The sequence below is a fragment of the Azoarcus indigens genome (genome assembly GCF_004361735.1).
Lineage (GTDB): Bacteria > Pseudomonadota > Gammaproteobacteria > Burkholderiales > Rhodocyclaceae > Azoarcus > Azoarcus indigens.
The window spans coordinates 1-53893 of the sequence record NZ_SNVV01000012.1 but is presented as its reverse complement, the minus strand read 5'-3'; the positions used below and the strand labels follow the sequence as shown (position 1 = coordinate 53893).

Below are 53893 nucleotides of genomic sequence, written 5' to 3'. Positions count from 1 at the left end.
GTATTGGCGCACCGTCTCGTCGCGCTCGCCGCGTAGCAGGTTGATGCGCTCGATGGCCATGCCGGGGCTGCTCACGTCGAGCGCCTTTTCCATCTCGTGCTCCCAGGCGAGCACGTCCTGCCGGTGCGCATCGCCGAGCTTCATGGCCGTGGCGATATGCTCAGCCAGGTCGCCAAGCATTATCCGACCCTGCGGGTCGCCCACTGCTTCGCGGATGTCCGCAATCACATTCAACAGCGACATGCAGTCTTGCTCGGCGGCGTCCGTCCGCAGTTTCTCGGCGGTTGCCCACTTGACAGGGTTGAAGCCGACGACATCCGGGTCGTATTTCGGAGCCGGGATCTCGTCACCCGCAGCCGGGGCCGCTCGATCAGCAGCCTCCGGCGCGGTAACGGCAGCGCCCTCAACGGGGGAGTCGTGGGATGTCGATGCGCTGCTGCCGGTGTTTTCACCCACCTCCGGCTGGGGCGCCCCGTTGCTGGGGCGTGAGGCAATCAGTCCGTAGCGGCCGTCGTAGCGGCCGCGGCCGGGGATGTGTTCGAGCTGGCCGAGGTTTGCGAGCTGGCGCAGGGCAGAGCGCACGTCCTTTTCGTCCAGGCCGGTTCTCTGCCGGAGCTGGGGGACGGTCATCATTCCGGGCGCGGCCTGCAGGGCGGCTTCGACTGTGGTGGCTTGGGTGTTGTCGCGGGCGTTCATGCTGCCACCTTCTGGTCCAGTATCGCGAAGTAGATGTCCCGGCAGGCCATGACATCTGCCATCGCGCTGTGTGCGTTCTGCAGCGCCAGGCCAGTGAAGTGGCGGTATGCCTCACTCAGGTTCGGCGTTTTGAATTTTGTGAAGCCGGCCTTGACCATCTTGTCGGTGGGTGGGATTTGGCAGATGGGCGTCGCCAGGCGGGCCGTGCATTCGGTCGCTGCGCCCTTCCAGGCGTCGAGATCGCCGCAATCGAATCGGTGTTGGGCGATTCGAATGATGCGGGCGTCGAACTGCTCGTTATGGCCGATACGCACGCCGGCGCAGCCCCATAGGTCCAGGAACAAACCAAGCGCGATGCTCTCGGACACGCCGACGGCCGTGGCTTGCTCGGTGGTGATGCCGTGCACCGTGGCCACGTCGTCAGGAATCGTCCAGCCGAGCGGGCGCACGATCACATCCATGCTGGCGATGGTTTCGCGCGAATGGGGATCGACGAGGAGCGCTGCCAACTGAACGAGATGCGGTTGATGTGCGGCTTCGGACGGCGCCTTGAAGTCAGGAAGCCCGGTGGTTTCGGTGTCGTAGAAGAAGATGGGTTTCATGTCGCGACCTCCGCCTTGACCTCGCCGCCCAGCGCCTCCACCACCGCCGGCAGCAGGCGGGCCAGTTCGCCAGTCATCAGGGCGAACTCAGCATTGAACAGGGCCTCGGCATCCTCCGCGCCGCCCTCGATCTGGTCGCGCACCACGTCCAGGAAGTCCAGGCGCTTGATTTCCAGCTTCTCGGTGAGCACGAAGCTGATGCGGTCATCGAAGGTCAGGGCGAGGCGAGTAGGCAGCTTGCCGGCCTTCAGGTGGCCCTTCACCTCGTCGCCCTCCAGCGAGTGGCGCACGTAGCGCACGGCGGCCTTGTCCTCGGTCACAGCCCGGACTTCGCAGTCGCGGTCAATGGTGAAGCTGGGCGGCGCCTCGTCGCCGGCCAGCCAGTCGGCCATCGCGGAGACGGGCGACAGCTCGGTGCGCAGCAGGGCCAGTGGGAAGCTGTCCAGGCTCTGGCGCAGCATCTCCAGCACGTCCTCGGCGCGCGCGGGGCTGGAGGCATCCACCGCCAGCCAACCATTGGCCGGATCGATCCAGGCGTAGACCTTGCGGCGGCGGGTGAAGGCGCGCGGCAGCAGCTCCTGGGTGATCTGCTCGCGCAGGTCCTTCAGCTGCTTGCGGCCCAGCTTGTAGCCCTGCTGCTCGGCGATTTCCTCGGCGCGTTCATCGGCCACCTGCTTGACCACGGAGGAGGGCAGCAGCTTCGATTCCGTTTGGAGGCAGATCAGCCACTGGCCGCCGACGTTATGCACGAGGAGGTCGGTGGAGGCGGGCGCGACCCAGCCACGGGTTTCCATGTCTTGGCTGCCGCAGGGCTGGAAGGCTTTCTTTGCCAGTTGCTCTTGGAGCTGCTCGGCAGTCATCGCCCAGGGGGCGGGCAGGCGGTAGGGTTGGAGGTTCTTGAAGTACATGGTCAAACCTCCTCTTCCGCGGGGTCATAGCCCTTCAGTTTCTTGCAGAGGCGGTTGCGCTCGGAAATGGCCAATTCCGATACGTCATTGCCGCCAAACTCCTGAACGCTGAACTTCGCAGCATTGACCGGTTTGGTATCTACACCCCAGAAGCAATGTCCCTCATCGAAATACTCGGCGACAATGTGGAGTTCGGGGAACCACTCGGCAATGACATCCAGGATCGGGGTAGGACTGGACCAGGCGGTGTCAAATTGGAAAACCAGCTTCCCTGGTTCGTCTTCTACGATGGAGAGCTTGTAAGCGTTCCACTTGGTACCCCATTTCTTGGAGTTCCAGCGGTGCCAGTTGCGGCCGGTCTGATCTTCACGTGAGCCGCTGATCAAGCCGTCGCCGTTGGCAATAAACGCCGGCGCAGGGATGATCCTGTTGAAGTCGAAGACTTCGTACTCAGGCTCCGCCTCGCGTTTCGCGATGCGATCCAGCCATTCTTGAGCGCCGCCGCCTCCGCCGGCGGAGGCCTTCTCTCGCCAAAAGGCCGGCACTTCGGGCTTGTGCATGGCAAAGCAGGACTTGCGGAGCTCGGCGACAGATTCGGCCGGGCCGGCAATGGTGACTCGGTTGGTTACGTGGTTGGGCATGTTCAGTCCTTGAAAATGAGGTGGGGCTACTACCGGCCGTTGGGGGAGGGGGAAGAGGTGGCCGGGTTCGCCCCGTGATCGGTCATGCGCCGCGCTTCTCTTCGGCTTCGTAGCCACGCAGGAAGTCGTCGGCGTTGTCGTCGTCCGCGGGGGCTGTCTTCTGCTCTGCAGCAGCCTGGAGCGCCTTGATCTTTCGTGCGTAAGCTGCGCTGGCCTCGTCCTTCTCGGGCCCGGGCGGCAATTGCTCGCCGAGCGCCTTCGCTGCATCAGCGGATTCGCGGTCGGTGATGGCTTCGATGGCTGCCAGTACCTGCTCGGCGGAGACTGACGGCTGCTGCGGGGCAGCCTGCTTGCCGACGCCGAGCCGCCCCTTCAGCGCGTTGGTGCGGGTGGCCGGCCGCTGCGGCTGCTCGACGACGTCTGCGGCGCCCATGTCGCGCTCGACTGGCTCGGTCAGTTCGTCGGCGGTATAGACACCCAGCAGCACATCGGGGGCGTAGAGGCGGCACCAGCGCTTCTGTGCGAGATAGGCCAGCTGCTGGCGGGGATCGTCTGCCCACAGCGTGGAGTTGCGTGTGCGCGCCTGGGTGAGCAGGAGTTCGAGTTCGCGAGCTTCGGATTCACCCTTGAGCGTTGCCCACGCGCGGACGCCGCAGCCCTCTTCGTCGGCGGGCTTCCAGTTGGGTACGCGGTATTCACCCTTGTCACCCTTGCGGACGTCGAACTTGCCGAGCACTTTCTCCCAGGGGCCGAACCACTCGAAGTGCATCCGGTCCCGGGTGACGCCCGACTTGTTGATCACGGCATTGACGAGCTGGGCCTCGTAGCCAAGCTTGCCGCTGACGACGTGGGTCTTCTGCGCCACGGCGAAGGGATTCATTCCCCACATCATGGCCTGCATGGTGATGGCCAGGCAGTCGCCCTCGTTGCGCAATTCCTGCGGGACGGTGACGCGGCCGGTCGCCATGATCTTGGCGAAGTTCATCATGAGGCCCATGTTTTCAGCCGACATGATCAACGAGTTGCTGGTGATGGCGTCCGTCTCGGAAAGCGGGTTGCCGATGGATGTGGAGAGAGCGGTCACGTTGCTCATGGCTTGCCTCACTTCAGAAGAAAGGTGCGGCCCGGTTCGCCGCGCGTTGTGTAGGCGCGCTTCGCGTCTTCGATGAAGAGCGAGCGCTCGGCCGGCATGGCGCCGGGACAGAGGTGGCCGACGAAGGAGTCGAGATCGAACGTCACGCGGCCCTTGCGGTTGTTCCAGGTGGCGAGGCGAAGCGGCTTCTTGTCGTCTTCGGTGCCCGGCATCAGCAGCTCCCCGGCATGACCCATGAACGACTTGATGAGTAGCGTCTCGCTGGCAATGGCTGCCTCGATCTCATCGGCCAGAATCTTGAGGGCGCGCAGCTGATTGACGTGGGCAACAACATCAGGCGTCGCGACGACAGGCTCGCGCTTCGTGGCCTGCGGAAAGAGCAGGGCCACGTCGTCTTCGTTGATGGGCTCCGGCGCCACTCGGGCGGCGACGTGCCGCTGCCACCATTCCGCAGCCCGGCGCAGCACCTCTTCCTCGAGGTCAAGGTCGCGCCTCAGGGGGTAGATGGCCAGGGGCTTCGCGCCGGCGCCGATCAGCGCTGCCAGATCCCACTGCCCGCACCCGGTCAACGCCATATAGGTGGCGCACTGGATGAGGTAGATGGTCGGCACTTCGTCGGTGCCGGGCTCGCCCCATTCGCCCAGGCGATAGGCCATGTCATCCACGGTCTTGCACTCCAACCCGCGGTCCGTGCGGATCTCGCCACGATGGGCTGCAACCTTCGCGCCAGCCGGAATCACAAGGCGATCCACATGCCCGAGCACGCAGGCATACTTCGGGTGGCGCAGCATCGGGTTGTAGCGCTGGACGGCCAGGCCGGTGGCTTCGGTGTATTCGCGGGCGACGAACTCCTCGTTGTGCTGGCCGAAGCGCAGACGCATCGAGGACTCATCGGCAGCGCGCTGGCCGGTCTTCTCGAGATAGACTTCGACCGGCGTGCGCCAGCTGCTGTAGCCAAGGACGGCGGCGATGTCAGAGGCGCCCAGGCCGGTCTGTCGCTCGGCGAGGAATTGCTCGCGCTTGGTCGGGGCGTTCATGCGGACTCTCCGGTGGCTTTGGCTATGGCTCCAAACGCGACGCGATGGGCGCGCGGATCGTTGGGATTGGCTTGCAGTTCGCGCAGGGCATTCAGCAGTTCTGGAGCGGCGGCAATCAGGCGAGCGTCGGCGTGACGGTCTTGATTGACCGGCACTTCCGCGACAAGGAATCCGCCCTGCATTCCGCCTCCCTGCTCATCAGCAGTGGGGACTGTGCGAATCAGATTCGACGCCGCTTCCCACGGTCCAGGCGTGCGCTTACTCATTTGAATTTCTCCAGAAGGTCGGAAACCAGGAAGGGCAGCGCACCGCCTGCGGAAACAACCAGGACGAGGCCATCCCAGCTCACCGGAACGGGCTCGGTCGCCGCGTGACTGTTCAGGGCGAACTCAGCGCGCCAGAGCGCTTTGCGCTTCTCGACGGTGAGGCTCGGTGCGTGATCGAGGGCCCACTGGTAGTCCCAGACAGCCAGCTTCAGGCGGGCGAGAAGCCAGGCGCGGCGGAGCCGGTGGAAGAGGGTTGTCATTGGGCAGCCCCTTTGTCCTTCACGCCGAACTGAGCCGACCGAAGCCTCTCAACTCGGAGCTCCAAGCTCGCGATCATCTTCTTGCGCCTTACTTCGGCGTTCCGCTTCGCCTCATCGAGATCAGTAAAGGCATCCCGATCCATCTTGAAATACACCCAGGTGTTGCTGGTGCTGGCCCAGCCGTCTTCAATGGTCGCGTCACTGCGAATGATTTCGCCGGTCGAGACGACGTACTTCGTGATGTAGATCGTCGTCATCGCTCAGCCCTCCACCCGGCGCCGGTAGTAGTCCTCTTCGGACTCCTTGCACTCCTGCTCGAACTGGATGCGAGCCTCAGCCATGCAGCGCGCCTCAAGGCGGTCGCGGCAGATTGGGCTGAGGATCAGATGGACGGCCAGCGGACCGGTGACGGCGGCGGCTGCGAGACGAGCCAGAAAGAACAGGTCGTCGTCGGCTTCCGCTTCGTCGATGACCGCTTCCTTTTCGGAATCCCAGTCCTCGGCGGCCAGTCGGCGGAACTTGCTGCAGGCGATTGCTTCGATGCGGTCGTCTTCTGCGCGAGCGTCTTCGGCGACATTCGGATTGCCGGCGCGGTTGGCGTAGGACCAGGTGGCCGGATCGCCCGGACCGTATTGCGTGAGCAGCATGATCAGGCCTCCGTCTCGGCGGATTCGGCTTCAATCTTCGCCACTGCAGGCCAAATCTCCGCGTGAGCGTCGATGAATGCGAGCGCGGCGCGGTACTCGCGAGCGTGCTCGTTGTCTCCGTGCCGCTCTGCCAGCTTCGCCTCGAAGGCCGAGCGGTCACCGAAAAAGCAGCCTGCGCGCAAACGCAAACCGGAAGCGGTGATGTATGCGATGAGGTAGCGAGATTCCGACCCAATCGGGCCGATTTGAATAATCGGCCTGCTACCGGACAACAGGGAGCCGTCATCGACCTGCGCGCCGCCCAGGTTCGCGCCGCGCAGGTACGCGTCGCCCAGGTTCGCGCCGCACAGGTTCGCGCCGCACAGGTTCGCGCCGCACAGGTTCGCGCCGCCCAGGTCCGCGTCGCCCAGGTTCGCGTCGCCCAGGTTCGCGCCGCCCAGGTTCGCGCCGCGCAGGTACGCGCCGCCCAGGTCCGCGTCGCCCAGGTTCGCGCCGCCCAGGTTCGCGCCGCGCAGGTACGCGCCGCCCAGGTTCGCGCCGCCCAGGTACGCGCCGCCCAGGTCCGCGCCGCGCAGGTACGCGCCGCGCAGGTACGCGTCGCCCAGGTTCGCGCCAACCTTCAGCGCCGCCTTGATCGCGAAGCCGATCTTCAGCCCTTCGGCCCCAGCTGCGACTTCTGCGCTCAGCCCGCACTCGAACATGACTGCGCCAGTCCAGCGGTTCTTGATTTGGTATTTCTGCGGCGAGGCCGCGGCTTGCTCTTCCATGATTCCCCCAAGCGTTGATGGTCCCCAGTGAGAAGAAAGCCCCGGCGCAGGCTTCGCGGAGTCGCCGGGTATCTGGCCGCGTCCAGTGCTTCTCGGTGGGAGTGATCGGTAGTGCTTGGGGTGAATACTAGCGGCACTATTTTAATAGCGCAATAGTGGCGCTAGTAATTTTCTGCGATACTTTGTCCGCCGCCCGACGAAGGGCGCAAAAAAGCCCGCGCAGGGCGGGCTTACATGAGATTGAAGTGAAGGAGGATTCCGGGCTGAACGCCGATGACTGGTTATTCTTCTTCGGAGCGTTAAGGTCGGGCGTGCAAAAAAATCCCGCGCAGGGCGGGCTATCTTGAGCGGATCAGGTGCTGATGTCGATGATGTGCTGCGCGGCCTCGGGGTCATTGACGGCAGCCAGTACTTCGGTGTCGTCTTCCTGTGCTTCCTGGCGCAACTCGCCGAGCTCCCGCTCAATGGCTGCATGCTGCCGCTCGGAAAAACCCAGATCGTCGCGATGCGGCACGCCGACGATCAATGCCGCCCGCTCCAGTGGCACAAGCGGACGTGCTTTCTTCAGTTCGTACAGCTTGCCACGGGCAAAACGAACGGACGTCGAAAGCGTTGATGGGCGTAGCACTTCGAAATGCGCCGCGCGTGTTGGCATCAGAAAGCCGAACTGCACCAGAGACCCATTGGGAACGATGCGTGCCTGCCGCTGGAAATAGACCTCGAGATCGGCGCGAACGGATCGCACGCGGTCGCGCACACGGCCGATGAAGGTGCGCGCGGCTTCGAGCGCTGGCTGCTCGTCTTGCTCTTGTGGCGCGTAGTCGAGCTGCGCAAACGCGGCCGACAACTGGATGGCCTGGCGATAGATTCCAGCCCGTTCGGCGTGAGATGCACCACGGCGACGTTCTGACAGCCAGAAGCCGGTCAATGGCGGCGCCCATTGCGCTGGGTCATGATCAACGGCAAAGGCCCGCAAGCTATCGAGGACGACATCGATCATGCGCTGCACGTGCCCTGCGTACTGCCCGAACAGCGCCGCCAGAATGTCGTCCCGGATCACCTGGCGAACTTCGACGCCGACCGCATCCCGCAGCAGGATGGCGCAGGTGAAAGCCTCGCCCGTACCGCGCATGGGTTCGAAGCGCACGGCGTACCAGTCTGCAGTGTAAGCAGGCAGGGCGGGAAAGTTCAGGTCGCGGGCGTTCACGTCAGCGTAGCTTGGCCGGGGAAGAGGTTGCCGATCTGTACTGGAAGCTGTGGAAAATCGCGTTGCAGCATAGCGCAAAACTGTGCGGCCGCATCGGAAAATACGTCTGGCATATGGTCGCGAGCAATCTCGGCGTGTAGGCTAGAAAAGCTCATGGCAGCGCCGATCATGGCCCGCTTGAGTCGCGTCGAGGCTTGCGCGTCGCCGTCGAAAGCGCGCATCAGGTACGCATGCAGCGTATTCTGCGCCGGATAGTTGGGGTCGCACCCCAACGCCTTGCCGTGGTCGATCAGCAGCCAGTCGGTTTCACTTCTCCACAGCCAGTTCGACGGGTTGCGGTCGCGGTTGTCGATCCAAGCGTCGAAGCTCGCCACTTCGGGTGCCGCAGCCCAATCGCGCAACGCCGAATAGAAGCGGGCCAGCGCCGGCTGGTCTGGACTCAGGGGGTCGAGCTGTACCGCTTGGGCAAAATTCGGGTAGCCGTCATCGAGGCTGCCAAACATCAGCGAGTCGGTTTCCGGGTCGAGAAGTAGCGCGGGCGGCGCTACTGGCAGAGGTAGCTCGCGCGCTACCAGCGAGCAATATAGTTCGGTTGCAATCTCGGCGATGGGCAACGCTTTGGCAATCACCTTGTGTTCGCCGTCGGCAAATGCGGCAATGCCTTCCACCGCACCGTTGATGCCCACGCCCAGTGGGCGGGCGCCGGGAATGAGCTGTCCAAGTCGGATCATGGCGACGTTTTCTTCTGTTTCAAGCAAGTGGCAGTCATGGGCATAAGACCTGAACCGAAACCTCAGACCTGTGCTTGCGCGCCCACGGTGCTGACCAGAAGCGCAGCGCCAGCCAGAATCCGCAGCCAACCAGGGACACCATGCAACCTCCGCTACAGGCCGCCAGTCCCCTGAACGTGCACCACGCGGCCGATAATTCGAATGTGTTCCAACTGGTCGGGAGGAACGTCCAGCTTGGGATAGTCCCGCTCATTGTCGCTATGAACGATCAAGCCGCCATCCACCCGCTTGTACAGGCGCTTAACCCGCAACTCGCCCGAGTACCAGACCGCATAAACACGCCCATCCAGCACGTCGATCTGTGATGTATCAACCAGCAGGCTGTCGCCGTCGCAGATGCGCGGCTCCATCGAGTTGCCCTTCGCGTACATGCTCGCCAGAGCACCTGGCTTGAGCCGTTCTCGCCGGGCCCACTCAGCCCTGAATACCTGCGGATTCGCGCGCTCCAAATCGATTTCCAGTTGTTCGCCGTGGCCATTACCGGCGGACAGATGGACGTTCAGGCGCGGCACCTGGATGAAGTCTCCCTCCGGCAGTTCATCGGGATGATCCCACACTGCTATGGGATGCAATCCGTATGAACGCATAGATTCTGCATGACGAGCGGCAGGGTCGGCATCTTCCGAAAGTGATATGTCGGCGATCTTCTCGGCTGGAGCGTGAGAAACATCACGCTCGCCAAGGTCTTTTGCAAGGCGTGGGCTGAACTGGCCGACAGAGCATGAGAGGCCTTTTGCAAACTTCAGCGCAGCCTCGAGATTGAGCGGAATTCGCGCGTTCAGGTACTGCCACACGACGCCCTGGCTCCCTATCTCGTAGGTAGCCCCGAACTTCTCTTGGGACATCTTCTCGGGCCGCTGGGTCTCGTAGAGCGCCTTCAGCCGTGCCGCCTCTTCAATGTGGATCTGTTCGACCTTGGCTTTCTTTTGGGTACTCATGGTTACTAGGGCAGGTAACTATAGGTACTAAGTATGAGTGGCGCTAATAAATAGACAACAAGTGGCACTATTGACTTTTTAAATAGCGGCGCTAGTATTTGGCGCATGAACAACGTCCAGACCATCCGCAAGCGGCTCGGACTCTCTCAAGCCGCCTTCGCCGACGCCATCGGAGTTACGCAGGGCAACGTTTCGCACATCGAACGTGGTGCCCAAGAGCTGACCCTGACTGTCGCGCGTCGCATCAAGGCTATTGCCGCTGAGCGAGGCCACCCCACGACGCTGGAATTCATCTGTGGGGATACAAGCCCCCAGGAGGCCGCCTGATGTCTTGGCTCAACCCCCGTACCTGGTTCGGGCGTTCTGCGCCGAAACCCGACCTGAATCTTTCCCGCCGCGCCGTGGATTCCTCCGACAAGCGAATGGACGACGTCGTGACGATTCGCATGCCTCCGGAAGTGAAGGCGCTGCTCGACCGCAAGGCTCGGGCACTGGGCTTGAGCCTCAGCGAATACATGCGCATGAAGGCGACCATCGATGACATGGAGGCAGAGGACATCGTGAGTCTATTGGGCCTGAAGCCGGCGTTGGTCATACGAATGGCGGACCGGCTGCTCAAGCGCGGCGCGGACAAGGGAGAACTGCCGTGATGAACCGCGAACACCGCCTCGAACTCGTCGCCGTCCTCGCGGCGCTGGCGCTTCTCCTCGCTGAGGTCGTCGGCCGCTACAACCTTCCCGTCTGGCTGCTGATTTCGCCGCTCCTGCTGTTCGTGGTGCTGCCGGTGGCGCTTATTGCGCTGGCCTGGGTGGCGCGGACGAGTTGGGAGCTGATGAAGGAGGCACTCGCGGTCCTGCTGCGATTGGTGATCTCGGTGATTGATTTGGCGCGGGGGAGGGGATGGTGATGAAGCTCGCAAACGTCGAGGTCGGCAAGGCCTACACCTACTTTCCTGGCGAAGGCCTGCATTTCCCCGCACTGGTCGAAAAGATCGGCCAGCGCCGCGTCCGCGTCCGCGTCCGCGTCCGCGTCCGCGTCTTCATGGAAGGCGCGCCGGCCGGGGTAGTCAAGAGCGTGAGCGCCAGGAGCCTGGCTGATCAGTTGGATTTGTTCTCTTCGGGAGCTCTGTGATGGGCGCAATTCTTGAACTCGAAGAAGTCATGGGCGATTTCTTCGCCCCTGCCGCTACGGACCTCGTCACCGGCATGGCTGCCGAGTACAAGCAGGCCCGCGGTTGGATTAAGCAGGTCGCGTCGTTCTCCGAGAGCGATGTCTGCAAGGCCGTGATCGGCTACTTCTTGGACGGTAACGCCACCGATGACCGCGGCCGCACGTCGATGAGCGCCTCAGCCGCCCAGCTTTTCCGGCGAGACGGCGCCGTGGCCGCGCTGAACGCCGCCTACTGGCAGAAGGCACTTTCGCTAACCGACGTCTATGACGCAATGCCGCAGGATCGCCGCAACCAGTGGAACGCCCAGATCCGCAATCCGGCTGGTGTCAGGAAGCACCGCGACAGCAAGGAGTGGGAGACGCCGCCGTTGCCGGATTTCGAAGAAGAAACCGTCCGCGCCACGCTGCAGGGACTGCTCGCCAGCCGCGCCAAGTTCCTTGCCGAGCGCGTCGACGGCATCTTCCGCGCGCTCTCAGGCGAGCACGTGACGAATTCCCCTGCCGCCTTCGGCAAGCGAATGATCATCGCCTACCTGACCGACGAGTACGGCTACAGCCGCTCAGATCGCGTGGGCTACATCAACGACCTGCGCTGCGTCATCGCCAAGTTCATGGGGCGCGACGAACCGCAGTGGAACAGCACGTCGAGCATTGTCGGTCGCGCCCGCCGTGAGCGCCGCGGCGAGTGGGTGACGCTCGACGGCGGCGCGCTACGGCTGCGCGCCTACAAGTGCGGCACCGCGCACCTCGAGGTGCACCCGGACATGGCCTGGCGACTGAACTGCGTGCTCGCGCACCTATACCCGCTCGCGATCCCGCCGGAATTCCGCGCCAAGCCGAAGAAGAAGCCGAAGGACTTCGTGATGATGGGCCGGCCGCTGCCGTTCGCCGTCATCGCCGTGCTGGAGCACTTGGAAACGGCCTACAACATGGGCGAGAACACCGGGCCGGATGCCTGGCGAAACAAGTACCGGCGCGTCGAGATCCGGAATGCGCTGCAGCCTCGCGGCGGCTTGGGAAAGGGTGCTGTAGCCGACAAGGCCGAGCGTGTCATCGCCTACATCGGCGGCGTGAAGACCAAGAACGACAGCGGCGGCACGTACTACGCCTTCGAATACGACCCGCGCGAGGTGATCGCCGACATCATCGCCAGCGGCTGCCTGCCCGACCAGAAGGCGCACCAGTATTACCCGACGCCGGCGAACGTTGCCGAGGCGGCGATCGCGCTGGCGGAGATCGGGCCGGATCACACATGCCTGGAGCCCAGCGCCGGCACCGGCGGCCTGGCGGATCTGATGCCGCAGGACCGGACGCTCTGCATCGAGATCAGCAAGCTGCATTGCAAGGTGCTCGAGGCGAAGGGATACAGCGTAGTGCAGGGCGACTTCCTGCGCTGGGATGCGCGCCTGTCCGATCGGATCGTGATGAACCCGCCTTTCAGCGAAGGCCGGTGGCAGGCACACATCGAGCACGCGGCCGGCCTGCTCGCCGCCGGCGGCCGCCTCGTCGCCATCCTGCCGGCCAGCGCCCGCAACAAGGACGTGCTGCCGGGCTGGGCCTGCGAGTGGTCGAAGATCTATGCGAACGAGTTCGCCGGCACCTCGGTGGACGTGGTGATCCTCGTTGCGCGCCGTGCGTCGGCGATGGAGGCGGCGTGAGCGCATGCGCACCATGCATCTTTTCGCCGGAGCGGGCGGAGGGCTCCTCGCCGATCTCATCCTCGACCATCAGCCTATCGTCGCCGTCGAGTGGGATGCCCACTGCTGCAACGTCCTGCGTGAGCGAACTAGAGAGGGCTGGTTCCCTAGGCTGCACGTCCATCAAGGCGACGTCCGCGAGTTCGACTCCTCTCCATGGGCCGGCCGCGTGGATTGCCTCGCAGCGGGCTTCCCTTGCCAGGATGTTTCTGCGGCTGGTCGCGGCGCAGGCATTGCCGGCGAGCGCAGCGGCCTCGTCTGGGAGGTCTTCCGAGCAATTGACGTTGTTCGGCCCAGCCTCGTCTGGCTCGAAAATTCCCCGCGCATCCGCACCAAAGGCCGGCGAGACATCATCGCCGCCCTCGTGGCGCGTGGATATTCCTGGCGAGACGGAACCCTTGCCGCGTCTGACGTTGGCGCCGGTCATGAGCGCAAGCGCTGGTGGCTCCTTGCTGCCAACGCTGACGGTATGCGGCAACTGGAACAGGAAAGGCGCAAGCGCGAACAGCGGGGATGGGTTGGCGACAGCGCTCAAACGCCTCCCGACTCTATGCGCACGGGACTGGAAGAACTCCGGTGGTGCCGCCCTGACCGCTCGGGGCAAAAAGAGACTTCCGACCGCTCTGAAGTTCCTACTGCCGACGCTCTGCGCCACCGATTACAAGTCGCCGTACGGCGAGGCGGGCTATCTGCAGCAGACGCAGAAACGATCGAAGCCGCTGCGCGATACGTTGGCGCATACGACTGGTCACCGCCTGACGCCGGCGTTTGCCGAGTGGTGGATGGGCTGGCCTCTCGGATGGACCGCATCAAGTGCGCTGGCAACGGACAAGTCCCGCTCCAGGCGGCAGCGGCCTGGCTTGCGCTGACACGGGAGGCCACATGAGCACTTTTTTCTCCGCGTCCTCCATTTCTGCACCTAAGTCCCCGATTACGTCGGCATTTCCGCGTAGGCAGCGGCATCTCCAGCGGGGAGACTCATCTCCCATCACAGACATGAGGTGGGCGCGATGACATCACTCCGGGACGCGGTACTTGAGGCGAGGATCTGGGCGGCCAAATGGGCCATGCTGGCTTGCGACCGCCTGCGCCGGATCGCCGCAAATGAGTTCGTGCGGCTGATCCGCAGGCGCAGCCCTGAGCGGGTGCAGGCGATGGAAAAACAGCGGGGGCTGCGCTGATGGACTGGCTCCGCCTGTACGCCGAGTTTGCCTCGGACCCGAAGGTTCAGATGATGAGCGAGGCCATGCAGCGCCGGCTCATCATGCTGTTCTGCTTGCAGTGCAGTAACGGCATTGAAACGTTTCATGAAACAGAACGCGATGCTGCAATCGCGTTCGCGATGCGCATCTCCGAAGAGGAAGTTGCCCAGACAAAAGCGCTCTTTCTGCGCAAAGGGTTCATCAAATCCGACTGGACGCTGTGCAACTGGAGCAAACGGCAGTACGCCTCAGACTCAAGCACGGCGCGGGTTCGCGCTCATCGGGAGAAGAAAAAGCAGGCGGCAGATAAAGAGAAAGACGATGAAACGTTACATGACCGTTCCAGTAACGCCCCAGAACAGAACAGAACAGAAGTAAACCCCTCTCCTTCCTTCGCTAACGCTCAGGAAGGAGCCCCCCCTATCGCTGCGAAACAAAAACGGAAGACCCAGACCTTTGCCAGCTGGCTGGATGAGCTGAAGACCACCGGCGAAAAAGCCATTTCCGAGTACGCCCCGGTCTGGCGATACGCGGAGAAGGTGAAGTTGCCTGCCGACTGGATTCAGCTCGCCTGGCTGCGCTTCAAGCAGCGCTACCAGCGGGACGAGAAGGCGGCGAAGAAGCGCTATGCCGACTGGCGGCGGGTGTTCTTGAACGCCGTTGAGGGGAACTGGCTACGGTTGTGGTGCTGGTCTGAGCGCGATCAGGCGTTCCGGCTGAGCACAACAGGCATGCAGGCTGACGCCGAGTTCCGGGAGGCTGCATGAGCCTCCTCGCCCTCCAAGCCGAGCAGGTCATCGTCGGCTGCTGCCTGCAGGGACAGATCCTGCTCGAGCAGATCGACGGCCTGCGCCCTGACGCCTTCGCCGGCGAATCCCACCGCGAAGCCTTCGCCGCCATCCTCGGCTCCTGGTCGCAGGGCCTGCCGGTCGATCCGGTTCGCCTGCAGGACCTGCTGCGCGACCGCGGTACCGCCCGCGAGGAGCTGGGCTACTGGATCGCCTGCAGCGATTCCGGCTTCAGCGTCGCGCTGCTGCCTGGCCACATTGCCCGGGTCCGCGAAATGGCCGCCCGTCGGGCGCTGCTCGCCACCGCCGACCGTATCGCCGCGCTGGCCCACGAAGGTGGCGACATCGGCGAGCAGATCGCGGCGGCGTCGGCCGCGGTTGCCGAGCTGAGCCAGGAGCAGGGCGAGAAGCGTGGCCTCCGGGTGATGGCCGATGTCGTCCGCGACTTCCTGCCGGAGTTCGGCAAGCGCTTCGAGCCCAAGCAGGACGGCGTCCCGACCGGCTTCCGCGACCTGGATGCGGTGCTGCACCAGATGCGGCCGGGGAACCTGGTGCTGGTCGCGGCACGCCCGGCGATGGGCAAGACCTCCTTCGCGATGCAGATCGCCACCCGTGAAGCCGAGCGCGGCGGCGCCGTGGCGGTGTTCAGCCAGGAGATGGCCGACCTCGAACTCGCGGCCCGGATGTTCTCCAGCGTCGGCCGCATCCCGCTGGAGGGCATCAACCGGGGCGAGCTGAGCTCGGATGACCATGAGCGCTTCGCCAGCGCGGTCTCCCGTCTACAGGGCTTGAAGCTCTTCATCGACGACCAGCCCGCTCAGCGCCTGGCTGACATCCGGACGAAGGTGCAGCGCCTGCGCCGCCGGCATCCGCTCTCGCTGGTGGTGATCGACTACCTGCAGCTGATGGAGGGCACGCCCTCCAAGTCCAGCAACCGCAACAGCGAGATCGAGCAGATCAGCCGCGGCCTGAAGGCGATGGCGAAGGAGCTGGGCTGCCCGGTCATCGCGCTCTCCCAGCTCAACCGCGACCTGGAGCGCCGGCCGAACAAGCGCCCGGTGCTGTCGGACCTGCGCGACTCCGGCGCCATCGAGCAAGACGCCGACATCGTGCTGATGCTCTACCGGGACGAGGTCTACAACCCCGACTCGCCGGACAAGGGCACGGCCGAGGTGCTGATCCGCAAGCACCGGCAGGGGGCGACGGGTGTGGTGCGTCTTTCGTGGCAGGGGGCATACACCAGCTTCGGCGACCTGGCGCCGGGGTGGGTGGAGCGCGAGGCGGAGACGTCAGCGGGGAGGGCATATGCCTTCAACGATTGAAAGAGGCCTGACATCCACGTCCGAGCACATGCACCGCTGCCTGGTGCGTCAGCTCCTCCGGTGGCGGGCGCAGCGCAATGCCGCGGCGATGGCAGCCATGAAGCGCAGTCCGATGTACGCGGCGCTGCAGGCCGATGCGAATCGGCAGTGGGAGATGGGCAATCGAGGAGAGAAGGGGGAGTGGCGATGATTCGTTTCACCGTGCCGGGTGAGCCGGTAGGAAAGGGCCGGCCCCGCGCATTCCGTATGGGCAACAGCATCCGCATGCATACCCCGGATGCGACTGCGCGCTACGAGAACCTGGTGGCGCTGGTTGCTCGGCAGGCGATGGAAGGGCGTGCGCCGATGGCCGGTGCCGTGAGCATGGGGTTGCACTTGGTCACCGTGCCGCCGGCGAGTTGGTCGAAGAGGAAGCGGGCTGCGGCGCTGGCCGGCGCAATCCGGCCGACGACGAAACCCGACTGCGACAACGTGTTGAAGGCCATCGCGGACGCCTGCAACGGCATCGTGTTCATCGACGACAAGCAGGTGTGTGAGGTCACGATCAAGAAGCTTTACGGCGAAACGCCGGGGGCTTCGGTGGCTGTGGCGGAGGTGCTGGCGTGAGCGATGACTGCACGGTAATCGATGGCCGCATGTTCGGCCGGATTCGGGCGGCGCTTGGCCAAGTGGCTGAGGACGACATTGCGTGGGCGTTGAACGTACGGCCACCGGTGGGCGGGGTGCAGTTCGCCCAGGATGTCATTTTCGTGATCTGCAACAGCGGCATGAAGAACACTGTGGCGCAAGGCATTTTCGAGCGTTGTATGGACGCGCTGTGGTCTGGCAAGCCGGTGCGTGAGGCGTTCGGGCACAAAGGGAAAGCGGCAGCCATAGAGCGCGTATGGGAAGAGCGGGCTGATTTGCTTGCCGGGTACAACCGCGCAGACGACAAGCTGGCATATCTCGAAAGCCTGCCGTGGGTCGGCCCCATCACCAAGTATCACTTGGCCAAGAACTTCGGGCTCCCGTACGCGAAACCAGATGTCCACCTGCAGAGTCTTGCCGATCGGGAGGGCTGCACAGCTCAGGCGCTGTGCGAAAGACTGGCCGGTGAAACGGGGCTGACGGTCTCTGCCGTAGATACCGTGTTGTGGCGAGCCTGTGCTCTCGGGGTCATTGATTCGAAGAGCGGGAGGATTTTGCAGGAGGCGGCCGCATGAGCGCGCTCTACCGCGAATTCGTGCTCAAGGCCGAGCCGGCATGGAAGGCGCTGGCCGCTTTCGTGGCCGCGAACGCCCGTTCGTGCATCGACAACGGCAAGCCGCTGCGCGTGATCGTCACGGCGGAAGACCGCAAGCGCAACGCCGAGCAGAACCGCTTCTACTGGGGTGCGGTGCTGACAACCATCGCTGAGCAAGGATGGGTGGATGGCCGACGGTACGACAAGGACGTGTGGCACGAAATGTTCGCTCGACGGTTCGGCGTGTGCGATGAGGTCGTGTTGCCCGACGGCGAGATCGTGACGCGGCGCAAGAGCACAACGCAGATGACGGTTGGCGAGTTTTCCGAGTACCTGGCGAAGGTCCAGGCGTACGCGGCCAGCGAGCTGGGGGTGGAATTTGATTGAGATGAAGGAGTGTAGGGCGATGGCAACGACGGCGACGGCACAGGAAGAGGCGCTCTTCAGGAGCGGGCACGAGGCGCTGCGATTCGCCTACGCCTACAACACTCAGCAGTACCCGATGACGCTCATGGGCAAGATGATGCGCGGGCTGGGGCTGGGCTCGGGCCGTGGTCTGCATGGCCTGGATGGCGCTGCCGTGGCCGGGAGCGTGAAGCGGGTTGTGGAAGCGCTGCCGCATGACTACCGCTACGTGCTGGTGTGCCGGTACGTTGTCACTGACAGGGAGTTCGAAGAGGCGCTGCCAAGGCTGCTGCGGACGGCGGTTGCGGCGCTGCCCACAGGCGCTCATCCGACGCGCCTAGTGCTGAAGTTGATCTGCAGGTACTTCGGGCGGCCGGTGAAGTTGGCCGACCTGTGCAACGAGTTCGGGATGGATGCCGCAACGATGACCCGCCGGTGGCAGCGGGTCAAGGGGAGATTGCGGGAGGTGGAGAGCTCTGCCTCTGTTGCTGCGGATGGGGCGCTCGTCAGTGTAGGGATGGTCCACGAATAGGTCGCCAACAAGAATGCGGCCCCGAGACATCCCATCAGAACAGCCGCCCCTATGGCGAGTGCCATACCGGCCTTGCTTGCGGCTGCCTCGCTCATCCGGCCATGAATCCGGAGGCGAAACCAGTTCGGAAAGCGTGTATTCATTTGGGCTCCTTGAGGGCTGACTGCATAGGGTCGATGAGAGGTATCTTGCAGGGGGCATGCAGCACGGTGGTGTGGTTGCAACCGCCGAACATCTGCCCTGCTCAAGGCGCATCCTCCTGTTAATCGAGTCCACTATTCAGGGGGAGGAGTGGAAAAGTTGAAATTTCCGGCAGTCGGCGGTAATCTGTTTCGGCACCATAGAGATGGTGAGTCCAAAGCCCGCAGGCGAAAGCCGAGCGGGCTTTTTCATTTCCGCGGTCCGCTCCAGTCCAGTTGTCCCGATCATCACCGCGAGGAGGTGATCCATCCACGCCGGTGAGAGGCCGGCGGCGCCGAGAGGCGCGTGTGTCCCGTAGCTGGATCCTGATTTCCCTGAGAGTTGCCCATGACCGAGAAGACCAACGCGAAGCCGAAGAAGGCTGCGGGGAAGGCTCGCGTCAAGGCGGGTACGTCTCGGCAGTCTGCGGAGCTGCGGCGGAAGGCGTTCGTCGAGGCCTATATCCGGAACGGCTGCAATGCGACAGCCGCCGCGGTGGAGGCTGGCTACAGCGAGATGACGGCGGATCAGCAGGGTTCCAGGCTGTTGAAAGACATCAAGGTACGGCAGCTGATCGAGGATCGCAGAAAGGTACTGGAGAGCCGCACCGAGCTCACGACTGAGCGCGTGCTTCGTGAGCTCGGCCGGATCGCGCTGTTTGATCCCCGCCGGCTCTTCGGTGACGACGGCAGCCCGAAGGGCATCCACGAACTGGACGACGACACCGCGGCTGGCATCGCTGGCCTGGAGGTGCTGGAGCAGTACGAGGGCACGGGCGAGAGCCGAGTGTTTGTCGGGCACCTCAAGAAGTACCGAATCGTCGACAAGAACAGCGCGCTGGAGAAGGCGATGAAGTTCCTGGGGATGTTCGAGAAGGACAACAAGCAGCGTGCCGGCTTGCTGGGCGAGCTGAGCCGTAACGAGATCGAGGCCATCCGTGACCGCCTCGCAGGCCTTGCGAAGCGCCGAGGCTGATCCACTCGCCTGGTTGGAGGATCTGACGCCGGCCCAGCAGGATGCGTTGTTGGCGGAGGCGCTGGCTGAGCTCAACCGCGAGAAGATCGTCGGCTATGCGCCATACACGAAGCAGCGTCTCTTCCATGAGCTCGGTGCGACGAAGCGCGAGCGGCTGCTGCGGGCAGGGAACCAGAACGGCAAGACGTTCTCATGCGCATCTGAGGTTTCGTATCACCTGACGGGCGAGTATCCGGACTGGTGGAACGGTCGGCGATGGGATCGGCCGGTCGTGGTGTGGGCGAGCTCCGAGACTGGCGAATCGACCCGCGACAACCCGCAGCGGGCGCTGCTCGGGCTGCCAGGTGATGAGGGTACGGGCTCGGTGCCGGCGCGCTGCCTAGGCGACTACGGCATGGCCTCGGGCGTGGCGAACCTGTACGACTACATCAAGGTCCGGCACAAGTCTGGCGGATGGTCGCTGCTGCGCTTCAAGTACTACGCGCAGGGCCGACGCAAGTGGCAGGGCCCGCCGGTGGATTTCGTCTGGTTCGACGAGGAGCCGCCCGAGGACATTTACGACGAGGGGTTGGCGCGAACGATCGCCACCGGCGGTTGTGCGGCGATGACCTTCACGCCGCTGCAGGGCATGTCGAGCGTGGTGCTGCGCTTTCTTGGGAAGGATGCGACGCCCGACCGGGCCGACATCAACATGACCATCGAGGATGCAGAGCACATCCCGCCGGAGGAACGGGCGCGGATCATCGCCAGCTTTCCGGCGCATGAGCGCGAGGCTCGGGCGAAAGGCATCCCGACACTGGGCAGCGGCCTGATCTTCCCGGTTGTGGAGGACGACATCGTTGTGGAGCCCTTCCCCATTCCGGCGCACTGGAAGCAGATCGCTGGCCTGGACTTCGGCTGGGACCACCCGACCGGTGCGGCCAGGTTGGCCTACGACGCAGACAGCGACGTGGTCTATCTGATCGGCGAGCACAGAGCCAGCGAGTTGGTGCCGGCGATGCATGCGGCGGCAGTGAAGCCCTGGGGCGCCTGGCTGCCGTGGGCGTGGCCGCATGACGGCCTGCAGCACGACAAAGGATCGGGTGAGCCGCTGGCCGACCAGTACCGGGCGCACGGCCTAAAGATGCTGCCGGCGACGGCGACCTGGCCAGACAAGGTAATCAACGGCAAGACGGTGCCGGGTGGCAACAGTGTGGAGGCCGGCGTGCAGGACATGCTGGAGCGCATGCAGACAGGCCGCTGGAAGGTCTTCTCGACTTGCCCGCTGTGGCTGGAAGAGCGCCGGCTGTATCACCGCAAGGATGGCCGGATCGTGAAGGAACACGACGACGTGCTGAGCGCGAGCCGGTACGCGTACATGATGCTGCGGTTCGCGGTGCCGATGCCGCGCGGGGATTGGCGAGACCGGGTGCGCCGCCGCCGCGGCTCCGCTCAAGCCGCATAACAGGAACACCGGATGACTGAGAACGACAAGCCTGCCGAAGCGCACGAGCAGGATGGGACTCAGCTCGCCCGCGAAAACTGGGAGCGCTACCAGTACTGCGTGAGCCGGGGGCATCGGGACTACACCCGGCTCGCGTCCCGCCTCGAGGGGTTCTACCTGGGCGGCGGTGAGCAGTGGTCGCGCGAAGACCTGGAGATACTGCACGAGCAAGGTCGGCCGGCTTACGAGTTCAACGAGGTGATGCCGGCGATCAACGCCGCGGTGGGCTATCAGATCCACAACCGAATGGACATCGCTTTCCGGCCACGAGGCGGCGATGCGACGAAGGAACTCGCCGAGGTGCGGACCAAGGTCGCCAAGCAGATCGCGGACAACTGCCGGCTGCACTGGAAGGAAACCGAGGTCTTCGGCGACGGCATGATCCAGCAGCGCGGGTTCTTCGATGTGCGCATGGGCTACGACGATGCGGTGCTGGGCGAGCTCTCCATCTCCGTCCTGGACCCTCTAGATGTGATGCCGGACCCGGACGCCAAGAGCTACGACCCGAAGGATTGGGCGGATGTCACGGTCAGCAAGTGGCTCACCCTGGATGAGATCGAAGGTCAGTATGGCAAGGACGCCAGACTCAGGGCCGAAGGCGCGCGAGCGCTTGGGGATGAAGACTTCGGCGAGGGCGACGACGATGGCACGTCACGGAACAAGTTCGGCTGGCAGGACACCGGACGCTATGACGCCGAGTACGCCGGAGGCGGACCGCGCAGGCTGCGTGTGATCGACCGGCAGAAGCGGGTGTTGTCGCAGATGCAGGTGGCGATCTTCCCTGGCGGCGATGTGCGGCAGCTGGCAGGAGACGAGAAGCCGGAAGTGCTGGAGCAGCTGCGCGCCAACGGCGCCTTCATCACGCGACGGATGATGAAGCGGGTGCGCTGGATCGTGAGTACCTGCGATGCGCTGCTGCATGACACCTGGAGCCCCTACGACCGATTCACCGTTGTGCCCTTCTTCCCGTACTTCCGCCGCGGCAAGACGCGCGGGATGGTGGATAACGCCGTCGGTCCGCAAGAGGCGCTGAACAAGGCGGTCAGCCAGTACGTGCACATCATCAACACGACGGCCAACAGCGGCTGGGCGGTAGAGCAGGACAGCCTGACCAACATGACGACCGAGCAGCTTGAGGAGTTCGGCGCCTCAACCGGTTTGGTGGTCGAGTACGCGACCGGCAAGCGGCCGCCTCAGAAGATCCAGCCGAACCAGGTTCCCGCCGGCGTGGATCGCATCATCGACCGGGCCGCCGGCACGCTGAAGGAGGTGACGGTCCCGGACGCGATGCGCGGTACGCAGGGGCCGGAAACCTCTGGCATCGCAATTCAGAGCAAGCAGTTTGCCGCTCAGCAGGGACTGGCTGTGCCGCTGGACAATCTGGCGCGCACGCGGGCGATGGTTGCCGACTGGATCGACTACGCCATCACCAAGTACTACGACAGCGAGCGGGTCTTCCGCATCACGAAGACGGATCCGCTGTCGGGCAAGGAAGTCGAGGAAGAGCTGACGATCAACCAGTGGGTACCCGAATCCGGTGGCTACTTGAACGACATGACGTCGGGCGAGTACGACGTCGTTGTGACCGAGCAGCCGATGCAGGTGACTTTCGAGAACGGCCAGTTCCAGCAAGCCATGGAAATGCGCGGCGCCGGCGTGCGCGTGCCGGACTCCGTTGTGATCCGCCACAGCAACCTGACGGATAAGCACGAGATCATCCAGCAGATGGAGGCGGCCAGCGCGACGCCGCCTGATCCGCTGGCCGAGGCGGAAGCGGTGCTGGCTCAGGCCAGGGCAAGGCTCGCCGAGGCGCAGGCCGAGCGCGCTCGAGCCGAGGCGGTGAACAAATCCATCGAGGGGATGTTCTCGTCGGCCCAGACGGCGACGCTGGTCGCACAGAACCCGGCCATCGCCACCGCGGCGGATGGTATGTGGAAGTCCGCCGGCGGCATCGACAAAGACGCCGCGCCGGCAATCCCGAGCATTGATGCGCCCGCGGTGGCACCGCCTGAGCAGAACACCAACCCGCTGACCCCAGCGAATCCCTCCGTCGGCATGAATGCCGGGATCGAGGGCGGTCAGCCCTGATGGAGTAACCATGTTCGACGATATCGATACGCCCGCCTCGGACGCGGACCTGGAAGGCTTGGACCTACCGGCCAACGAGGAAAAGGAAGCCGGCCAGGAAGAGGCTGGCCAGGCCGCTGCCGCTGAGGGCGAGAGTCCCGACGCTGGCGAGACGCAGGAAGGGGAGAAGGAGGAAGGGCAGGGTGAGCCCGCTGCTGCCGCTGAAGGCGAACCGACTCAGCGCCAGGAGCGTGACCCGGCAATCCCCCGTGCTCGCTTCGATGAAGTGAATTCGAAGTGGCGCGCCGAGCAAGAGCGGGCCGAGCGATTGGAAGCGGAGCTCGCGCAGCTGCGCGGCGCTGCTGCTCCTGTGCAGAAGGAAGAGCAGGAGCCCGCTTTCGACATGGTGGGCAAGCAGAAGCGTTACGGCGAGATGCTGCTGGCTGGCGATCCGGAAGGCGCGGCGAAGCTGCTGGGCGAGATTCACGCCGAGATTCGCAGGGCAGCTGAAGAAGAGGCACTGGCCAAGGCTACCGCGCGCATCGAAGCGAATGCCACCCAGACCCAGGAGCAGCACGACTTGGCTCAGGCTGCAGCTCGGGTACTGGCGGCACATCCGTACATCGATGGGAACGAGCAGGCGATGTCCGACCTGGTGGAGTGGCGTGATTTCTATGCCCACAAGGGCATGACGCCCGCCCAGGCACTGGAGAAGGCGGCCGAACGTGTGGCGCTGGCCTACAAGCCGCAGGAGGCGCCCCTGCCCCCTGCTGTTGATCCTCGCAAGGCCGCTGCTGTGGCGCGTGCTGCAGCGGATTCCACCGCTCAAGCGCCAGCACCTGCCGCCGGTATCGGCAACCGCGTTGCACCCCCGGGCCCGCAGGTCGAAAACCAGGCCGACTGGGAGAAGCTCTCCGACGCCGAGCGGGACCGCATGCTCGCCGGAGGTTGAGCGCATCACTGCATTACCGAGGAGGCCCGCCTAGTGCGGGTCTTTTCATTGGCGCCGCCCAGCCAGAAGGGCCGCCGCTTCGGGGCGTACCCGATGCGCCAGCTTCGCAGGGAGCGGAAAACCCTGCCGGCCCGCAGCTCGAGAGTCTGCGTCTTAGCCCCGCGCGTGGCGGTAACTCGCGTCGGTTGTTGGCCCGTCTGCCAGCGATTTCCCAAACCATCAGGAGATTGATATGGCTCACTCTGCCTTGGGCGCACTGCAGCCAGAGCAGCGGAAGCTCTGGGTCAAGGAATCGATCCGGGCTTTCCGCGAAGCGTTCTTTTTCACCAAGTTCCTCGGCACCTCCGAGAACTCCATCGTCCAGTACGTGACCGAGCTCAAGAAGACCGAGAAGGGCGACCGCGCCTTGATCGGCCTGGTTGCCGACATGCGCGGCACCGGTGTGGTCGGCGACAACGAGCTGCAGGGCCGCGAAGAGGCGCTCGAATCCTCGTGGGTCGAGATCCACACCGACCAGATGCGGAACGGCGCCAAGAGCAAGGGCCGCGTCGATGACCAGCGCTCGGTCTTCGCTTTCCGCAAGGAGGCGCGCGACAAGCTTGCTTTCTGGCGCGCGAACATCACCGAAGAGCTGATGATGCTGACGGCCTCTGGCATCGGCTATCAGTACAACACGGACGGCTCCACTCGGCTGATCGGTGCCCAGGATGATCTGCGCACGCTGGAGTTCGCCGACGACGTGCGGGCGCCCTCGAGCCGCCGGCACTTCCGTTTCGATGGCACCGATCTCCAGGATGGCGACACCACCCAGATCTCGGCAACCAGCGTGCCGAAGTACGGGATGATCGTGGATCTGATGGCTGAGGCCCGCACCCGTGGCATCAAGCCGCTGCGCATGGGTGGCCAGGAGTACATGGTCTATCTGTGCCATCCGAAGACCTTCGCCCGCCTGAAGAAGGATCCGGACTTCCGCGACGCCGTCATCAACGCCGGCGACCGTGGCGCCAAGAACCCCATCTTCACCGGCGCTACCCTGACCATGGACGGCCTGGTGATTCACACCAACAACCGTGTGTTCAACACGGCCGGCGCGGCCAGCGGTTCGAAGTGGGGTTCCGGCGGCAACGTCAATGGCACCCGGTCGCTGTTGATGGGCTGCCAGGCGCTGGGCTATGCCGACATCTGGGGCTCGGCCAATTGGTACGAAGGCAAGGATGACCACGACAACAAGGACGTGATCTCCATCGCGGCGTACCAAGGTGTCCTCAAGCCGCAGTTCATCAGCCGCTACGACAGCGACACCGTGCAGGACTTCGGTGTCATGGCGGTCGATCTGGCGCTCTGATCGCCAGGGCATTCACCTCCAGCCAACCCAACGGGCCCGCCATCGAGCGGGCCTGATGCTTTTCAGGAGCAGACCATGATCAAGAAGGATTTCAACCGCCAGTCGGTCATTGTGGCCATGGTGGCGATCAGCTTCGCCGACCTGGCGAGCGGTGTCGACCTGGCCGCCATCGAATTGCCGCCCAACGCCATCGTGCTGGGCGGTGATGTCACGGTGACCGAGGCGTTCAACTCGGCGACCACCGATGTCATCGACGTTGGTGATGCCGCCTCCCAGAACCGCTACCTCAACGACGGCAACATCCATGCGGCTGGCCGTGTGGCCCTGGTGCCCACCGGCTACGTGCATCCCGGTGGTGACCTCACCGTGCGCTGGGTCGGTGCTGGCGCGGCGCCCACGGCGGGCACGGCGCGCCTCACGGTGCAGTACGTCGTCCAGGGCCGTTCCAACTCCACCCAGGGCTAAGCCCGTGACCACCTGGCGCCCTCGGGCGCTGGGTTCAAGGAGAACTCCATGAAGCTGAAATCCCCGACTGACGAGCCGATCCATGTCGCGCTCCTTTCCGGCCACGCAATCACCATCGGCCCGGAAGCGCGTGATGTGCCGGTGCAGTTTCGCCGCGATGCGCTGGCCAAGGGCGCCATTCCGGAGGGTGTGACCGCCGCTGACCTGGACGCGGAGGATGCGCCGCCGACGGACTCGACCAAGCAGGCGCTGATCGTCGCTGCGATCAAGATGCTGATCGAGACCGACGAAGACGCGCTCACCGATGCGGGCCTTCCCAATCGGAAGAAGCTCGCCGCAGTTGCCGGCTTCCCGATCTCTGCCGAAGACCTGATCGCCGCCTGGCAGATCGTCGAAGCCGAGACCGATCAGCAATGAACCTGCGCGAGCTTGTCGCCGAGTGCCGCAGCCTGGCCCGCGATACCGCAGAGCCGTATCTGTGGGAGACGCGGGACTGGGTGCGGTGGCTGAACGAGGCCGTGACGGAGGCGTGCGTCCGTGCGCGTCTGATCCAGGACTCGGACGGCTCGGCGACGAGCATCGCGCTGGAGCCCGGGGTGTCAGCCTATCGGCTGGCGCCTGAGGTGATCGACGTGCTCCAGGTGCGCTTGCTTGGTGAGCGCCCCCGGCCTCTGGTCGGATGGGATCTGACCGAGACGCATCTTGTCCTTGCTCGTGCGCCGGAGATCGCTGGCGATCTGAGCCTCACCGTGATTCGTGCGCCACGCTGCGCCATGACCCGGGACACAGATTGCCCGGAGATCAACCCGCGGCACCACCCGAAGCTCCTGGACTGGGCGCTGCGCTGCGCCTACCTGAAGCAGGACGCCGACACCTTCGACGAGGCGCGGGCGCTGAAGTACGAGGCAATCTTCGAGGCCTCCTTCGGCGTGCGGCCGAGTGCCGACGTGCAGCGCAAGCACCGCCGGAAGTCGCCGCGAGTGGTGCGGATGAACGCCTTCTGAGTTCGCCATGACTTGCTGCCAATCCCTGGACCTCGCCATCCGCCGCGGCGTGACATTCTCGCACGTTCTCATGTGGGCGGCCGAGCCGGTCATCTTCCACGCAATCGCCGCGCTGGCCGCGGCCCCTTCTGCGACGCTGACGGTTCCCGGCCATGGGCTGCCGGACGGCTGGTACGCAGCCGTGGTGTCCGCGCCGTCTCTGCCTGGACTGCTCGCCCGCAGCGAGCCGCCGGCGCCGGACGACTACCGGCCGGTGCGCGTGCTCGATGCCGACACGGTGGAGTTCAACGGCATCAACTCGGCCGGCTGGAAGTACAAGGGCGGCGGCTACTTGCGCGCCTACACGCCGGTGCCGTTGGCCGGCTGCACGGCCGAGCTGGTGGTGCTGGACCGGCCGGGCGGCACGGTACTGCTGGCCCTGACCTCCGACCCGGACGGCGGCATCGTGTTGGACGACGACGCCAAGACGATCACGCTGGCGTTGTCGGCGGACGCCGCTGCAGCGCTGACTTGGAAGCGCGGTGTCTATGAGCTGAGGATCACCAGCGCTGGCGGCGTGACGACGCGTATCGCCGCTGGCGCGGTCGAGGTGCTGCCGTGAGCGACCAGGTGATGGAGCGCGATGACGGCGCCCACGTCATCGAGGCTTCGACGCCGCTGCAGGTTGTGACCGAGCGCGCCGCGCCGACGATGGTTCTGACCGAGGCGCGGATCGGGCCGCCGGGCGCGCCGGGTGAAATTGGCCCTGCCGGCGGGACCGCATTCGCCCGCGTTTCCGATGGCGCACTCTCCGCGCTGCGGATCGTCTGGGAGGACGGCGCCGGCGTGGTCCGCATGCTCGATTACCGCGACGCCGAGCATATCAACCTCCTTGCCGGCCTGACGCTCACCGCCGCCGCAGCGGCTGGTCCGGTCACGGTGCAGCGCGCCGGCCCGGTCGATGACGATGCCTGGTCTTGGGTCGCTGGCCGGGTGTGGCTCGGCGCCGATGGCATTCCCACGCAAACGCCGCCGGCCGACGGCTACGACGTTCTCATCGGCTACGCCGTGTCTCCGACCCGGCTCTACCTCGACATCCAAGACCACATCAATCTGGAGTAAGCAAAATGGCGCAACGATTCCTGGCCCGCCTCGGCGGGGAAACCAAGCAGGTTGAGGCAAAGGCGGCGTCGGTCGGCGCTGCTGACGCCGGCAAGATTCCGGCTCTGGGCGACGATGGCCGCCTGGACGGGTCGATGATGCCCGCGGGTATCGGTGCGGACACGCAGATACTGCCGGCGAGCGAGGCGCTCGCCGCCGGTACGTTCGTCAATATCTGGGCGGATGCAGGTGTGGCCAAGGTCCGCTTGGCGGACAACAGCAACGGCCGCCCGGCGGACGGCTACGTGCTCGAGGCTGTTTCGTCCGCCGCGGACGCGACGGTCTATCCGCTGGATGGCACCAACTCTGCATTGACCGGCTTGGCGCCCGGCTCCAAGTACTACCTCGGCACGGCTGGTGCCGTCACGGCCACGGCGTTGGATGAGACCAACTCGAGCAACGCCAATAAGATCAGCCAGTACCTCGGCAAGGCCAAGAGTGTGTCCGAGCTGATCACAACCGACGATGGGTACGTGGTGCTCTGATGGCAGCACGACGGCCAGTCGTCCGGGTGGGCGGGGAGCCTCGCCTGCTGGCAGAGGGTGACTCGCTGCAAGTCGGCAAGGCGTCGCTTGATCCGGCCGGGCTTGCCGCCGCCAGGACGCTCTCCCTGCCCGACAAGTCCGGCACGCTTGCCCTGACGTCCGACATTGCCGGCCGTAACCGCATCATCAACGGCGATTTCCGGGTCAATCAGTGTGCCTACGCCTCTGGCGCGGCGACAACGGCCGGCCAATACACCTTCGACCGCTGGAAAGTGACGTCGACCGGCGGCATAACCTACGCGACGACCAACGGCAAGACAACCGTGACGATCCCGAGCGGGCAAACCCTCCAGCAAGTTGTCGAGGGAATCAACCTGCAGTCCGGCACATACGTTTTGTCGTGGGAAGGTACGGCACAGGGGCGGATCGGCGGCGGATCGTACGGCGCCAGCGGGGCTGTAACTGCAACCGTCGTCGGCGGCACGAACACCACAATCGAGTTCGGCCCGGGCACGGTCGCGAATGTTCAGCTCGAGGCTGGCGCGACGGCAACGCCCTTTGAGCATCGCCATATCGGCACAGAGTTGGCGCTTTGTCAGCGGTACTGCCCGGCGATCATCTGCGACTCTGCAAACTCTGCCTCACTCATGGGGTATTGGGACGCATCAAATACGCTGGTGGTGGGATACAACTTCCCGGTTACTGCCCGTGTAGCCCCCACCGGCCTGACGGTCACGCCGGCTCATTGGACCGCAAACAACTCAGGGGTAGGCAACGTGGTTGTATCTAGCGTCGCTATATCAAGCGGGGCGTGCCAGCGGTGGGGGGCACGGCTTGACTTCGTGGTTGCCTCTGGGGGCTCTAGCAGCGGCAAGGCAGGTGGGGTGTACGCCAACGCAGCCACTACGTTGATCTTCACCGGGTGCGAGCTATGACTCAATGGAAATTTTTTGACGCAGCAAATACAGGCGTGTTTCGCCACCTCTCAGACGGTCGCCAAGAATACAGATCAGTCTACGACCCTGAATACCTCGCATGGCTAGCTGATGGCAACACGCCGCAACCGGCCGACCCTGTTGTGCCGGTCGTTCCCGAGGTCGTCACGATGCGGCAAGCGCGCCTCGCGCTCCTGCAGAGCGGCATGCTCGATCAGGTGGAAGCGGGCATAACCGGCATGGCCGGAGATGCTGGCGCTGCGGCGCGCATCGAATGGGACTTCGCCGGCACGGTCGAGCGGCACAGCCCGCTGGTCGGCCTGCTGGTGAGCGAGCTGGGAATCACGGATTCGCAGCTTGACGACCTTTTCCGACTTGCAGGTTCTCTATGACGGACAAAACGCTGACAGCAGCGACATACGCGGCCGCCTCGAGCGGCCTTTTTTTTGGCCTGAGCGCGGTGGAGTTCGCGGCCTACGCCTCGGTGGCGCTGGGCGTGCTGACCTACCTGACCAACGTGGGCTTCAAGCTGTACGACCGGTGGGACCGGCGCCGCGGTGATCGGCGGCTCCATCGGGAGCCGGTCGAGCATGATCGGCGGAGGCATGGAGAAGACGATGAGTAAGGCGCGTATCGCCGTCGCGGCGCTGTCGCTGTCGGCCGTCGGCTTCGTGGGCATCGCGCTCAAGGAGGACTACCGCGGCACGGCCTACGTCCCGGTGAAAGGCGACGTCCCGACCATCGGGTTCGGCAGCACGAAGGGCGTGCAGATGGGTGACACGATCACCCCGCCAAAGGCGCTCACCTGGGCCATGCGAGACGTGCAGACCTTCGAGGGCGACTTGAAGCGCTGCGTGGCGGTGCCGCTCTTCCAGCACGAGTACGACGCCTATGTGTCTTTCGCCTACAACGTGGGCGGCGGCGCCTTCTGCGGTTCGACGCTGGTGCGCAAGCTGAATGCAGGCGACTACGAAGGCGCATGCGGGGAGCTGCGGCGCTGGGTTTATTCCGGCGGCCGGAAGGTACAGGGCCTGGTCAATCGGCGCGAGCAGGAATACCAGGCGTGCATGGGCCTGAGTCGCGCCGAGGGAGGGCGTTGATGTGCGCAATCTACTGGTGGTCGGCCTTCTCGCCTTCGTTTGCGGCGGCGGCCTGGGCGGCGTGCTGGGATATCAGCTGGCAGATGGCAAGACTGAATCCCGCCGTGCCGATGCTCTTCAGACTGCAGCCGAGAGCGCCGCGGCCGCCCTTGCTGAGACGCGCGAGCTTGCGACTGGTGAGCAGCGCCGGGCCGTTGCCGCCGCATACCGCCGCGGCCTTGCCGCGCAGCGCGCTGATGCGGTCATCGCTGACGCTCGTCCGGATCCTGATCGTCTGCAGTGTGAGTGGTCTGCTGCTGAGCGCGTGCTCATCGACCGGATCTACGCTGCCTACGGCCACGGCGATCCGGCCGATTCCGGCGGAGTGTCAGCAGAGGTGCGGCGAGCCGCCGGCACGGGGCTGGCCCCGAGTGCAGTGGGAGCTGCAGGTGATTCGTTGGGGAGCAGAGTGCAAGGCGCTACACGATGAGTGCGTCGAAGCGCTGAGCAAGTAGAGCAGGACCGAATTCAACCCAGGCCCGGCCGGAGCGATCCGCCGGGCTTTTCTTTTGGAGAACGCAATGAACGATCAGGAAATCGAGCAGGAGATCCAGGCCAAGGGCTTGACTGCTCCGCGCGTCACGCCGGCCGACATCGAAGCGGAGATCGCCAGCGAACACTACTTCACGGCATGGGATGGTGTGCAAGGCGCCTTCGAGGCTGGCAATCTGTATCAGCAAGAACACGAATACGACACGTTGACACAGGCGCCGCCGGCTACCACGGCTTACGAGTCGCTGCGTCTGCTCACCTTCTGCGTGCTGCGCCTGCGCAACGGATTCACCGTCACCGGCGAGTCCGCCTGCGCCAGCCCGGAGAACTTCAACGCGGAGATCGGCCGCAAGATCGCCCGTCAGAACGCGGTGCAGAAGATCTGGCCGCTGATGGGCTATGCCCTGCGGGAACGGCTGAGCGCTGACGCCGCCTGATCATGGCCAACCCCGTAACACTCGGCCCCTTCCTCGGCATCAACAACCGACTGCCGGACCACAAGCTTGGCACCGAGGATGGCGCGTATCTCCGCAACGCCATCAACGTCGATCTGACGGATGCCGGGACGTTGCAGCGGCGCAAAGGCTATGCACGCAAGATCCTCGGCACGGCGTGCCATTCGCTCTTCGAGTTGGCGGACGGCCGGGCGCTCTTCGTGGATTACGACGCGCTGTTCCTGGCTGCCGCTGGCGAGGATGGCGCACTGAGCGCGGTTGCCTTACTGGATGGGCTTACCCCCGGCGCGCCGATGAGTTACGCCCAGGTTGGCGACAGCGTGTTCCTCGCCAACGGGGTCGAGTTCTGGCGCATCCAGGGCGGGGCGGTGTTGCCGCATGCGGTTGAGCCGCCGCAGTGGGTGCCGATGCTGGATGCCGTGGCCGAGGGCTCGCTGCCGGCCGGGCGTTACCAGGTGGTCGTGACGTACCGCCTCGACGATGGCCAGGAGACCGCACCGGCAGAGCAGGTGCAGATCACGCTGACTGCAGATGGCGCGGTTGTAATCGGCGGCCTGCCTCAGGCATTCCCGGCTGGCGTGGCTGCCGCGGTGATCTACATGACGCCCTGCAATGGCGACGCCTTCTACCGTGTCGCCAGCGTCGGCCCGGGTGCGGCGCTGGTGAGCGTACCTGTCCTGCCCGACGGTGATGAGGCTCTCTGCTCGACCTTGAGTCTGCGGCCGCTGCCGCCGGGGCGCATTGTGCGCGCCCACATGGGTCGTCTGCTGTCGGCAAGTGGGCCGGCGCTCTTCTATTCGCGGCCATTTTCTTCGGCGCTCTTCGATCCGGTGCGCGACTACGTGCTGTTCCCTGCGTCGGTGACGGTTGTTGAGCCTGTGTCGGGCGGCTGCTACGTCTGCGCCGATAAGACCTACTGGCTCGCCGGAGATATCGAGCAGGCCGCTCCCGTCGAGGTGCTGCCCTACGGCGCCGCCTTTGGGTCCGGCACGCACTTGCGCTCCCGACCAGGGGCTGCGTGGTGGTCGGATCGCGGCCTGGTTGTTGCCGGCCCGGGCGGCGAGGTGCAGGTGGTGCAGGAGCGCGCCGTGGCCGTTACGCCGGCACAGACGGCTGGAGTTCTTGTTCGCGAGCAGGGCGGAATCAATCAAGCAGTGGCGGCGGCACGGGGCGGCGGAAGCGGCGCCTCGGTCGCGGCCGCGCGTTCGTTCATCGATGCAGAAGTGGTGCGAAAGGAGGATCGGTAATGCACTCGAAAGGCAAGGTGGGCTTCACCTATGAGGTGGAGGCCTACGACAAGCACGGCAGGCTCCTGGATCGGGAGGTGGTGAAGAACCTGATGCCGACGGAGGCGACAACCTATCTGCTCGCCGCAGGCTTCGGTGGAGAGGGGCAGCACTTGTCCTGGTATCTGGGGCTCTTCAAGGGCAACTACATTCCCAGCGTGGAGGACACGATGGCCGAGCTGCCGGCGGCCGCCACGGAATTCACCGCCTACGCCGGCACGAACCGGCCCCAGGTCACCTTCTCGGCCGCCGCCAGCGGCCAGATCAACAACGTCGCCAACCGCATCGAGCTGACCATCAACAGCGACGACGTGCTGTACGGCGGCTTTCTCACATCCAGCAGCGGCAAGGGTGCCACCACCGGCATTCTCGGGTCGGTGGTGCGCTTCGCGTCGCCCAAGCAGCCGGGCGAGGGTGGCTTGCTGCGGGTGACGGTTTCCAACGAACTCACATCCGCCTCAGCGCGGTTTCCAGGAGATACACGATGACGATCAAGACCAGCACCGGCCTGCGCAACTACGTGATGGCCAGCGGCTCGCTGAAGGCTGCGCTGGACGGCTACGTCCTGAATATCTATGCCGGCACTGAGCCGGCCACGGCCGATGCGGCGCTCGGCGCGGCTACGTTACTTACCACCGTTTCGGTGGGCGGCACCGGCACCGGCGTGACTTTTGCCAGCGCGGCCGCCGACGGCGTGCTGCAAAAGAACGCCTCGGAGGCATGGAGCGGCACCATTGTTGCGGGCGGCGAATCGTTGCCGGCGGTGTTCTACCGTCTGCAGGCGCCCGACGATACCGGGCTGGCCAGCACGATGGCGCGTCGAGTTCAGGGCGGGGTCGGTCCGAGCAGGGACCTGAAGATCTCCTCCACAACCCTGGTGGTGGGCAACGAGCAGCCCATCGACAGCTACTACCTCAGCTGGCCCTACATGCCTGGGGTGTAAGGCATGACGCCGATCTTCACCTACCACCTGCGGTCGGTGCTGCCTGGGGATTTCCGAGTGGCTGCCGGCAATGGCCTGTTGGTGGCCGTGCAGTTCGGTGTCACTTGGTCCGCCGTAGCGCCGGGGGCGGTCCGGGTAAGCGAGGATGGCGGAGCAAGCTGGGAGCCGGTCAGCCCGCCATTTGCGTGCCTGCTGGGCAACGCCAACGCGTCTGCTGACGTGTGGGATATCCACTTCAATGGCTCTGCGTTCGGGTTCGAAGTGATGCGGGCCTCAGGAGGCCAGCTTTGCTTCCTGACGAGTGCCGGGGGCCGTACCTGGAATGTGGCTGCCTCTTCGGTGAATCCTTCCGACTTCGTGCAGCACTACCCTGGCGGCGTGCGCAATGTGGTCGGGGGCGGGGCGGGGCGGTGGGTGTGCCAGGGCTACGACAGTCTCTCGGAGCAAGCCTTCCTTGCCGTCACCGCAGGGAACTCGCTTACCGTGGCGGGCCGCATTCAGCCTTCGAACGAAGGCATCTATTCCGGCGCCGGCGTGAGCGCGTCTCCGAGTGGCGCGCTCATGGTGACGGGAATGGCGACCCGTGCCAGCGCCTATGTGCTGCGGGCCGGCGGCGGCTCCACGCAGCACGCCTTTCCAGCTGTGTATGGTGACTTCGCCTCGTTCTATGCGCCAAGCGCTGGCTTCGTCAGGCCGTCCATGATGGTGAGCCCCACGGGCGCCGCCTGGGAGCAGACAGAGTTGCCGGTTCCCGTTGTTGCACAGGCACAGATTCGACAGGCCGGCTCAGACCCGGCCAAGTGGCGAGGAGCGGTGTTCGTCTGCGCCGCCGGCGGTTGGTTGCCGATTGCAACTGTTGATGGGCGCACCTGGCAATCCGATGTGGCCACCTACGATCTCGTCGATACCGGTGGCGGCGTTCGCGCTCCCGCTGCGACTGGCAAGGCGTCGAGCTACCCGGTGGGGTACTCCGGCGCCATGGAAGGGATGGTCAACGCCTGGACGCTGATGGATGAGCGTATCCATGTGATCCACCGGTCAGCTTCCCAGACCTATGTTGTCGAAGCGGTGCCGATCATTCCGCCATCGTTCTGGCGCGACCTGCGCGGGGCTATCCATGAGCTTTCCTAAAGTCTTCGGTCGCGGGCCGGCCGGGGTTCGCGCTGTCGCCGAAGGAAAGCTGCGTGGCCTTCAGCGTGTCGATGCGCCATTCCTCTCGGCCTCCGGGCCGGGCTTTTCCGCCATCAAGGCGGGAGGCTTTGACCGGGTCGAGCTATCGGAGGATGAGCCTGCAGGCGGCCAAGAGGTGGTGCTCATAACGCAGGTTCGGGATGCCGCAGATCGAGACCGGTACATCGGAACGGCGGAGCTGCGCCAGCGCATGCCGTTCTGGACGGTTGCGCGTGGTGGCGTTGGTGCGATCTATACCGGCCGCCGGGCCTTCATCGGCTGGCTGCGGCCTGCGCCGCGGGTGGATACCGGGGCACGCGCCTGCCCGACAGTGATCCACAACTACACCGGCGATCCGCCGGAGGCGCCGGCCAACGAACTGGTGAATCGCTGGCTCTATGGGGCCGATGATCCGTGGCTGCTTTACGTCTTCCATATGGGGCGCGACGGAGCGAAGGGTGACGCTGATGTGATCTCGGCCGCTTTGGCCGCCCAGTCCTGCCCACACAACGACGTGCCGGCGATCCTGGATGGAGCTGTGCCGGTAGGCATCCTGGAAGATGGGACCGTTGCCGTTGCCATGGTGATCGGCGCGACGGAAGAGGGGCGCGCGGATGACTATGGTTTCCAGACTGTCCGGCTTGGCGTGGGCGTTTGGCGCGGCGGCGCTGGCACGGTAGTGAGCATGCTGCCGATCCCGGACGACACCGCCGGTGAGCATTCCTATGTGGCCGGGCCTCTTGGCGCGCTGGCGCCTGGCGTGATGCTTGTGCCAGTGGTCGAACTCTGGACTCCCTGCCGGTTCCAGCATGACCCGGAGTTGCCAGAGAGTTTCGACCCGACAGGCCGCATCCTGCTGTATCGATCCACCGACTATGGCGCGACCTGGGGGCAGGTGGATGCCGCGGCCTGGATGGACGGCCTGCCGGACGCACCTGAGGCCGATCCAACCTCGCGCACCTTCGACGACCCCTCGATCCTGCTGCAGCGAGTGGCCTGGAAAGCGAGTGGCTATGGAGCAGAGATCAACGCCGCCATGTGCGCGGCCGTGTTCGGCTCTTGGGTAGCGCCCGCTCCTGGTGCGGCCGTGTTTTTCTCGCCGCTGCGGCTGGACGGCGGTGGCTACCAGCTGCGTGCCTTCCACTCGGGCGACAGTGGTTCCACCTGGGCGGAAGTCGCGATGCCTCTGATCGAGAGTGCAACCCTTCCGTTCGTTCGCGCCATCGTGATCCGTCCTGGCGTGCTGCTTGCCCGAGTCCAAATGAACTACGACCGGGAAGACGACGGCGAGGTGATTGCTCTCCGCTCCGCTGACGGCGGGCTGTCGTGGGAGGAAACCGACCTGGCCGGCCTGGATATCGAGCTGACGCAGGTCACGCTGGGCATGTTCGTCGTGACTGAGTACGACGCCGAGCGCGCGCCCGATCAATGCACGGTCGCCGTGCCCGTCGTTACGGGGGGCAAGGCCGTGCTCTACGCCTCTACCGATGATGGCGCCTCCTGGCAGAAGGCAGCCCGCATGTTCCCGGCATCGAGGAGGGCGGATGACCGACCTTTCGTGGCTCCGCCCGGAACGCTGCTCTCGCCGCCTCAAAGCGATGAGCGAGAGCTCGGCGCATTCGATTCGCCGGGAGATCTGGGCGTGTGCTTCTACGTCGGTCCGTATCGCAGCCCGGCCCCTGCCAATCTGGCCGCGCCGTGGTGGCTGGATGAGGCGTTGCAGGAGTAACCATGGCTGACCTTGAGAAGAACATCGACCGCGTCCTGTATGCAGGTAGCCCCGGCACGGCTGGAGCGCCGGCGTATGTGACATACAAATGGACCTGGGTGTGCTACCCGGCATGGCTGATTGGCGTTGGCAGTCCGAGTGGCGATATCGACCTGGGCGCCTCGGGGGCCGTCTATTCGGACACGCCCATCGACGGGCTGCTCTGCCAGTACATGCAGGTGCCGGTTGTGGTGCCAGCCGTTCCAGGTACGCCGGGCACGCCGGATGTTGAGGTGACCGACTACCACTTCGGCTGGAATGCTGCGGCGCGATCCGTGGGCATCCTGCCGGCGGATGGCTACATCGAGTTCAGGGTGGACCGGTCTGCGGTTGGGGTAGTGGTGGGCCTGGCCAGTCAGGACAGCTCGACCTTGTACCAGGATGCGCTCCATGGCCTGTACTTCGCTGGCGGTCAGGTTCATGTGATTCAGGCCGGGGCTATCGACGCCGATATCCCGAGCGACCACAGCTATAGCACGGAGGAGGTCTGGCGCGTGGAGCGCACCGGCGCGAGCGTGCTGTTCTCACGCAATGGCGCGATCTTCTTCGGAGCCGCGGCCGTTGAGGGTGCGTTGTTCCTGAAGGCCTGCCTATACGCTGGCGGCGATGCAGTCCGCGATCCCGCCGTGGTCGCAATGGTTGCTGGCTCGGGCGAACTGGCCGCGCTGCGCGGCGGTGGCCTGCAAGGGCAGGGCGGTGTCGGCGAATTGGCGGCGCTCGGCGCAGTTGGGCGGCAGTTCGTGCATGCGGCCGGTGCGCTGGCTGGGCTTGATGCGCATGGAGGAGATTCCGCCTTCGGTCACGGCGGCGGCATCCTGTCGGCGCTGGATTCCGCCGGTGAAGCTGGCGTCGTGATCCCGGCCTATGGCGTGGGCGCTGGCACGCTGGCATCACTCGGAAGCATAGGCACGGCATCTGACCGCCTGCGCGCTTACCAGGACGAGGGGCGGATTGCCGCGCTCGACAGTTTCGGCGCAGACGGGCCGTATGCGGTGGGACGCGGGAACCTGGCGTCGCTGGTCAGCGTTGGCGTTGGGGTAGAAGGCAATCGCTACGCCTCGGTCGTTGCGCGTGGGACAGCCGTTGCGGAAGTGAGCGCTGGAATGGTGCTCGCCGTCGTCCTGTCCTCCGTTGGCGCCGTCTCAGCGGTGATCGGGGCCGAGGTGATCCAGACCGCCGACGTCGCCTCCACCGGTGCAGCTCGTGACAACTGGTCCCTGGAACTGCTGATCGACGCCATCCTGAGTTCCGCGGCCGCCGGCCGGGGGGGCTTTGATGGCGGCGACGACGGCGCCGAAGTCTGGGCGGTGAATCTGGCGACGTCAGCTTCAACACGCTACGAGCGCTTCCCCTTCAACAGCTTTGCCCGGATCGGTGACCGCTACTACGCCGCGGCGCAAGACGGCATCTACCTGCTGGAGGGCGAAGACGATGCCGGCGAGCAGATCGACGCGCTGGCGGTGACCGACCTGCAGGCCTTCGGCACCTCGCAGCTGAAGCGCCTGGGCCCCGCCTACCTCGGCGTGTCGTCCGATGGCCTGATGCGCATCACGGTGCGCGCACCCGACGGCCAGGCCTACACCTACTCGGCGCGCCGCAGCGACCCCTATGCCCGCGTGCAGCGCGTCGATGTTGGCCAGGGCCTGCGTGCCAACTACTTCCGCTTCGAGGTGGCGAACACCGACGGCGGCGACTTCGAACTGAGCTCCCTTGAGCTTTCGCCTGTGATTCTGAAAAGGAGGATCTGATGGCTACCACCTACACGCCGGCCGAATTGGTCGCGATGGCCTGGGACCGCGGCGAGGCGTTGAGCAACAGCCTTTCCACGCAATCGGTGGGCTTTCTGAACCAAGCGCTGGGCGTTGCCGGCTCGGCCGCCCGGATGAACCCAGCGGCTCTCAGCTTCTCCGCCGCCGTTGCGGAGCCCGACGTGATTATCCCGAAGCTCGCCGAGGGTGCTTCGATGGAGCTCTTCGACAGCTGGTGGAATGGCATCACCGATCAACTGACGGAGCGCTTCTCGTGGTTCATCTCAACCTACTTCCCGAACGAGTGCGACTACTTGGGGAAGGCGCAAGGCTGGATCTGCAAGGCACTCACATCCGGCGGTACCGGCATTGCACCTCGGGTCGAGGAGCAGATCTGGGAGCGCGACCGCTCGCGGATACTTCGGGACGCAGCCCGTGCGGAAGAAGAGGCGATGACTTCGTTCGCCGCCCGCGGCTTCCCGCTTCCGCCCGGTGCGCTGGCGGGCATGGTTCAGCGCATCCGCAATGACGCTCAGGATCGCGTTGCCCAGTCCTCGCGCGAGCGCGCAATCCAGGCCGCCCAGCTCGAGGTGGAGAACGTGCGCTTTGCCGTGCAGCAGGCTGTCGGCCTCTACACCTCGGCCGTCGGCGCGGCGCGCGATTTCATCTCGGCCCTGGCCGGTACCAGCGGCGTGTCGGCCCAGCTGATTCCCTCGGTTACCGATTCGCAGTCCCGGCTGATCAGCGCGGCGTCCAGCTACTACCAGGCGCGCATCGCCGTGAAGGAACTGGAACTGAAGGCCAGCACGACCGGGGCCGAGTTCAATCAGCAGGCTTCCGTCGCGAACCAGGCGGCGCAGATGCAGGCATACCGGAACATGGTCGATTCTGCGGTGGAGGCAGCGAAGATGCTGGCGACCCAGGCGGCTGCTGCGCTGAATGCGCTGCATACCAGCGTGGGCACGGACGCACGAGTCGCGACCACCGTGGGCTACAACTACGGCGGAGATGTTTCCACGGATGTGCCGCCGAAGACGGCAACGTAGTTTTTATTCAGTCCTCGAAAATTGGCCTAAGTCTGGCGATCGACTCAGCCGCTGCATCGTTCCACGTGTCCACTTGGGAGGGAGATAACAGGCGGCGAGAGGGAAGCTTGCCAAGCTGATACTCGGTGATGCGGGAGGTGAACTCCTTGCTTAGGTCTTCCTTTACGCGAGCCACCACGAAGTCAAGATTGGTTTGATCGTACAAATAAATCCCGCCAATCCATTGATTCTTACATAGACGAAAACTCAGACAGTTTCGCCGCAGATGGTTTTTCACTTTGCTGTATATGGCTTGTTCGCATGCGCTGACTCGGAAGTAAAACGAAGAGTCCACACGAAAGGGCTCCCCTTCGAAGGTATCCGGCGGGATCGAAGTCATGGCTGAATCGTAGTATTCCGGGAGGGAGAAGACGATTCGATGCAACGCCTCGTTGTTCATGCCCTCCGGCGGCAGAACTTCCACTTCAATCTGACCAAACTCTTCCCGATCTAGGCGCTCTTTGAAGAGCCATTTGATTTTTATCTCACCCATGGAAGTTTCGGCTCGTTGATGACATAGAAGTTGTTAAGTTATTCCATTTAGTTGTTTTTGAGAAGTGCACGAAATCCCAGCCCGGCCACGCGCCGGGCTTTTTCATTTTGGAGACCCAAATGGCACTTGAAGACTCCCTTCGCCGCCTGCAAACCCCTCCGGCGCCCCCGGCCGCCCCTTCACTGCAGACCGTCAAGCCGGCCCAGTCCGGAGTCTCGCTCTCGGCGATGGCTGCTGGCGCTGAGCCGCCTGCTCCCGCCTCTGGTAGCGCCATGGCGCGCCTCACGGATATGTCGCCACAAGCGGTGGCGCCGCCGGCGCCTGCCCAGCCCACCGCGATGGAGCGCTTGAGCGCCCCTCCGCAGCAGAGACTTGGGCCCACGCCCACCATGGGCGAGACGATGAACCGCATCAACGATGCGCGAGCGCAGCGCACGGGCGCCGGGCTCTACGGCACGCCACGCACCGAAGCGCAGAAGCTGTCCGACACCGGCCGGCCGGGCTACCAAGATCGCGTGAATGCGATTCCAGGGCCGTCCGATGAAACGCTCCTGGCAATGCGTCGGCTTGAACTATCGAGAAGTGGAGCAAGGGCCGCGCCCCAGCCTGTCAGCAACCCCGCCACGATGGGTGGCTCGGCCGACCGGCAGGCCCAGGCAGCGGGATTGACTGGGACCATGGGCGAACCCAAGCCGAGTGCTATGGACAACCTGCAGAACTTCGACACCACGGCTTGGGCGAAGAGCACCACACAGCAGGAGCGCGACGCGGTGGGCGATACCTACCGGGATGCCTGGCAGCAGCAAGTGCCAGACGGGATGAAAAGTGCTGGTGCAGGCGCGCTTGCTCTCTACAACATGGAGCAGGCCACCCGCGGCACCAGCATTACCGCCCAGCGTGGCGCCAACGGCAACATGGAGTTCAGCGGTAACGGAGCGAATGCCCTGCCGCAGAGCTACACCAGCGGCGTGAATCTCGGCGAGGCCAATGCCCGCATGGCCCAGGCGAACGCGGTGCGTCAGTCCTACCTTGACTCCTTCGGCGGCCCGAGTGCGGCCGCGATTGGCAATCCGACTTCTGAGTCCAACGCCTCGCTGGCGCGGCTCGCTGCCATGCCTTCGCTGTCCAACTCCACCGGCGGTGGCCGCGCCGGCCGGGCTGACCGTGCGCTCGCCCTGCGTGAGATGGAGCTGGCGGAGAATCGAGCCGCAAGGGCCCAAGAGCTGGGGCTGCGCGGCCAGGAGGTGGCGGGGAACATGGCTGCTCGGAGCCAGGACGCCCAGGCCCGACTGGAAGAGATGAGGGCTCGAGTGGCGACGCTACCGAGCGAGGCGCGGATGAACGAGGTACGAGCCAGGGCGGCAGCCTCCGAAGCGCAGTTGGGCGATATGCGGAACAACCTGCTGCAACGGTTGGAGCGCTCGGTTGATCCGAAGGAGCGCGAGGCGCTTCAGCAGCAGTTGCGTTTCGTGCAGGGACGGGACATCCAGCAGGAGCGCTACATCACGGCGGGCGGCGGCCAGGAGGTGATGGCCGATGGTAGCTTGAGGGCGTTGCCGTCGCAGATACTCAACACGACGACGGGGCAGTTTGTGACGCCGCCGGCGGGGCAAGGGGGCTCGGCTGAAGGCCGGCAGCCGACTCCGGCGCACATCGACTTCTTGCGACAGAACAGGGGCAATCCTGCTGCGATTGCTTCTTTCGAGCGGAACTTTGGTGCAGGAGCGGCCGGACGTTACCTTTCGTCCTGAAGCCCTGTCACTTCCATTTGGAAAGCAGATAGCCGACCAAGAAGACCAGCCCTAGCGCAATCGAAATGCCGAGACCGTTCGCGCCCCCTGAGCCTCCGCGTGCATGAGCTGCGAAGGGAGCAAGGGCTGCAAGAAAGAGGAAGAACCTGAGGATAGTCACTGTTGCTTGGGGCCTTGGTAGTTAGGGTCGCCGAATGCTTTGTCAAATTCGTTCGGCTCCACCCTAACCACCGGCCTCTCCTCCGCCCCAATCAGGAGCGTCGTTTCCCCCGTCCAGCGGTCGAGCTTGTACGGCGCTCGATTGCCGGAGGGCGTCACGATCTCGTAGCGGAAGAAGGACGCCAGCGCGAGAAGGGCGATGGCGACGCCGATGGCGATGAGAAGGGCGGGTTTCTTCATGCCGCCGTTATAGCGCGGGGCGGTGGTGGGCGGCAAGAGCACTGCGGACCGTGCCGTCACGGGTGTTCAACAACCGGACAGGGAGCTACGTGGAGCAACCGATGCAAGGGCAGGCGGTTGCCGCGGCGCCAGATTCCGCTGTCGCCGCGCTACGTGCGAACCCGCAGCGGGCGGCGGAGTTTGATCAGAAGTATGGGGTGGGGGCGGCTGATAGATATCTTGCCGCGTAAAGGCCGCGTGATCTTTTCAACGCAATATGCCTTCATGCCGCCCGTTTAAACCATGCCCAGTCAATAATGCGTTCGGCAAGCACCTCAGGGTCCTCTTCCACCTCAACGCGGCATCGAGTGGGAATTCGATCAATCACATAGTCGATCGCTTTCTCCGCCTCATGCAATTTATTTTCTGGCCACCCAGTCGGCCGAAGGACAAAAAAGCCAAGCCTATCAAGCCCTCTTGCCTCTGCCGCCCATTCAAGATCAAGAAGGGCATCAAGAAGGTGAAAACGGATCGTGTCGGCGCCAAATGCCGCAGACTCGATGACGCCGCCGCCGTTCGGGGGTTGAAGCGCAATAGCAACAGCGCGCTTGCCTTTTCGCGTACTCACCACGGTTTGCGGAGAAGAAGGGATGATCTCATCGGCCTCCTCGGGGCGTTTCTCACGCAAAAGGCGGTAGATGGTCGATATTACCTTGCTGGTTGGGGTTGTCTTGAGACGGGCAGAAGAGTCATTGCGCAAAGGAATTGCTGCGGTAACCTGACTGACAAACAGTTCATCCAGCGCCTCAAGGGGCGGAAGGCTGTAGATTGGCGTAGGGGTGTCAAAAACAATGTTTGGGGACGGTGAAGCTCTCCCCTCAAGCGCCTCGCAAAACGCAATTTGCGCGAGTTGCACTACTCCGTGTGCTGCGTCTTCGCCGTAGATACACGCAAGCCTGCCGGGTTCGCTGATGACTCTAGCATAGCGCTCACCTCTTGTTCCAATGACACATACGCCGACGTTGAATGACTCGCCTGTAAATAGATCGGGAGTGCATCGAATATTGAAGGCAGTCCCCGTCTGAACAATGCCTGAAGATGAGGCGGCAAAGAGATTTTGCAGGGCGGTGATCATAGGATCATATTGAAGTAGGCTGCGAGGTTGCTTTTCGTGGTTTCTGCGCGACCCCATATAAAATGGTGGGCGCGCAAATAGTCAGGATCGCCGCTGCCAAGCCAGCGGTATAAGTCTCGCCTCGCAAGAGAATATGCCGCATTGAAGCGTTCCGCACTCTTTAATATGGCGCTGCGGATTGGCAGAGGCAAGCTCTCTGCCGGAAAGATGAGCTCAAGTAGCTTATTGAATGACCATTTTTCTTCCATGGTTACAAGGTCGTTATGGGTCCACTCAGGACCCGTGAGGATATCGCTGTGATCAATAGGAATGAGATGAGCATTCCCAGTCAAGATCAGGTTCCCCGTGTTGCGGTCAACATTGGCTAGCCAGGAATCAAATGCAACGAGCTGCGGAAAACCTGGCCATTCCTGCAGAATGCCCTGTAGAGCCTCAAGATTATCCCCGAGCAGCGCAAAGAGGGATCCTTGGCGGCGCGAGTTTAGATCGATACATGACATCGACACAAAGCAGTATGCCGAGGGTGCTTCGCAAGGGATCCCAATCCCCTGAAGCAGGGCTCCTGGAAGCTGGATTATGCCTCCTGGAGGCTGCTCAATACGAGCATGGCAAGCCATGACGTAGCCGACGATTTCGTTTTCCAAGCTGCGAGGCGCATACGAGGGGTAGAATTTGACGAAGCCGTGACGCCCTCCTGAGAAGAGCGCCAAATGAGTGAGCGCCCTGTGGTCTGCGCTGAGAACCTTGAGGGGCCGAATATACTCGGCAGGGGTGTGCAATGTGAGCATTGTGCGGCCTGGTGGATCATCAACTTGGAAGCGCCTGCCGAGTCAGACGGCTTGCTAGCTATAGCTGATGCGCGATTTTTGATGCGTTCGGAATAATGCAGTATTAGAGCGGCCTTGCGAATAACCCAAAAGTAATATCAGGCCATGAGCAACTGGTTGACCGTGATCTATTTCACGCAATACCAAGCCAAGCCCGCTCTTGAAATTCCTGTGTCCCCGTAGCACCATGTTTCGACACCCTGGGTCAGTGCGCCCAGGCCTCAGAAGCCCGCCTCGAGCGGGCTTCGTCGCTTCCAGCCCCAGCGCGGGCGCCCCACACCAGACCCGGCCTTGAGCCGGGTTTTTCGTTTCTGGAGCCGGTGATGGCCGACAACGATGTGGAGTCCCTAGCCCGCACTGGGCAATGAGGTTTGCGGCGTGGGGATGATGCAAACGTGACTAGGGTTTTTTCTTGCGGCCTTTCCGCAGACTGGTTCGCGTCGGGCGAGAAGGGCGTCCAGCGCGCAGGGCAAGGGAGCGAAGTGCAGCGTTCCGCCTCTCAAGCTCTTGCTCTCGCTTTTGGGCTTCTTCGTCGATGACCTGAAAGGCTTGTCCAGTCGGAGATTGCGCCGAGGGGGCGGACTCTTCATTTGCCAGCAGGCTCATTACCAACTGAAGCGCGCGGCGGGCTGGTTCGTCGTGAATGTGGGTTTTTCCTCGGAAGATCTCCAAGGCCGCGCCCACGCTGCTTCCGATTATCTCTTCGGCGGCAGCGGTGCTCGCATGCATGCTCTCAAATGAACGCTGGAGGCGCTCAATGATCTCGGCGTTCATCGAGCGCCCTCGATCGTCTGCGGAGTCCTGCACCAGCTTATGCAGTTCGCGCGGTAGTCGAAGAGCCGTCTTGATGTAGTCGTCTTGGCGTGCCATAGGTCGGATTGTATGGGACTACTGCCGCCAAAATGAAGTTGCCTCTATTTTAGAGGCGTGTTAGTGTTTTGTTGTGCCGCTAATTTGAAGGCACTTCAGATAGGAGGTAGGCATGACCATCCCGAGAGAAGTAGTGAAAACGGCGCTACGCGTTCCCGTGGCGCTCCATCAGCGCATTCATGAAGAGGCGAAGAAGGGAGAAAGGACTTTCAACGCGGAGATCATCTTCCGCTTGGCTGGGGCTTACAGCGGGGTTTCAGACAAGAAGGAGGGTCAGCAATGAACCTCGTCATAGCAGGCGTACCTATCCGTGCCGACGCCGAAGGCCGGTACTGCCTGAACGATCTGCATCGCGCTGCGGGAGGGGAGAAGCGCCACCAGCCTTCCGACTGGCTGCGCATCCAACAAACGCAGGATCTGATTGCCGAACTGGCAATCGCCGGAATTCCGGGAATTCCCGGAATTGAATCCAAACAAGGGCTTGGCACTTACGTCGCCAAGGAACTTGTCTATGCCTACGCGATGTGGATCAGTGCCGCGTTCCACCTCAAGGTGATCCGCGCCTACGATGCCATGGTGACGCAGCCCACCGCCGACCCGATGACCATCCTCTCCGATCCCGCGGCGATGCGTGGTCTGTTACTGACCTACACCGAGAAGGTCATTGCTCTGAAAGAGACGCTGGCTGAACAAGCTCCAAAGGTCGAGGCGCTGGACCGCATCGCTACCTACAGCGACGGCTCTTTCTGCATCCGCGATGCCGCCAAGAACCTGCAGATACAGGAGAAGGTACTTCGCCAGTGGTTGAGCGAGCACGACTGGATTTATCGCCGGCCGATGGGCTCTGGCTGGCTGGCCTACTCGGAGAAGCTCAAGGCCGGGCTGCTCGAACACAAGATCACGACCGGCACGAAGGCGGATGGGAGCGCCTGGACGGACACACAGGTTCGCGTCACGGCCAAGGGGATGGCAAAACTTGCGCTGCTGGTTCCGCCGACTGGCTTTGTCCCGCCGGCACGAGACGCCGGCCCGAGGCCGCACGCATGAGGGAATGGCTGCTCCCAAGATTTTCCAAAAACACTTGGTCGCGCCAGGCAAGATGTTCTTGCTGCAAAAAGGAAAGCGCCTCGACGGTCTGGACCACCGTCGAGGCGCTGATTGGAAACCCGCCTTGTCAGGAGAGATTCACATGAGCACGTATAGCGCGAATCGAGCTATTCCGCAACCGATCCACCCCAAACCCCGCACGCGACGGCAGCTTGTCTCGAATGCCCTCCGCCAGACGACGCGCCTGGGGGAGAGCAACATGTTCGCCGGTTGGCATGCCGGCGTGGAGATTGGGCAGGCGCTGGGTGTGGCGACGTTGGCGCGAAACTTGATCGACGGCGAGGACATCGGCTTCATGTTGAGCGACGTGTTGTGCGACATCCTTGGGCTTCATCCCGGCATTGGCAGCGAGGAAGAGAACGCACGCAGGGCGCTGTTCTGCGGAATCTGCTTGGAGTACGGCAAGGTGGTGCGCTGGGCTTATGAGCGCAAGGTCTTCGGCTTCGACTGCGAGGATGCGAGCGCCGTGATGCGAAACGCCACCCAGCGCGCAGCGACGATTGCCGCGAACGTGCTGCAGGAGTGCCGGCAGGCCGCCTGACTCCGTTACGACTGACTCACCCACAACAACCCGCTTCGGCGGGTTTTCTTTTTTCTGGCCCGCTTCGGCGGGCTTTTTCATTTGGAGGCCTGAATGGCTGACAACTTCGACGATGTGTTTGCAGACCCAAGCTTTGGGAGTGACGCAGCAGGCCAGGATTTCGACGCTGTCTTTTCAAACGCTGACTGGAAGCCAAAGCGTTCATCCCTCGCCCGCCGGGCCATCGGTGACACCGCCGTCTCCCTGGGCAAGGGCATCATTGGCGCCGGGGAAGCGGCTGTCGGTCTTGCTGACCTGGCCACCGGCGGTGCGGCGGGCAAGGCGCTGGAGGGCGTCGGCTACCGGCCGAAGCAAACCAAGGAGTTTCTCGACGAGTTCTACTCCCCCGAGCAGAAGGCAGCGAACCAGCGTGTGCAGGAGGCCGAGGGCTTCTTCGGCACGGCCGGCGCAATGCTGGAGAACCCGAGCACCATCGCCCATACCGCGGTTGAGTCGGTGCCGAACATGCTGGGCGGCGGCGCGATTGCCCGCGGGCTGGGGGGCGCTACCAAGCTGGGGGCAGTGGCGCGGGGCGCTATTGGGGAGGGCGCCGTCGGGGCTGGCTCGGCGGCCGAGCAGGTGCGGCAGCAAACAGACGATGGGCTACTGACTGCCGAGCAGACTGCAGCCTCATTGGCATCCGGCATCGGAACGGGTCTCCTTGGCGCTGCTGGCGGTCGGGTGGCGCAGCGGCTCGGCATTGGCGACGTCGATACTGCGCTGGCCGGTGGTGCCTTGCAGACCTCAGCCAAGGGGCGCGCCCGTCGATTTGCGGAAGGGGCGGTGTCTGAAGGCGTCTTGGAAGAACTGCCGCAGTCCATGTTGGAGCAGTCCATGCAGAACGCGGCCCTTGGGCGGCCGCTGGGTGAAGGGGTGCCGGAAGCCGCTGCAACCGGGCTGCTTACTGGCGCCGCGATGGGGGGTGGCGTTGCTACCATCCCTGGCCGGGCGCGGCCCGAGCGCGAGAGGCCAAGCCCCGCCGATGACTGGGTCGGAGCACTCGAAAGAGCGCACGGGGGAGAGCCGGACAGCGCAGCAAGATACAACCGGCTGCGTGAGCAGGACAAAGACCTAAGGGACTTCCTTCAGTATTCAGAGCCCTGGCTAAGCGATGAAGGCGAGCGATCTGATCGCGACGAGCAGATACAGCGCGAGGTCGATGTATTCCAGAGCCCGCAGACTTCGCCTGAGCAGCGCCTGGAGGCGATGCAAAACATCTACGGAACGCTCGATGACGAGATAAGCGATTTCGTTGCGTCACGAGAAGCGCCTGACCCTGAGGTTCTTGAGCGCGAACTTGCTGCGGCAGGTGTTTCCCCACCCGCACCAGCGCCGGTGATCGATGAGCGCAGGATGGCTGCGGCGCTGGATCTTGGCATCGACCCCGCGGCCGGCCCGCTGAGCAAGGCGGCAACGGAGGCGCTCGGCCAGCAGACGACGCGCCAGGGGACGACCGCACCGACGCAGGCCGAAGCTCCGGCGGCGCAGCCGCTCACCGCCGCAGCGAATGCGGCCGCCGGCCAGCAGGATGCGCCGGTGGAGAATCCGCCGGTTTCTGCTGCCGAGCCGGTCGAATCGCCCGCCATTACTGGAAGTGCTGGTGGTGGACTGCAGCAGGATCAACCCGCCGCCGCACAGCCCCGCATCCTCAGCACCACCCCGCACCGCGGCATCGCCATGGCCCGCGTGGCCCAGGCCCGCAGACAAAACCCTTCCGCAAACGTCGACATGGTGAAGCAGGGCGACGGCTGGGCGGTTGTCGAGCGGCCTGCGGCTGAATCCCCCCAACTTCCTGGAGCCACCAATGGCGCAATCCCTGCTGACCCAACCAATGCCGCCATGGCTGCGCCGAGCGGTGCGCAAGGGGGCGCTGACCTGGCCCGAGGCGCAGGCGCTGCAGTGTCACAGCCTGATGTGTCCGCCCTGGGCGGAGTGGAACCCGTTGCCGCAGGCGCTGTGGCCGGCCAGCAGCCGGTTGTCTCTGCTGGAAACGCCAGCGGTGGGCGGGCGGCAGTAGGGGCCAACATCGGCGTGGCATCCGGTGGCGCCAGGGCGGGTAACGCCGCCAGCACCTACGCACTTGAGCCCTCTGGTATTCGGGCTCAGGTGGGAGCGGATTCCGAGGCCAGTCTAGCAAATCCCGAATCCAGCGGAATGCCGGATGCTCCGCGCTCGGCGACTGCCAGCGCGCAAAGAGGCGGCATCACCGCCTCCCGTCTTTCCCAGGTTTTCGCTGAGCGCTTCCCCAAGCTGGCCCCAGCCTTCCGCATGATGGTCGAGCGCGGCATGCGCCGGGAGAAGGGCGGGGTGGTGATGGTCAATGACGCGACGCCGCAGGGCATGGCCCAGACCTTCGCGCGCTCGACCGGCCGACGGGTGGATGAGGTGGTGCAGTACTTCCGCTCCGAGGAGACTGGCGACATCCAAGGCTTCTACGACCCGCGTTCGGGCCTGACCTTCCTTGTCGCGCCGAACCTCAACGACCAGACCGCGCCTGCGGTGCTGCTGCACGAGATGATCCACAGCCAGCAGCGCGAGAAGTTGGACGTTCGTGCGATGGCGATGCTCAACGGCCGCGCCAGCGCTGCGCCGAAGGAGCGGGCTTTCCTGGATCGCGTGGCGCGCCGGATGGCGGACGCCGGCGAGACGGGCAACCCGCGCGAAGCGACGTCCTACATCGTGGAGCAGGCCGTGCTGGAAGGGCGCGACGCCGGCTACACGGCCGCCGACGGCAAGCTCGCGGACTGGATCGAGGCGAACATCGGTAAGCCGGTCGCCAACCTGGTGCGCGGCTTCATGATGATGGTTCGCGGCTGGATCGTGCGCAGTGGCCTGCCCGCGAACACGCCGGTGACGGTGGATGACCTGGTGAGCTACGCGATGGCCGGGATGGAGCGGGCTGCGCGCGGGGATGTGCGGACGAGTAGAGGGCGTCAGGAGCAGAGCCCCGCCACGAAGGATTTCAGTGGCGATAGCGCCACTCTGCCTTCCAACGCCCGAAGCGATGGCGGGAGCGGACCGATTGTAGGAGCGCAGTCTGAGCGCGGCAACTCAGAGCGGCGCCGGGCCGATGCTTCTGGCGCTGGGGAGAGCTTCAACCAAAGCGTCTCGGGCGACCCCTTGGCGCATGCCGAGATGCCGCGCCAAGCCTCGACGTTCGAGGAGGCCCGCGCCGCGGCCAAGGCGTTTCAGGGGCAGCCGCTGACGAACCGGGCGAGCGGAATGGCTGTGACCGTCTCCCGGAACAACCTGGACAAGATGCTGAGCCAAAGCGCGGTAGGCAAATCCACGTCGGCGTTCGATCAGTCGTTGGCGGTGGCCAATCTGGACCACCTATTCAACAACGCGGTCTTCGGCTGGACGAAGCCTGATCGGGATAGCGACCCGAACATCGTGGGTGTGCATCGCTTCTTCGCACCGATGGATACGGCGAACGGCACGCGGGTGGTGAAGCTGACGGTGAAGGAGTCTGCCCGCCAGGATCAGGGCAGCAAGATCTACACGGTGGAGTCGCTGGAAATAGAAAGCCCCGCGTCGATCTGGGTTGACTCGACTGTTCAAGCCGATGGGCTTGACCCGACTTCAACCCCCTACGCAGGGCTGATTCAAAGTCTAGTGGAGGCGGTGCAGCAGCGCAACGCCCGGAGGGATGGACGGCCCCAGTTCTCCCGCGCCGCAACTGCCGCCCCACCTCTGGGCGATCAGGTCCGCGCAGCTGCGAACAGGATCACCGGCCGGCGGCCGACTGACCCGAGCGACCCATTCGCCACTGAGAACGCCCGCCTACGCGAGCAGGACAAGACGCTATGGGACAAGGCCAAGAAGCTCCTGCGCCGACAGTTGGCGCCTGGCGGCCTGCTCCCTGAATCAGTCTTCGCTGAGAAGATCGCCCGAGATAGCGAGTTCCAGGCGGTGGAGTTCGACGTGCGCCACATCGTTGGCGGCCTGGAGCGCGCGGTGCGGGCGGACTACGGCGTCACCTTCGACAAACTGACGGATGAGCAACAGCGGGAGCTTTCCACGGCGCTCGCCGGCAAGATGCCCACCGGCCTGCCCGAGGCGACCAAGACTGCGATCCTGGCGATGCGCCAGTACATCGACAAGCTCTCCACCGATTACCTGCACATCGTTCAGGGCAAGATCGATGCACTGATGGAGAAAGCTCAGGCGAGCGGTCGGGATGGCGACAAGGCGCAGGCGATCAACGAGATCGAGCTGTACGAGAAGATCAAGGGCAACATCGGACAGTACGTGCATCGCTCGTACCAGGCGTTTGACGATCCGAAGTGGTTCCAGAAGGTGCCGACGGGAGCGGTGAATGCCGCCCGCCAATACCTGAAGCTGGGCTACATGGAAGACGGGAAGACGAGCGAGGCGGAGGCGTTGCGGCTGGCCGAAGTGACGCTGCACGAGATACTGAAGAACGGGACCGCGTACGACTCAATGGAGTCTTTCATTGCCGAGAGCAAGCTCGGTGCGAAGGATCTCAGCGTGCTGATGCGGCGAAAGGAGGTGCCCATCCAGATCCGGGCACTGCTGGGCGAATATACCGACCCCCGGCTCAACTTTGCCAAGTCAGCGACGAAGATGGGGCGCTTGATCTGGAATCAGCGTTTCCTCGAGCGGGTGCGCGAGGTGGGCGCGGGCGCCTTCCTGTTCGATGGCAAGGATCGACCGCCGGAGGCAACAGCCCATCTTGCAGCCGACGGTTCGGAGGTGATGGCGCCGCTGAATGGCCTATGGACTTACCCGGAGGTGGCGCAGGCGTTCAAGGATGCGCTGGGAAAGGAGCAGATGAGCGGCCTATACCGGGCGGTTGTTCGTGCCAATGGCTTCGTGAAGTACGGCAAGACGGTTCTTTCTCCAACAACCGCGATGCGGAACTGGCAGTCGGCCATGTTCTTCGCGTTGGCGAACGGCCACTTCGACCTGACCCAGATGAAGAAGAGCGTGGCGGCATTCCGGGAACAGGTGCGCCAGAACGCTACGGGCGATGACCTCGCCTACCTGCGTCACCTGAAACAGCTGGGCGTGGTGTATGACACGCCGGCGGCTGGCGAGATGATGCGGTTGCTGGACGACGCGAAGGTGGAAGACCTGCTGAGTGGCCGTAGTGGCAAGGCCGTGGATTTCGTTCGAAAGGCGAACCAGATGGCACAGGGGTTCTACAGCTTCGGGGATGACTTCTGGAAGATCATCGGCTTCGAGAATGAGAAGGCGAACCTGCAGAAGGCAGGCATGCCGCTGGCAGAGGCCGAGCGGGAGGCGGCGAAGCGAATCCGCGACATGTACCCGACCTACAGCATGGTGGGGCGCGGCGTGCAGTGGCTTTCTCGCTTCCCGCTTGCCGGCACCTTCGTCAGCTTCCCCGCCGAGATCGTACGTACGACTGGCAACATGCTGCGCACGACAGCGGCCGACCTGAAGAGCGACAACCCAGGCATGCGGCAGATCGGGATCAAGCGCGCAGTAGGCATGGCGCTGGTGTCCGGGATGTTCTGGGCGCTCTCCGCGGCGACGAAGGCAATGTTCGACGTGGATGATGATGAGGAAGAGGCGCTGCGCGATCTGGCGCCGGAGTGGCAGAAGAACTCCACCTTCCTCTACGCCGGCCGGGACGACAAAGGCAATCTGCGGTACTTCGACATGTCGTTCCTCGACCCCTATGGCTACTGGAAGCGGCCGGTCACGGCGATGCTTCGGAATCAGCCGTGGGAGAAGTCTGCAGCCAGCGCCCTCTCGGACATGGTCACGCCATTCCTGGGGGCCGATATCACCGCGGACGCGATCTTCCAGGCGCTTGCCAACCAGAAGCCTACCGGCGGCCGGGTTTATCAGGAGAACGACACGCCAGTGGATCAGGCGGTTGATATCGCCAACCACCTGCGCAAGAGCCTGCAGCCGGGCTTCATGGGCAACATCGAGCGGTTCGCCTTGGCGGCCCAGGACGTCAAGCGGGAGGGGAGTGGCCAGCCTTACAGCTTGCAGGACGAGATGGTTGCGCTGCTGGGCTGGCGCGCTTCAACGATGGATCCGAAGACGGCGCTGTACTACCGGTCCTTCGAATTCACCGATGCGATGAGCGAGGCCAGGCAGGCGCTGACCCGGACGCTGCGCAGCGTGAATGAGGTGTCATCTGAGGATATCGCCGAGTCGCGGGAGCGGGCCCGCCGCAAGCAGGTGGAGGCCTTCACCGAGATGCACAGGCTAGTGCAGGCGGCCCGCCAGGCCGGAATGACGCACGCCGAAATCATCCAGACACTGCGGCTTTCCAACATCTCCCAAGGCAATGTTTCTGCTTTGATGCGAGGCGTGCCGCCGCCGCTTGTTGTGGGGGCTGCTGCTACGAGGAATGCCGTTCAGCAGGCGAGGGGCATGCAGGGGCCCGAGTTTGCCTCCGAAGTCGCGCGGCGGTTTAGGGAGGCGGCTGCAGGCTGAGCGGCACGGGCTGCGCGTGGAGGATGCGAGGGCGGCGGGTTAAGGCAGCATCCCGAACGGCAAGTGTGCGAACGGGTCGGCCTCGTACTCCGACTCGCGCGGCTTCCTCTTGCTGCGAGGCGCAGGCGCCGTCGGGGCACTCTGCTTTCCGAAGCCTGCTCGCATGGCCATCAGTGCTTCGAGAGCTTCCTTTTCCGAACCGGTTGCCATGCGCAACAATTGTTCGACCGCAGGGGGCAGGGGTCGGCTTCCGCCTTCATATCGGCTGCCTGTGGATTGCTTGACGTTGAGGCGACCCCAGAACTCAAGCTGGTTCATCTGGAGCTGCAGCCTGATCTCCTTGGCCTGTTGGCCGGTGAGCAGAGGGCGCTTCCTTGGCATTCTATATCTCCGTCATACGCTGTTCGAGATGGTAGCTCGGCCGAGGGGCCAGGGGCATGTGGGAGATACGCCCTTTATGGGCCTTGGACCGGCAAACAGGGACTAGATCTCTAGTGCTCACTCGTCCGCACGAACCACTCTTGAACCACGCCCCTGCCGTCTGCGTTCTCGTACCCCTGCCAGATCTGCCAGCCCTGCTTGGCGTTGATCAATACGGGCTGGTACAGCTCAATGGGCTCAAACCGACTGGCCCATACATGGTAGAGACGGAGACGCCGGATGCCCCGGATGAGATCGATCGTGAAGTCGCCTGAGTAGGTCTTTTGCTTCTGCACTTGATCGCGCGGCAGAGGCTCGCCGTCCTTGCGCATCAACTGCGCGTGCATCATGGTCATGGCGATGGCGGAATGTGGCTGTATGGAAATACAGTCTATCAACACCACCAATCAACAGGTAAGATGCGTTCGCCCCAAATGTGCCCCAAGTCAGGTTCTTTGCGCGGCAAGTTTCTGATTGTGATACCTAATTAGGTGAGTTCGAATCTCACAGCCCCCGCCAAATTACGGCATTCCTAAAATGCCTACGCCGACCTTAAAGCCTTGCGGCGGCTGCATTTACCTAGGCG

Annotated in this window: 63 protein-coding genes (1 of these 63 cut by a window edge); 41 read left to right on the top strand and 22 right to left on the bottom strand. The window is 64.1% G+C overall.

The annotated features are described in order from the left end of the window. The 14 genes from C7389_RS14465 to C7389_RS14400 all read right to left on the bottom strand — a co-directional run. On the bottom strand, window positions 1–696 hold the 5' portion of the coding sequence (locus C7389_RS14465; protein ID WP_133592683.1) for a hypothetical protein. Its footprint begins 354 nt before the window's first position; 696 of the gene's 1050 nt are visible here — the first part of the coding sequence; the start codon lies at window positions 694–696; its stop codon lies beyond the left edge, outside the window. Next, a complete protein-coding gene (locus C7389_RS14460) occupies window positions 693–1298 on the bottom strand; it encodes a 3'-5' exonuclease (RefSeq protein ID WP_133592681.1) in 606 nt (201 codons plus the stop codon). Before C7389_RS14460 ends, C7389_RS14465 begins: the two co-directional genes overlap by 4 nt. Continuing rightward, window positions 1295–2206 (bottom strand): recombination-associated protein RdgC, encoded by a 912-nt coding sequence (locus C7389_RS14455; RefSeq protein WP_133592679.1) that lies wholly within the window; start codon window positions 2204–2206, stop codon window positions 1295–1297. Before C7389_RS14455 ends, C7389_RS14460 begins: the two co-directional genes overlap by 4 nt. 2 nt (window positions 2207–2208) lie before the next feature. Continuing rightward, entirely contained in the window at window positions 2209–2847 is a 639-nt protein-coding gene (locus tag C7389_RS14450) for a DUF1281 family ferredoxin-like fold protein (protein WP_133592677.1), read from the bottom strand. Window positions 2848–2929: 82 nt separating this feature from the next. After that, window positions 2930–3940, bottom strand: coding sequence for a RecT family recombinase (locus tag C7389_RS25725; RefSeq protein WP_133592675.1), 1011 nt, complete (start codon window positions 3938–3940; stop codon window positions 2930–2932). A gap of 8 nt (window positions 3941–3948) precedes the next feature. Continuing rightward, on the bottom strand, window positions 3949–4977 hold the full coding sequence (locus tag C7389_RS14440) for a YqaJ viral recombinase family nuclease (RefSeq protein WP_133592673.1): 1029 nt from the start codon (window positions 4975–4977) through the stop codon (window positions 3949–3951). Next, complete coding sequence (locus C7389_RS14435; RefSeq protein ID WP_133592669.1) at window positions 4974–5243, bottom strand: hypothetical protein; 270 nt, start codon at window positions 5241–5243, stop codon at window positions 4974–4976. Before C7389_RS14435 ends, C7389_RS14440 begins: the two co-directional genes overlap by 4 nt. Beyond that, window positions 5240–5503, bottom strand: a complete 264-nt coding sequence (locus C7389_RS14430) for a hypothetical protein (protein ID WP_133592667.1) — start codon at window positions 5501–5503, stop codon at window positions 5240–5242. The genes C7389_RS14435 and C7389_RS14430 overlap by 4 nt, the downstream gene beginning before the upstream one ends. Then, complete coding sequence (locus tag C7389_RS14425) at window positions 5500–5760, bottom strand: hypothetical protein (protein ID WP_133592664.1); 261 nt, start codon at window positions 5758–5760, stop codon at window positions 5500–5502. The genes C7389_RS14430 and C7389_RS14425 overlap by 4 nt, the downstream gene beginning before the upstream one ends. Before the next feature lie 3 nt (window positions 5761–5763). Then, window positions 5764–6150 carry a hypothetical protein gene (locus tag C7389_RS14420; RefSeq protein WP_133592662.1) on the bottom strand — a complete coding sequence of 129 codons (387 nt, stop codon included), beginning with the start codon at window positions 6148–6150 and terminating at the stop codon, window positions 5764–5766. Window positions 6151–6152: 2 nt separating this feature from the next. Further along, on the bottom strand, window positions 6153–6917 hold the full coding sequence (locus C7389_RS14415) for a pentapeptide repeat-containing protein (protein ID WP_133592660.1): 765 nt from the start codon (window positions 6915–6917) through the stop codon (window positions 6153–6155). A 352-nt stretch (window positions 6918–7269) separates the two neighbouring features. Further along, the gene (locus C7389_RS14410) at window positions 7270–8124 is read right to left on the bottom strand and encodes a hypothetical protein (protein ID WP_133592658.1); all 855 of its coding nucleotides are present in this window, start codon (window positions 8122–8124) and stop codon (window positions 7270–7272) included. Next, a complete protein-coding gene (locus C7389_RS14405) occupies window positions 8121–8882 on the bottom strand; it encodes a HipA family kinase (protein WP_133592655.1) in 762 nt (253 codons plus the stop codon). The genes C7389_RS14410 and C7389_RS14405 overlap by 4 nt, the downstream gene beginning before the upstream one ends. A 125-nt stretch (window positions 8883–9007) precedes the next feature. Further along, window positions 9008–9853, bottom strand: coding sequence for a S24 family peptidase (locus C7389_RS14400; protein WP_133592653.1), 846 nt, complete (start codon window positions 9851–9853; stop codon window positions 9008–9010). Window positions 9854–9958: 105 nt separating this feature from the next. Between C7389_RS14400 and C7389_RS14395 the strand changes: the two genes are divergently transcribed. From C7389_RS14395 to C7389_RS14265, 28 genes are all read left to right on the top strand, one after another. Beyond that, window positions 9959–10180: a helix-turn-helix transcriptional regulator gene (locus C7389_RS14395; protein WP_133592651.1), complete on the top strand. Its 222-nt coding sequence runs from the start codon at window positions 9959–9961 to the stop codon at window positions 10178–10180. Beyond that, entirely contained in the window at window positions 10180–10503 is a 324-nt protein-coding gene (locus C7389_RS14390; RefSeq protein WP_133592649.1) for a plasmid mobilization protein, read from the top strand. The genes C7389_RS14395 and C7389_RS14390 overlap by 1 nt, the downstream gene beginning before the upstream one ends. Next, complete coding sequence (locus tag C7389_RS14385) at window positions 10503–10760, top strand: hypothetical protein (RefSeq protein WP_133592647.1); 258 nt, start codon at window positions 10503–10505, stop codon at window positions 10758–10760. Before C7389_RS14390 ends, C7389_RS14385 begins: the two co-directional genes overlap by 1 nt. Next, window positions 10760–10984, top strand: a complete 225-nt coding sequence (locus tag C7389_RS14380) for a hypothetical protein (protein WP_133592645.1) — start codon at window positions 10760–10762, stop codon at window positions 10982–10984. Before C7389_RS14385 ends, C7389_RS14380 begins: the two co-directional genes overlap by 1 nt. A 29-nt stretch (window positions 10985–11013) precedes the next feature. Beyond that, on the top strand, window positions 11014–12681 hold the full coding sequence (locus C7389_RS14375) for a class I SAM-dependent methyltransferase (RefSeq protein ID WP_211168229.1): 1668 nt from the start codon (window positions 11014–11016) through the stop codon (window positions 12679–12681). A 4-nt stretch (window positions 12682–12685) separates the two neighbouring features. Further along, window positions 12686–13606, top strand: coding sequence for a DNA cytosine methyltransferase (locus C7389_RS14370; RefSeq protein ID WP_133592641.1), 921 nt, complete (start codon window positions 12686–12688; stop codon window positions 13604–13606). Window positions 13607–13730: 124 nt separating this feature from the next. Next, window positions 13731–13901, top strand: coding sequence for a hypothetical protein (locus C7389_RS25165; RefSeq protein ID WP_211342516.1), 171 nt, complete (start codon window positions 13731–13733; stop codon window positions 13899–13901). After that, complete coding sequence (locus C7389_RS14365) at window positions 13901–14689, top strand: hypothetical protein (protein WP_133592639.1); 789 nt, start codon at window positions 13901–13903, stop codon at window positions 14687–14689. Before C7389_RS25165 ends, C7389_RS14365 begins: the two co-directional genes overlap by 1 nt. Beyond that, window positions 14686–16032, top strand: a complete 1347-nt coding sequence (gene dnaB / locus C7389_RS14360) for a replicative DNA helicase (protein WP_133592637.1) — start codon at window positions 14686–14688, stop codon at window positions 16030–16032. Before C7389_RS14365 ends, dnaB begins: the two co-directional genes overlap by 4 nt. 186 nt (window positions 16033–16218) lie before the next feature. Then, the gene (locus C7389_RS14355; protein WP_133592635.1) at window positions 16219–16638 is read left to right on the top strand and encodes a RusA family crossover junction endodeoxyribonuclease; all 420 of its coding nucleotides are present in this window, start codon (window positions 16219–16221) and stop codon (window positions 16636–16638) included. Continuing rightward, window positions 16635–17234, top strand: coding sequence for a hypothetical protein (locus C7389_RS14350; protein ID WP_133592633.1), 600 nt, complete (start codon window positions 16635–16637; stop codon window positions 17232–17234). Before C7389_RS14355 ends, C7389_RS14350 begins: the two co-directional genes overlap by 4 nt. Further along, window positions 17231–17641, top strand: coding sequence for a recombination protein NinB (locus C7389_RS14345; RefSeq protein ID WP_133592631.1), 411 nt, complete (start codon window positions 17231–17233; stop codon window positions 17639–17641). The genes C7389_RS14350 and C7389_RS14345 overlap by 4 nt, the downstream gene beginning before the upstream one ends. A gap of 19 nt (window positions 17642–17660) precedes the next feature. Continuing rightward, window positions 17661–18191: a hypothetical protein gene (locus C7389_RS14340; protein ID WP_133592629.1), complete on the top strand. Its 531-nt coding sequence runs from the start codon at window positions 17661–17663 to the stop codon at window positions 18189–18191. A 528-nt stretch (window positions 18192–18719) separates the two neighbouring features. Further along, window positions 18720–19346, top strand: coding sequence for a terminase small subunit (locus C7389_RS14335; protein ID WP_133592627.1), 627 nt, complete (start codon window positions 18720–18722; stop codon window positions 19344–19346). Then, window positions 19309–20790 carry a terminase large subunit domain-containing protein gene (locus C7389_RS14330; RefSeq protein ID WP_211168230.1) on the top strand — a complete coding sequence of 494 codons (1482 nt, stop codon included), beginning with the start codon at window positions 19309–19311 and terminating at the stop codon, window positions 20788–20790. The genes C7389_RS14335 and C7389_RS14330 overlap by 38 nt, the downstream gene beginning before the upstream one ends. Before the next feature lie 12 nt (window positions 20791–20802). After that, entirely contained in the window at window positions 20803–22917 is a 2115-nt protein-coding gene (locus tag C7389_RS14325; protein WP_133592625.1) for a portal protein, read from the top strand. A gap of 10 nt (window positions 22918–22927) precedes the next feature. Further along, entirely contained in the window at window positions 22928–23848 is a 921-nt protein-coding gene (locus tag C7389_RS14320) for a hypothetical protein (RefSeq protein ID WP_133592623.1), read from the top strand. Window positions 23849–24080: 232 nt separating this feature from the next. Beyond that, window positions 24081–25193, top strand: a complete 1113-nt coding sequence (locus C7389_RS14315) for a phage capsid family protein (RefSeq protein WP_133592621.1) — start codon at window positions 24081–24083, stop codon at window positions 25191–25193. A gap of 75 nt (window positions 25194–25268) precedes the next feature. Continuing rightward, window positions 25269–25658 (top strand): hypothetical protein, encoded by a 390-nt coding sequence (locus C7389_RS14310; RefSeq protein WP_133592619.1) that lies wholly within the window; start codon window positions 25269–25271, stop codon window positions 25656–25658. A gap of 48 nt (window positions 25659–25706) precedes the next feature. After that, the gene (locus tag C7389_RS14305; RefSeq protein WP_133592617.1) at window positions 25707–26075 is read left to right on the top strand and encodes a hypothetical protein; all 369 of its coding nucleotides are present in this window, start codon (window positions 25707–25709) and stop codon (window positions 26073–26075) included. Beyond that, window positions 26072–26662 (top strand): phage adaptor protein, encoded by a 591-nt coding sequence (locus C7389_RS14300; RefSeq protein WP_133592615.1) that lies wholly within the window; start codon window positions 26072–26074, stop codon window positions 26660–26662. Before C7389_RS14305 ends, C7389_RS14300 begins: the two co-directional genes overlap by 4 nt. Window positions 26663–26669: 7 nt before the next feature. After that, the gene (locus C7389_RS14295; RefSeq protein WP_133592613.1) at window positions 26670–27263 is read left to right on the top strand and encodes a hypothetical protein; all 594 of its coding nucleotides are present in this window, start codon (window positions 26670–26672) and stop codon (window positions 27261–27263) included. Next, window positions 27260–27763, top strand: a complete 504-nt coding sequence (locus C7389_RS14290; protein ID WP_211168231.1) for a hypothetical protein — start codon at window positions 27260–27262, stop codon at window positions 27761–27763. The genes C7389_RS14295 and C7389_RS14290 overlap by 4 nt, the downstream gene beginning before the upstream one ends. A 5-nt stretch (window positions 27764–27768) precedes the next feature. Next, the gene (locus C7389_RS14285; protein ID WP_133592611.1) at window positions 27769–28287 is read left to right on the top strand and encodes a hypothetical protein; all 519 of its coding nucleotides are present in this window, start codon (window positions 27769–27771) and stop codon (window positions 28285–28287) included. Beyond that, on the top strand, window positions 28287–29222 hold the full coding sequence (locus C7389_RS14280; protein ID WP_133592609.1) for a hypothetical protein: 936 nt from the start codon (window positions 28287–28289) through the stop codon (window positions 29220–29222). Before C7389_RS14285 ends, C7389_RS14280 begins: the two co-directional genes overlap by 1 nt. 35 nt (window positions 29223–29257) lie before the next feature. Beyond that, window positions 29258–29614, top strand: coding sequence for a hypothetical protein (locus tag C7389_RS14275; RefSeq protein ID WP_133592608.1), 357 nt, complete (start codon window positions 29258–29260; stop codon window positions 29612–29614). Beyond that, window positions 29611–29847 carry a hypothetical protein gene (locus tag C7389_RS14270; RefSeq protein WP_133592606.1) on the top strand — a complete coding sequence of 79 codons (237 nt, stop codon included), beginning with the start codon at window positions 29611–29613 and terminating at the stop codon, window positions 29845–29847. Before C7389_RS14275 ends, C7389_RS14270 begins: the two co-directional genes overlap by 4 nt. After that, the gene (locus tag C7389_RS14265) at window positions 29840–30322 is read left to right on the top strand and encodes a lysozyme (protein WP_133592603.1); all 483 of its coding nucleotides are present in this window, start codon (window positions 29840–29842) and stop codon (window positions 30320–30322) included. The genes C7389_RS14270 and C7389_RS14265 overlap by 8 nt, the downstream gene beginning before the upstream one ends. A gap of 10 nt (window positions 30323–30332) precedes the next feature. On the opposite strand, the gene C7389_RS14260 is transcribed toward C7389_RS14265, so the two are convergent. Continuing rightward, window positions 30333–30662, bottom strand: coding sequence for a hypothetical protein (locus C7389_RS14260; RefSeq protein ID WP_133592600.1), 330 nt, complete (start codon window positions 30660–30662; stop codon window positions 30333–30335). Between the two features lie 220 nt (window positions 30663–30882). Between C7389_RS14260 and C7389_RS14255 the strand changes: the two genes are divergently transcribed. From C7389_RS14255 to C7389_RS14220, 8 genes are read left to right on the top strand one after another with little or no spacing between them, the layout of a single operon-like run. After that, window positions 30883–31290, top strand: coding sequence for a Gp49 family protein (locus C7389_RS14255; protein ID WP_133592598.1), 408 nt, complete (start codon window positions 30883–30885; stop codon window positions 31288–31290). A 2-nt stretch (window positions 31291–31292) separates the two neighbouring features. Continuing rightward, window positions 31293–32555 carry a hypothetical protein gene (locus tag C7389_RS14250; RefSeq protein ID WP_133592595.1) on the top strand — a complete coding sequence of 421 codons (1263 nt, stop codon included), beginning with the start codon at window positions 31293–31295 and terminating at the stop codon, window positions 32553–32555. After that, entirely contained in the window at window positions 32555–33082 is a 528-nt protein-coding gene (locus C7389_RS14245; RefSeq protein ID WP_133592593.1) for a hypothetical protein, read from the top strand. Before C7389_RS14250 ends, C7389_RS14245 begins: the two co-directional genes overlap by 1 nt. Continuing rightward, window positions 33079–33537: a hypothetical protein gene (locus C7389_RS14240; protein WP_133592591.1), complete on the top strand. Its 459-nt coding sequence runs from the start codon at window positions 33079–33081 to the stop codon at window positions 33535–33537. The genes C7389_RS14245 and C7389_RS14240 overlap by 4 nt, the downstream gene beginning before the upstream one ends. A gap of 3 nt (window positions 33538–33540) precedes the next feature. Continuing rightward, complete coding sequence (locus tag C7389_RS14235; RefSeq protein WP_133592589.1) at window positions 33541–34668, top strand: beta propeller repeat protein; 1128 nt, start codon at window positions 33541–33543, stop codon at window positions 34666–34668. Next, window positions 34655–36436 (top strand): WD40/YVTN/BNR-like repeat-containing protein, encoded by a 1782-nt coding sequence (locus tag C7389_RS14230; protein WP_133592587.1) that lies wholly within the window; start codon window positions 34655–34657, stop codon window positions 36434–36436. Before C7389_RS14235 ends, C7389_RS14230 begins: the two co-directional genes overlap by 14 nt. 2 nt (window positions 36437–36438) lie before the next feature. Beyond that, complete coding sequence (locus tag C7389_RS14225; RefSeq protein ID WP_133592585.1) at window positions 36439–38223, top strand: hypothetical protein; 1785 nt, start codon at window positions 36439–36441, stop codon at window positions 38221–38223. Continuing rightward, window positions 38223–39269: a hypothetical protein gene (locus C7389_RS14220; protein WP_133592583.1), complete on the top strand. Its 1047-nt coding sequence runs from the start codon at window positions 38223–38225 to the stop codon at window positions 39267–39269. Before C7389_RS14225 ends, C7389_RS14220 begins: the two co-directional genes overlap by 1 nt. A gap of 7 nt (window positions 39270–39276) precedes the next feature. Here C7389_RS14220 and C7389_RS14215 read toward each other — a convergent pair whose 3' ends face one another. Next, window positions 39277–39801, bottom strand: a complete 525-nt coding sequence (locus tag C7389_RS14215) for a hypothetical protein (RefSeq protein WP_133592581.1) — start codon at window positions 39799–39801, stop codon at window positions 39277–39279. Window positions 39802–39920: 119 nt separating this feature from the next. Between C7389_RS14215 and C7389_RS14210 the strand changes: the two genes are divergently transcribed. After that, complete coding sequence (locus C7389_RS14210; protein WP_133592579.1) at window positions 39921–41552, top strand: hypothetical protein; 1632 nt, start codon at window positions 39921–39923, stop codon at window positions 41550–41552. 156 nt (window positions 41553–41708) lie between these two features. Here C7389_RS14210 and C7389_RS14205 read toward each other — a convergent pair whose 3' ends face one another. The 4 genes from C7389_RS14205 to C7389_RS14190 all read right to left on the bottom strand — a co-directional run bounded on the left by C7389_RS14205 (window position 41709) and on the right by C7389_RS14190 (window position 44762). After that, a complete protein-coding gene (locus tag C7389_RS14205; protein WP_133592577.1) occupies window positions 41709–41987 on the bottom strand; it encodes a hypothetical protein in 279 nt (92 codons plus the stop codon). Window positions 41988–42213: 226 nt separating this feature from the next. Continuing rightward, complete coding sequence (locus C7389_RS14200; protein ID WP_133592575.1) at window positions 42214–43065, bottom strand: hypothetical protein; 852 nt, start codon at window positions 43063–43065, stop codon at window positions 42214–42216. Further along, complete coding sequence (locus C7389_RS14195) at window positions 43062–43709, bottom strand: hypothetical protein (RefSeq protein WP_133592573.1); 648 nt, start codon at window positions 43707–43709, stop codon at window positions 43062–43064. The genes C7389_RS14200 and C7389_RS14195 overlap by 4 nt, the downstream gene beginning before the upstream one ends. A 582-nt stretch (window positions 43710–44291) precedes the next feature. After that, window positions 44292–44762, bottom strand: a complete 471-nt coding sequence (locus C7389_RS14190) for an Arc family DNA-binding protein (protein ID WP_133592571.1) — start codon at window positions 44760–44762, stop codon at window positions 44292–44294. Window positions 44763–44874: 112 nt separating this feature from the next. Here C7389_RS14190 and C7389_RS24890 point away from each other — a divergent pair, with 112 nt between their 5' ends. The 4 genes from C7389_RS24890 to C7389_RS14175 all read left to right on the top strand — a co-directional run bounded on the left by C7389_RS24890 (window position 44875) and on the right by C7389_RS14175 (window position 52887). Further along, window positions 44875–45045 carry a hypothetical protein gene (locus C7389_RS24890; protein WP_162851747.1) on the top strand — a complete coding sequence of 57 codons (171 nt, stop codon included), beginning with the start codon at window positions 44875–44877 and terminating at the stop codon, window positions 45043–45045. Beyond that, window positions 45042–45809, top strand: coding sequence for a phage antirepressor KilAC domain-containing protein (locus C7389_RS14185; protein ID WP_133592569.1), 768 nt, complete (start codon window positions 45042–45044; stop codon window positions 45807–45809). Before C7389_RS24890 ends, C7389_RS14185 begins: the two co-directional genes overlap by 4 nt. Before the next feature lie 4 nt (window positions 45810–45813). Then, entirely contained in the window at window positions 45814–46410 is a 597-nt protein-coding gene (locus C7389_RS14180; RefSeq protein WP_133592566.1) for a hypothetical protein, read from the top strand. A 93-nt stretch (window positions 46411–46503) separates the two neighbouring features. Next, a complete protein-coding gene (locus C7389_RS14175) occupies window positions 46504–52887 on the top strand; it encodes an LPD3 domain-containing protein (protein WP_133592564.1) in 6384 nt (2127 codons plus the stop codon). 39 nt (window positions 52888–52926) lie between these two features. Here the strand turns inward: C7389_RS14175 and C7389_RS14170 are convergent, their stop codons facing one another. Beyond that, window positions 52927–53268 (bottom strand): helix-turn-helix domain-containing protein, encoded by a 342-nt coding sequence (locus tag C7389_RS14170; RefSeq protein ID WP_133592563.1) that lies wholly within the window; start codon window positions 53266–53268, stop codon window positions 52927–52929. A 110-nt stretch (window positions 53269–53378) separates the two neighbouring features. Then, on the bottom strand, window positions 53379–53663 hold the full coding sequence (locus C7389_RS14165) for a hypothetical protein (RefSeq protein WP_133592561.1): 285 nt from the start codon (window positions 53661–53663) through the stop codon (window positions 53379–53381). Window positions 53664–53893: the final 230 nt, after the last annotated feature.

Bases quoted from the DNA above. Each gene is read 5' to 3' on its own strand.
- C7389_RS14460 (WP_133592681.1), bottom strand. From the start codon at position 1,298: ATGAAACCCATCTTCTTCTACGACACCGAAACCACCGGGCTTCCTGAC.
- C7389_RS14455 (WP_133592679.1), bottom strand. From the start codon at position 2,206: ATGTACTTCAAGAACCTCCAACCCTACCGCCTGCCCGCCCCCTGGGCG.
- C7389_RS14450 (WP_133592677.1), bottom strand. From the start codon at position 2,847: ATGCCCAACCACGTAACCAACCGAGTCACCATTGCCGGCCCGGCCGAA.
- C7389_RS25725 (WP_133592675.1), bottom strand. From the start codon at position 3,940: ATGAGCAACGTGACCGCTCTCTCCACATCCATCGGCAACCCGCTTTCC.
- C7389_RS14440 (WP_133592673.1), bottom strand. From the start codon at position 4,977: ATGAACGCCCCGACCAAGCGCGAGCAATTCCTCGCCGAGCGACAGACC.
- C7389_RS14435 (WP_133592669.1), bottom strand. From the start codon at position 5,243: ATGAGTAAGCGCACGCCTGGACCGTGGGAAGCGGCGTCGAATCTGATT.
- C7389_RS14430 (WP_133592667.1), bottom strand. From the start codon at position 5,503: ATGACAACCCTCTTCCACCGGCTCCGCCGCGCCTGGCTTCTCGCCCGC.
- C7389_RS14425 (WP_133592664.1), bottom strand. From the start codon at position 5,760: ATGACGACGATCTACATCACGAAGTACGTCGTCTCGACCGGCGAAATC.
- C7389_RS14420 (WP_133592662.1), bottom strand. From the start codon at position 6,150: ATGCTGCTCACGCAATACGGTCCGGGCGATCCGGCCACCTGGTCCTAC.
- C7389_RS14415 (WP_133592660.1), bottom strand. From the start codon at position 6,917: ATGGAAGAGCAAGCCGCGGCCTCGCCGCAGAAATACCAAATCAAGAAC.
- C7389_RS14400 (WP_133592653.1), bottom strand. From the start codon at position 9,853: ATGAGTACCCAAAAGAAAGCCAAGGTCGAACAGATCCACATTGAAGAG.
- C7389_RS14395 (WP_133592651.1), top strand. From the start codon at position 9,959: ATGAACAACGTCCAGACCATCCGCAAGCGGCTCGGACTCTCTCAAGCC.
- C7389_RS14390 (WP_133592649.1), top strand. From the start codon at position 10,180: ATGTCTTGGCTCAACCCCCGTACCTGGTTCGGGCGTTCTGCGCCGAAA.
- C7389_RS14385 (WP_133592647.1), top strand. From the start codon at position 10,503: ATGAACCGCGAACACCGCCTCGAACTCGTCGCCGTCCTCGCGGCGCTG.
- C7389_RS14380 (WP_133592645.1), top strand. From the start codon at position 10,760: ATGAAGCTCGCAAACGTCGAGGTCGGCAAGGCCTACACCTACTTTCCT.
- C7389_RS14375 (WP_211168229.1), top strand. From the start codon at position 11,014: ATGGGCGATTTCTTCGCCCCTGCCGCTACGGACCTCGTCACCGGCATG.
- C7389_RS14370 (WP_133592641.1), top strand. From the start codon at position 12,686: ATGCGCACCATGCATCTTTTCGCCGGAGCGGGCGGAGGGCTCCTCGCC.
- C7389_RS25165 (WP_211342516.1), top strand. From the start codon at position 13,731: ATGACATCACTCCGGGACGCGGTACTTGAGGCGAGGATCTGGGCGGCC.
- C7389_RS14365 (WP_133592639.1), top strand. From the start codon at position 13,901: ATGGACTGGCTCCGCCTGTACGCCGAGTTTGCCTCGGACCCGAAGGTT.
- dnaB (WP_133592637.1), top strand. From the start codon at position 14,686: ATGAGCCTCCTCGCCCTCCAAGCCGAGCAGGTCATCGTCGGCTGCTGC.
- C7389_RS14355 (WP_133592635.1), top strand. From the start codon at position 16,219: ATGATTCGTTTCACCGTGCCGGGTGAGCCGGTAGGAAAGGGCCGGCCC.
- C7389_RS14345 (WP_133592631.1), top strand. From the start codon at position 17,231: ATGAGCGCGCTCTACCGCGAATTCGTGCTCAAGGCCGAGCCGGCATGG.
- C7389_RS14340 (WP_133592629.1), top strand. From the start codon at position 17,661: ATGGCAACGACGGCGACGGCACAGGAAGAGGCGCTCTTCAGGAGCGGG.
- C7389_RS14335 (WP_133592627.1), top strand. From the start codon at position 18,720: ATGACCGAGAAGACCAACGCGAAGCCGAAGAAGGCTGCGGGGAAGGCT.
- C7389_RS14325 (WP_133592625.1), top strand. From the start codon at position 20,803: ATGACTGAGAACGACAAGCCTGCCGAAGCGCACGAGCAGGATGGGACT.
- C7389_RS14320 (WP_133592623.1), top strand. From the start codon at position 22,928: ATGTTCGACGATATCGATACGCCCGCCTCGGACGCGGACCTGGAAGGC.
- C7389_RS14315 (WP_133592621.1), top strand. From the start codon at position 24,081: ATGGCTCACTCTGCCTTGGGCGCACTGCAGCCAGAGCAGCGGAAGCTC.
- C7389_RS14310 (WP_133592619.1), top strand. From the start codon at position 25,269: ATGATCAAGAAGGATTTCAACCGCCAGTCGGTCATTGTGGCCATGGTG.
- C7389_RS14305 (WP_133592617.1), top strand. From the start codon at position 25,707: ATGAAGCTGAAATCCCCGACTGACGAGCCGATCCATGTCGCGCTCCTT.
- C7389_RS14300 (WP_133592615.1), top strand. From the start codon at position 26,072: ATGAACCTGCGCGAGCTTGTCGCCGAGTGCCGCAGCCTGGCCCGCGAT.
- C7389_RS14295 (WP_133592613.1), top strand. From the start codon at position 26,670: ATGACTTGCTGCCAATCCCTGGACCTCGCCATCCGCCGCGGCGTGACA.
- C7389_RS14285 (WP_133592611.1), top strand. From the start codon at position 27,769: ATGGCGCAACGATTCCTGGCCCGCCTCGGCGGGGAAACCAAGCAGGTT.
- C7389_RS14280 (WP_133592609.1), top strand. From the start codon at position 28,287: ATGGCAGCACGACGGCCAGTCGTCCGGGTGGGCGGGGAGCCTCGCCTG.
- C7389_RS14270 (WP_133592606.1), top strand. From the start codon at position 29,611: ATGACGGACAAAACGCTGACAGCAGCGACATACGCGGCCGCCTCGAGC.
- C7389_RS14265 (WP_133592603.1), top strand. From the start codon at position 29,840: ATGAGTAAGGCGCGTATCGCCGTCGCGGCGCTGTCGCTGTCGGCCGTC.
- C7389_RS14255 (WP_133592598.1), top strand. From the start codon at position 30,883: ATGAACGATCAGGAAATCGAGCAGGAGATCCAGGCCAAGGGCTTGACT.
- C7389_RS14250 (WP_133592595.1), top strand. From the start codon at position 31,293: ATGGCCAACCCCGTAACACTCGGCCCCTTCCTCGGCATCAACAACCGA.
- C7389_RS14245 (WP_133592593.1), top strand. From the start codon at position 32,555: ATGCACTCGAAAGGCAAGGTGGGCTTCACCTATGAGGTGGAGGCCTAC.
- C7389_RS14240 (WP_133592591.1), top strand. From the start codon at position 33,079: ATGACGATCAAGACCAGCACCGGCCTGCGCAACTACGTGATGGCCAGC.
- C7389_RS14235 (WP_133592589.1), top strand. From the start codon at position 33,541: ATGACGCCGATCTTCACCTACCACCTGCGGTCGGTGCTGCCTGGGGAT.
- C7389_RS14230 (WP_133592587.1), top strand. From the start codon at position 34,655: ATGAGCTTTCCTAAAGTCTTCGGTCGCGGGCCGGCCGGGGTTCGCGCT.
- C7389_RS14225 (WP_133592585.1), top strand. From the start codon at position 36,439: ATGGCTGACCTTGAGAAGAACATCGACCGCGTCCTGTATGCAGGTAGC.
- C7389_RS14220 (WP_133592583.1), top strand. From the start codon at position 38,223: ATGGCTACCACCTACACGCCGGCCGAATTGGTCGCGATGGCCTGGGAC.
- C7389_RS14215 (WP_133592581.1), bottom strand. From the start codon at position 39,801: ATGGGTGAGATAAAAATCAAATGGCTCTTCAAAGAGCGCCTAGATCGG.
- C7389_RS14210 (WP_133592579.1), top strand. From the start codon at position 39,921: ATGGCACTTGAAGACTCCCTTCGCCGCCTGCAAACCCCTCCGGCGCCC.
- C7389_RS14200 (WP_133592575.1), bottom strand. From the start codon at position 43,065: ATGATCACCGCCCTGCAAAATCTCTTTGCCGCCTCATCTTCAGGCATT.
- C7389_RS14190 (WP_133592571.1), bottom strand. From the start codon at position 44,762: ATGGCACGCCAAGACGACTACATCAAGACGGCTCTTCGACTACCGCGC.
- C7389_RS24890 (WP_162851747.1), top strand. From the start codon at position 44,875: ATGACCATCCCGAGAGAAGTAGTGAAAACGGCGCTACGCGTTCCCGTG.
- C7389_RS14185 (WP_133592569.1), top strand. From the start codon at position 45,042: ATGAACCTCGTCATAGCAGGCGTACCTATCCGTGCCGACGCCGAAGGC.
- C7389_RS14180 (WP_133592566.1), top strand. From the start codon at position 45,814: ATGGCTGCTCCCAAGATTTTCCAAAAACACTTGGTCGCGCCAGGCAAG.
- C7389_RS14175 (WP_133592564.1), top strand. From the start codon at position 46,504: ATGGCTGACAACTTCGACGATGTGTTTGCAGACCCAAGCTTTGGGAGT.
- C7389_RS14170 (WP_133592563.1), bottom strand. From the start codon at position 53,268: ATGCCAAGGAAGCGCCCTCTGCTCACCGGCCAACAGGCCAAGGAGATC.
- C7389_RS14165 (WP_133592561.1), bottom strand. From the start codon at position 53,663: ATGACCATGATGCACGCGCAGTTGATGCGCAAGGACGGCGAGCCTCTG.